Annotated in this window: 40 protein-coding genes (2 of these 40 cut by a window edge); 9 read left to right on the forward strand and 31 right to left on the reverse strand. The window is 41.9% G+C overall.

Annotated features, from left to right (window positions below):
- The 7 genes from FHW89_RS09485 to FHW89_RS09515 form a co-directional block, all read right to left on the reverse strand.
- A protein-coding gene (locus FHW89_RS09485; RefSeq protein WP_172334786.1) for an alpha-L-fucosidase crosses the window boundary here: on the reverse strand, positions 1-1,014 show its 5' portion. Its footprint begins 393 nt before the window's first position; only the first 1,014 of its 1,407 coding nucleotides appear in the window; it begins with the start codon at positions 1,012-1,014; its stop codon lies off the left edge, out of view.
- Positions 1,015-1,031: 17 nt separating this feature from the next.
- Entirely contained in the window at positions 1,032-1,709 is a 678-nt protein-coding gene (locus FHW89_RS09490; RefSeq protein ID WP_172334787.1) for a basic secretory protein-like protein, read from the reverse strand.
- Positions 1,710-1,833: 124 nt separating this feature from the next.
- A complete protein-coding gene (locus FHW89_RS09495; RefSeq protein ID WP_216650522.1) occupies positions 1,834-2,802 on the reverse strand; it encodes a DUF5007 domain-containing protein in 969 nt (322 codons plus the stop codon).
- 23 nt (positions 2,803-2,825) lie between these two features.
- Positions 2,826-3,515 (reverse strand): hypothetical protein, encoded by a 690-nt coding sequence (locus FHW89_RS09500; protein ID WP_172334788.1) that lies wholly within the window; start codon positions 3,513-3,515, stop codon positions 2,826-2,828.
- Between the two features lie 18 nt (positions 3,516-3,533).
- Positions 3,534-5,015, reverse strand: a complete 1,482-nt coding sequence (locus tag FHW89_RS09505; protein ID WP_172334789.1) for a RagB/SusD family nutrient uptake outer membrane protein — start codon at positions 5,013-5,015, stop codon at positions 3,534-3,536.
- 30 nt (positions 5,016-5,045) lie between these two features.
- Complete coding sequence (locus FHW89_RS09510; RefSeq protein ID WP_172334790.1) at positions 5,046-8,300, reverse strand: SusC/RagA family TonB-linked outer membrane protein; 3,255 nt, start codon at positions 8,298-8,300, stop codon at positions 5,046-5,048.
- Between the two features lie 647 nt (positions 8,301-8,947).
- Positions 8,948-9,973, reverse strand: coding sequence for a LacI family DNA-binding transcriptional regulator (locus tag FHW89_RS09515; protein ID WP_172334791.1), 1,026 nt, complete (start codon positions 9,971-9,973; stop codon positions 8,948-8,950).
- Between the two features lie 286 nt (positions 9,974-10,259).
- Between FHW89_RS09515 and FHW89_RS09520 the strand changes: the two genes are divergently transcribed.
- Both FHW89_RS09520 and FHW89_RS09525 read left to right on the forward strand, forming a co-directional pair.
- Complete coding sequence (locus FHW89_RS09520; RefSeq protein ID WP_172334792.1) at positions 10,260-11,597, forward strand: APC family permease; 1,338 nt, start codon at positions 10,260-10,262, stop codon at positions 11,595-11,597.
- A gap of 2 nt (positions 11,598-11,599) precedes the next feature.
- On the forward strand, positions 11,600-12,760 hold the full coding sequence (locus FHW89_RS09525; RefSeq protein WP_172334793.1) for a PLP-dependent aspartate aminotransferase family protein: 1,161 nt from the start codon (positions 11,600-11,602) through the stop codon (positions 12,758-12,760).
- Positions 12,761-12,796: 36 nt separating this feature from the next.
- On the opposite strand, the gene FHW89_RS09530 is transcribed toward FHW89_RS09525, so the two are convergent.
- Together FHW89_RS09530 and FHW89_RS09535 are read right to left on the reverse strand one after the other, a co-directional pair.
- Positions 12,797-13,573, reverse strand: coding sequence for an SDR family oxidoreductase (locus tag FHW89_RS09530; RefSeq protein WP_172334794.1), 777 nt, complete (start codon positions 13,571-13,573; stop codon positions 12,797-12,799).
- A gap of 53 nt (positions 13,574-13,626) precedes the next feature.
- Positions 13,627-13,995: a nuclear transport factor 2 family protein gene (locus FHW89_RS09535; RefSeq protein ID WP_172334795.1), complete on the reverse strand. Its 369-nt coding sequence runs from the start codon at positions 13,993-13,995 to the stop codon at positions 13,627-13,629.
- A gap of 491 nt (positions 13,996-14,486) precedes the next feature.
- Between FHW89_RS09535 and FHW89_RS09540 the strand changes: the two genes are divergently transcribed.
- Positions 14,487-14,810 (forward strand): hypothetical protein, encoded by a 324-nt coding sequence (locus FHW89_RS09540; RefSeq protein WP_172334796.1) that lies wholly within the window; start codon positions 14,487-14,489, stop codon positions 14,808-14,810.
- An 85-nt stretch (positions 14,811-14,895) separates the two neighbouring features.
- On the opposite strand, the gene FHW89_RS09545 is transcribed toward FHW89_RS09540, so the two are convergent.
- Entirely contained in the window at positions 14,896-16,458 is a 1,563-nt protein-coding gene (locus FHW89_RS09545) for a M20/M25/M40 family metallo-hydrolase (protein ID WP_253952203.1), read from the reverse strand.
- Positions 16,459-16,921: 463 nt separating this feature from the next.
- Between FHW89_RS09545 and FHW89_RS09550 the strand changes: the two genes are divergently transcribed.
- Positions 16,922-17,293 (forward strand): RNA-binding protein, encoded by a 372-nt coding sequence (locus FHW89_RS09550; RefSeq protein ID WP_172334797.1) that lies wholly within the window; start codon positions 16,922-16,924, stop codon positions 17,291-17,293.
- A gap of 208 nt (positions 17,294-17,501) precedes the next feature.
- On the opposite strand, the gene FHW89_RS09555 is transcribed toward FHW89_RS09550, so the two are convergent.
- Positions 17,502-20,288, reverse strand: a complete 2,787-nt coding sequence (locus FHW89_RS09555) for a hypothetical protein (RefSeq protein ID WP_172334798.1) — start codon at positions 20,286-20,288, stop codon at positions 17,502-17,504.
- Positions 20,289-20,582: 294 nt separating this feature from the next.
- Positions 20,583-21,923 (reverse strand): sugar porter family MFS transporter, encoded by a 1,341-nt coding sequence (locus tag FHW89_RS09560; RefSeq protein WP_172334799.1) that lies wholly within the window; start codon positions 21,921-21,923, stop codon positions 20,583-20,585.
- Between the two features lie 300 nt (positions 21,924-22,223).
- Here FHW89_RS09560 and FHW89_RS09565 point away from each other — a divergent pair, with 300 nt between their 5' ends.
- The 3 genes from FHW89_RS09565 to FHW89_RS09575 all read left to right on the forward strand — a co-directional run bounded on the left by FHW89_RS09565 (position 22,224) and on the right by FHW89_RS09575 (position 26,471).
- Complete coding sequence (locus FHW89_RS09565; RefSeq protein WP_172334800.1) at positions 22,224-23,774, forward strand: DHA2 family efflux MFS transporter permease subunit; 1,551 nt, start codon at positions 22,224-22,226, stop codon at positions 23,772-23,774.
- A 383-nt stretch (positions 23,775-24,157) separates the two neighbouring features.
- A complete protein-coding gene (locus FHW89_RS09570) occupies positions 24,158-24,964 on the forward strand; it encodes a helix-turn-helix domain-containing protein (protein WP_172334801.1) in 807 nt (268 codons plus the stop codon).
- A gap of 67 nt (positions 24,965-25,031) precedes the next feature.
- Complete coding sequence (locus FHW89_RS09575) at positions 25,032-26,471, forward strand: alpha/beta fold hydrolase (RefSeq protein WP_172334802.1); 1,440 nt, start codon at positions 25,032-25,034, stop codon at positions 26,469-26,471.
- Positions 26,472-26,650: 179 nt separating this feature from the next.
- On the opposite strand, the gene FHW89_RS09580 is transcribed toward FHW89_RS09575, so the two are convergent.
- Complete coding sequence (locus FHW89_RS09580; protein ID WP_172334803.1) at positions 26,651-29,182, reverse strand: phosphocholine-specific phospholipase C; 2,532 nt, start codon at positions 29,180-29,182, stop codon at positions 26,651-26,653.
- Between the two features lie 429 nt (positions 29,183-29,611).
- Between FHW89_RS09580 and FHW89_RS09585 the strand changes: the two genes are divergently transcribed.
- Together FHW89_RS09585 and FHW89_RS09590 are read left to right on the forward strand one after the other, a co-directional pair.
- The gene (locus FHW89_RS09585; RefSeq protein WP_172334804.1) at positions 29,612-32,392 is read left to right on the forward strand and encodes a hypothetical protein; all 2,781 of its coding nucleotides are present in this window, start codon (positions 29,612-29,614) and stop codon (positions 32,390-32,392) included.
- Between the two features lie 47 nt (positions 32,393-32,439).
- Complete coding sequence (locus FHW89_RS09590) at positions 32,440-34,056, forward strand: Na+/H+ antiporter (protein ID WP_172334805.1); 1,617 nt, start codon at positions 32,440-32,442, stop codon at positions 34,054-34,056.
- Between the two features lie 112 nt (positions 34,057-34,168).
- Here FHW89_RS09590 and FHW89_RS09595 read toward each other — a convergent pair whose 3' ends face one another.
- The 18 genes from FHW89_RS09595 to FHW89_RS09680 all read right to left on the reverse strand — a co-directional run.
- Positions 34,169-35,683: a RagB/SusD family nutrient uptake outer membrane protein gene (locus tag FHW89_RS09595; RefSeq protein WP_172334806.1), complete on the reverse strand. Its 1,515-nt coding sequence runs from the start codon at positions 35,681-35,683 to the stop codon at positions 34,169-34,171.
- A gap of 11 nt (positions 35,684-35,694) precedes the next feature.
- Positions 35,695-39,096, reverse strand: coding sequence for a TonB-dependent receptor (locus tag FHW89_RS09600; RefSeq protein ID WP_172334807.1), 3,402 nt, complete (start codon positions 39,094-39,096; stop codon positions 35,695-35,697).
- A 132-nt stretch (positions 39,097-39,228) separates the two neighbouring features.
- Positions 39,229-40,209, reverse strand: coding sequence for a FecR family protein (locus FHW89_RS09605; protein ID WP_172334808.1), 981 nt, complete (start codon positions 40,207-40,209; stop codon positions 39,229-39,231).
- A 231-nt stretch (positions 40,210-40,440) separates the two neighbouring features.
- Positions 40,441-41,046, reverse strand: a complete 606-nt coding sequence (locus FHW89_RS09610; protein WP_172334809.1) for an RNA polymerase sigma factor — start codon at positions 41,044-41,046, stop codon at positions 40,441-40,443.
- Positions 41,047-41,535: 489 nt separating this feature from the next.
- Positions 41,536-42,360, reverse strand: coding sequence for a DUF4249 domain-containing protein (locus tag FHW89_RS09615; RefSeq protein WP_172334810.1), 825 nt, complete (start codon positions 42,358-42,360; stop codon positions 41,536-41,538).
- Between the two features lie 3 nt (positions 42,361-42,363).
- Positions 42,364-45,000, reverse strand: a complete 2,637-nt coding sequence (locus FHW89_RS09620) for a TonB-dependent receptor (RefSeq protein WP_172334811.1) — start codon at positions 44,998-45,000, stop codon at positions 42,364-42,366.
- 231 nt (positions 45,001-45,231) lie between these two features.
- Positions 45,232-46,203 (reverse strand): FecR family protein, encoded by a 972-nt coding sequence (locus tag FHW89_RS09625; protein WP_172334812.1) that lies wholly within the window; start codon positions 46,201-46,203, stop codon positions 45,232-45,234.
- Between the two features lie 76 nt (positions 46,204-46,279).
- Positions 46,280-46,861: an RNA polymerase sigma-70 factor gene (locus FHW89_RS09630; protein WP_172334813.1), complete on the reverse strand. Its 582-nt coding sequence runs from the start codon at positions 46,859-46,861 to the stop codon at positions 46,280-46,282.
- Between the two features lie 162 nt (positions 46,862-47,023).
- A complete protein-coding gene (locus tag FHW89_RS09635) occupies positions 47,024-48,373 on the reverse strand; it encodes a sugar transferase (protein WP_172334814.1) in 1,350 nt (449 codons plus the stop codon).
- A gap of 319 nt (positions 48,374-48,692) precedes the next feature.
- On the reverse strand, positions 48,693-49,805 hold the full coding sequence (locus FHW89_RS09640; protein ID WP_172334815.1) for a glycosyltransferase family 9 protein: 1,113 nt from the start codon (positions 49,803-49,805) through the stop codon (positions 48,693-48,695).
- A 117-nt stretch (positions 49,806-49,922) separates the two neighbouring features.
- Positions 49,923-51,050: a glycosyltransferase gene (locus FHW89_RS09645; RefSeq protein WP_172334816.1), complete on the reverse strand. Its 1,128-nt coding sequence runs from the start codon at positions 51,048-51,050 to the stop codon at positions 49,923-49,925.
- Positions 51,050-52,138: a glycosyltransferase gene (locus FHW89_RS09650; protein ID WP_172334817.1), complete on the reverse strand. Its 1,089-nt coding sequence runs from the start codon at positions 52,136-52,138 to the stop codon at positions 51,050-51,052. Before FHW89_RS09650 ends, FHW89_RS09645 begins: the two co-directional genes overlap by 1 nt.
- Complete coding sequence (locus tag FHW89_RS09655; protein ID WP_172334818.1) at positions 52,101-53,390, reverse strand: O-antigen ligase family protein; 1,290 nt, start codon at positions 53,388-53,390, stop codon at positions 52,101-52,103. Before FHW89_RS09655 ends, FHW89_RS09650 begins: the two co-directional genes overlap by 38 nt.
- A 31-nt stretch (positions 53,391-53,421) precedes the next feature.
- Complete coding sequence (locus tag FHW89_RS09660) at positions 53,422-53,868, reverse strand: DapH/DapD/GlmU-related protein (protein WP_216650523.1); 447 nt, start codon at positions 53,866-53,868, stop codon at positions 53,422-53,424.
- Between the two features lie 201 nt (positions 53,869-54,069).
- On the reverse strand, positions 54,070-54,975 hold the full coding sequence (locus FHW89_RS09665) for a glycosyltransferase family 2 protein (RefSeq protein ID WP_172334820.1): 906 nt from the start codon (positions 54,973-54,975) through the stop codon (positions 54,070-54,072).
- 55 nt (positions 54,976-55,030) lie between these two features.
- Positions 55,031-56,167, reverse strand: a complete 1,137-nt coding sequence (locus FHW89_RS09670) for a glycosyltransferase family 9 protein (protein WP_172334821.1) — start codon at positions 56,165-56,167, stop codon at positions 55,031-55,033.
- 56 nt (positions 56,168-56,223) lie between these two features.
- A complete protein-coding gene (locus FHW89_RS09675; protein WP_172334822.1) occupies positions 56,224-57,579 on the reverse strand; it encodes a lipopolysaccharide biosynthesis protein in 1,356 nt (451 codons plus the stop codon).
- 2 nt (positions 57,580-57,581) lie between these two features.
- Positions 57,582-57,671: the end of a Wzz/FepE/Etk N-terminal domain-containing protein gene (locus FHW89_RS09680; protein ID WP_172334823.1), read on the reverse strand. 990 nt of this gene lie beyond the right edge of the window; 90 of the gene's 1,080 nt are visible here — the last part of the coding sequence; its start codon lies beyond the right edge, outside the window — the gene reads right to left on this strand; it ends in the stop codon at positions 57,582-57,584.

Genomic DNA, 57,671 nt, shown 5'->3' on the forward strand with positions numbered 1-57,671 from the left:
AGCTTCCAGTTTAGGCAGTTTAGCCACAGGGCCTTCGTTCTTCCATATCTCCCCTATTTTTTTGAGAGCTGCAAGAGCATTATCATCAATGAGGCCATCACGGTTAGGTGCTACATTCAGGATAAAATTACAATCCACATTATTAAAAGGAATGATATTATCGTTTACCAATTTAACCGGATCTTTTACTGCATCGGTAGGATCAGATAAGTTCCAGAACCAATGCCTTTGCAGCGGATAGCAGGAAAGCGCAGGCATATTATTGTTCTCTTTTGAAATGTGCTGACCAGCTCCTTGTTCATAAGTTTTAATATCTGTATAGAACATGCCCTCCGCAGGATATTTAGCGCCGTTAAGATCCATCACCAGGCAATTGGGTTGCAATGATTTTACCAAACGGTATATCTCTTCAAAAGGCACATCGTCATAAGATATTCTTGACCATGGCGCGTCCCAACCATCAATAATCAGCGCGCCGATATCACCATACTTAGTCAGCAATTCGGTGATCTGGGCTTTGATCATATCAATATGTTTAGGCGTTATGCCATTGGGTCTTAAGCGATGATGCGTATCCAGAATAGAGTAATATAAAAACACTTTCAGCCCGTTAGCCCTAAAGGCATCCGCGTATTCTTTAACTACGTCCCTTTTGAGCGGACTGTTCATTACGTTATAATCGGTAGTTTTGGTATCCCAGATACAAAAACCACTATGATGCTTGGTAGTAATACAACCATAGCTCATATGGGCGGATTTTGCCGCTTTAGCCCACTGATCGCAATTGAGCTTTGTTGGATTAAAGATAGCGGGTGATGCTTCGGGATCGGCCCAATCCTGATTCAGATAAGTTGGAATATTAAAATGAATAAACATGCCAAAACGCAGGTCAACAAATTCCTGTTGCAATTGCGCCAGCGTTTTTACCGGTTTATTACTTTGCGCATAGGCTGATATACCCAGACTGCACAACAGCCCCAGGCAAATTGCTTTTATACTATTACTTAACTTCATATAATGGTGTGAATTGGTTATGCTTCAATAACCGGATTGGCCGCATAGGCTGTCCAAAGTTCATCTAACGTTTTGCCGGTTTCTTGTTTCCAGCTATCGTTGGTAAAGGTATGGTTGCGTAACTGGGCATCCAAATTTTTTACCAGGCCGGGTTTAATGTTTTTCTCTATCCACACGAGGAAACGGGCAGTAATGCGGTAGCTATTTTCATAGCTTTGGGTTGCTTTAAAAGCAGGCAATGCCCATTTGGCTCCTTCGTTATCTACCCCAAATTTGTAGCGGGCATAATCGGCAATACCTTCTGTCAGCCATCCCGGACCTGTGCTTTGGCCATAATCCTGTACAATATGCATTACCTCATGTGTAACCACATCAATATCATGCGGGTGTTTTGTCATGTATTTTGAACTAAAAACAACACGACCGTCGGCTGTAGCGGCAACACCATTGTAGGCCGTGTCAATAACAAAAGTTACACTTTTTAAGGTTTTTTTATTGTAAGCTTTTGCCAGTTTTGGATAAACGGTATAAAAGGTTTCAACCAATTTATTCTTAAGTTCGGGACTAAAACTGGCATCCTGATTCTCGAAAGTTAACTTATAGCCTTTTTTGTTAAACACTTCGGTTTGTTGTGCATTACTGCTTGCGGCAAAACATAAAGTAAGTAATGCACTTAAAAGAAACACTTTTTTCATTGGATAAATAATTGTTAAATGCGTAGTTAATAATATTTAAAATTTAATTGGGCTGCTCAAAAATGTGCGAGTTTATCATAAAACCCGGCACAAATTAAATTGTATTGTGCCGGGTTTGAGCTATTTAATTGAGGTTCCTGGTAACGTGCTGAAGCTTAACAGTAATCAGGTAAACTCCTTCCTGAAACAACCTGAAAGTAAACCTTGGGTTGGCGCTATAAATTTTGGCAGAAGTTGGTGTAAAACCAGGATCTATCCGCACAAACTGGCTCGGGATACGGTAATAAATGGTAAATCCCTGAGCTGCTCCTTTAACCGGGAATGGCGTAACTTCAAAATTACAGGTTAATGAAGTATCAGAAGCGATCAGCGGATGGAATTTAGCGAACGTTTCAAAGCTGCTCCTGTCTCCGCGTTTGATATACTCCCCGTTTTTAGGGTTAAAAGCTACTCCATTTTCATCAACTATTTTCAAGATGGCCAATGTACCCTTAGTAGATAATTTGGTGATGGTAACTTTGGGTTCACCTATATCACCACTAGTAGTGGTACCATCCTGGAACCAGGCGCCGCCGCCCGCATCAATTTCGGCTACATCGCCCTCAAAAATATTAAGATTGGCAATATTCTTAAAAGTTTTGGTACCGTTCTCGTTAGAGGCGGCTATATCAAACTCATATGCTCCCAACGGTACATTTGCCGTGGTATTATAAAAGGTAAACGCTCCTGTATGTGTATTAAAGTCAAAACTCGGAAGATTTACATTTTTACGGATACTATTGAGCAGGGCAACCGTTGTATCTACATCCGGATCAAACTCTGAAGTATACACATACCTATCGCGGTTTTTATATAGCGAATCGGCGTGTTTATGAGTAAGCGCATCCCTGATATCCAATAGCCGATAAGTTACAGGAGCACTTGAGCCATCATTATCAACCGCTATACTTTGAACTATGATACCACGCTGCACCTGGATAGGATTATCGCGATACCTGATCTGGCTACTTAAAAAACCATGCGGGGCCTTAACACAACCTATAACTCCGGCTGCCATTAAAATAACAAGAAGTATTTTATAGTGTTTTTTCATTTTCTTGGCTATCTAAAAATTTATCAATTGTTAACATTGTTGAAATACGTGAACGTATGATTGTTGCTCAACACATGTAACACACCTGTTGTAGTTAATATACCCGTTGTTTGACAAAGGGTAGAAAGCAGCTGTCTTGGATCAACCTGTTGTACACCATTTATGTCAACAGGTACCGGCCCTCCGGGTGTCAGGGGCACCACTTTAGTAAAGTATATGTACTGCGGATTGGTGGTGAAAATACTGTTGGTATAATCCGTTGTCGACCTAAGCTGAATCAACCGGTATTCTCCATCCAGAGTCTGAGGATATATGCCTTTCTGTGATAAATTATCCCTGGTAATCTTATCCTTAAACATATAGGCTCTTAAAGAGTCTTTGAGTGAGGCAAAATTTAGCGAATCAAACGTAAAAACCAGGTTTTCATCGTTTTTCTGCGTGCGCAGTTGCTCTCTTTTTGCTAATACGAAGTTGGTTATTGAATAATTAGTCACCGCAAAAAAAGTTCCTGCACTATTCACCTCGTCTTTCATATTCATTTTATTGATCATCATCACCAAAGTATCAAACGCATGGTTGGTTTTCAGATAATCATAAGTGGTCATATTTACCTGGGCCTTAAACAAATCGCCCCCAATGGTATAATCCTTTTTACAGGAAAAAAACACAACCGCTACTAATAGGATGGGTATAAATATTTTTAATGTTTTCATGTTTGTGCTATTTAACGGTTAAAGTTTTCCTTGCCAGTAAGGTGTTTGTTTCAAAACAAAATCATCTTTAAACATAGAAGGATCTATAGGCCACAGATACCCTCCCTGGTTCACCCTCGTATCATTAATATGTGAATAGTCGGAAATGAAGCTGCTTGTTGGGTTACCGATTTGTTTGGTACGAACCAGGTCATAAAAAGATTGACCTTCATAAAAGAGTTCACGCAAACGCTCTTCCAATATAGTCCTGGCAAGAGCATTACCTGCCCCTGTGTAACTGGCTATTCCTGCCCTACTGCGTATAGTGTTTAAAAGCACTAATGCTTCACCATCGCGTCCTAATTGATTTAATGCTTCGGCTCTTAAAAGCATAATATCGGCCAGGCGGAAAATGATAATGTTATTAGATAAACGAGGGTCGTTTTTTGCCGATCCATCGGCATAAGTAATATTCGAATACTTTATTGTTTGTCCGCTGGTGGATTGCGCCTGGAAGAAGTATTTCTTATACCTCAGATCTGTAGTATCTTTAAATAAGGTATTCACATATAAAGTACTTACCGGCCATTCGAGGTTTGATTTTTGTGCAACAAAGGGAAAAGCGATGGTTGGGGCATATCCATAATAATTAAGTGCTACACCTTCACTTTGCTGATAATTGATATTGATTTCAAAAATCCCCTCTACTGATTTACCAATAAATATTTTGCTGAATTGCGAAGTATCAGTAACCAACTGATATTGCCCGTTATTAATTACCTGGGCAGTGGCCTGTTCGCATCCGGCATAGTCATGTGTCCAGGCTTTTATATGAGCTTCCAATGCAAAAGCCGAACCTTTATTAGCTCTCACGGCACGCTGGCTTTCATCGGCATAACCAAAGGCCAGGTTACTTTCGGCAATCTTTAAATCAGCGAGGCATTGTTTAAGTACATCGGCAGCAGGTGTGCGGGGAATGTTTACAGCCTGACTAACATCCAGATCGGGTTGTGTTTTTAAAGGCACATCGCCCCAAACCCTGGTCATATAAAAGTAGGTGAATGCCCGCAGGTAATAAGCCTCGCCAATGATCTGATTCTTATCATCATGATTACTGAACTTTTCTATCGGGATAGCAGGTACTTTGTTAATGATGAGGTTTATTTGTTGTAAAAGCTGGTAGTAGTTTAACCAGTTCCAGATACCTGGCCCAACATTTAACCCGGTAAATTCACCATTGGAGATATTGTAATTAGCATCATCCAGTCCTGAGTTAATGCTAAATTCGCTTGTAGTGGCGTCACCAAATACATGGAATGAATAATTATTGAGCATTACCGAACGCAACAGGGAATATGCTCCCGCGATAGCGGTATTGGCATCTGTTCCATTAGTAAAATAAGCATTGGTAAAAGTGGAGTTATGCGGCTGCAAATCAAGTATTTTTTTGCAGGAACTCACACTAATAAGCCCGGTTATCATTAATAATCCGGCTGTGTATCTTATTATATTTTTTTTCATTTCTTTTCGTTTTTATTTACCCGTTAAACATTAAAAGCTTACATCAACACCCAGGGTATATTTTTTGGGGATAGGATAACCACTGCCATTGTAAATACCAAAGGCATCAACTTCTTCAGCATCAGGCACATTTGATTTCTGGAAAATATGCAGGTTATCAACCATGCCATATACCCTTAGGCGGCTCAGGTGCAGGTTTTTTAAAACTGCCGGGTTGAACGTATATGATAAAGAAACCGTTTTTACACGCAGATAGCTTCCATTCTCGACCCAGGCCGAGCTAACAGCAGCATATTTATACCGAGTTCCGCTTACCGAGCTCAATGACGGATATTTAGCATTATCTCCGGGGTTTTGCCAGTAATTAATTCCACTTAAATCAGGAAAAGCGTTATTAGTAATATCATGGTATGGATCTGAATTACCATCATCTGTTGGTACCAGGTGCGATAACTTACCAACCAGGTAATCGTTATAAATATCGCGCCCCAGCGTAAAGGTGCAGAACACCGAAACGCTCCAGTTTTTGTAACTAAAAATATTATTAAAGCCACCGGTAAATTTAGGATTCGGGTTTCCGGCAGGCACATAATCTGTTTGGTCAAGCACACCATCGCCGTTTGAATCCTTCCATATCGGGTCGCCACCCTTGAATGGGTAACCGTAAAAGTTTAAAACCCCACCCGTTACCGGGTTTACAGGCACATCTTTATCAGTTTTATAAACACCTGTTTGCTGAAACAGGTTAAATTCATTGATAGGCTGTCCCTGCCTCAAAACAAACTTATCTAAATAAATATCGCGCCCGCCGTTTGGCAACGAGGTAATTTCATTTTGGTTATAGGCAATGTTAAAATCGGTTTCCCACTGAAAAGCACTTTTGGGATTAAAATAATGTGCAATAAAGGATGCTTCCAAACCACGGTTTTGTGTACCAATAGAGTTGGTTACAATAGTGGTATAGCCGGTGGTTACCGGCAAGTTTAAACTAAAAATACCCTGACTGGTGTTTTTAACATAGGCGTCGGCAACAAAATTAAAGCGGCCATCCAAAAAGGTAAGATCGACCCCAATATTGGCTTGCTTTGAATGTTCCCAGGTTAAATTTTTATTGCTCAAGCCTCCATTAAAATTGGGTGCTATAGCGGCAATACCATTATAAGTATTGGAAAGGTTTTGACCGGTTTGTGGACTGCTGCTACCTGTAAAACTACCTGCCCCTATGGTATAAGTATTGAATGACAGGTAATTGTCTCCGCTATCTGGCTGACGGCCGGCAATACCATAACTTGCGCGTAGCTTAAATAGAGTAAGCCAGTTTTTAGTACTTTTCATGAAGGGTTCATCACTAATGATCCAGCCTGCGGATACAGAAGGGAAGTAACCAACCCGTTTCCCTGGGCCAAACTTTGATGATGCATCGGCATTAAAAACCGCTGATAACAGGTAGCGTCCTTTAAAGTCGTAATTAAACCTTAAGAAACCGGTTTGAATACCACTCTCAATCAAATCAGAATAAGCATTCGAATTGCTTTTATTTAATACTTTAACAACGGATATCTGATCATTCGGGATCCCATCTGCTTCGGCATCAGTTGCCCTGTAAGTATGGTATTCGGTATTTTGCCCTAATAGCACATTGATATGGTGTATCTTGTTTAATGTGGTGCTAAACTGAATATTATTACTCATGAGGTAGTTGGCCGAGTTATCAACAAAGCTTGATGCATAACCTAAACCGCTTTGCCTTACCACTCCTGGCGTATAAGCATCTCTCCTGCTGCCTGCACTTTCGTACGAAATAACCGTATTAAATAGCCAATGATCATTGATGCGCCAGTCAATAGTAGGACTAATGGTAATGCTATTGTTGGTATTGGCATCTGTTGATACATTTGAGCTGCCGTAAAGGAAATCTTTATTAGCCTGCCCCAGATATAAGTTTGATGGAGGTAGCGGACTATTAGCATAATACCCCCCGGTAAATGGGTTTACATTACCGCTTAAGTCACTGAGCGAGGTAGGACGATCAACACGGTAAAAACGGATCTGCGTACTGATCTTTAACTTGGGCGATACGTTAATGCCAACCGTACTATTAAGTGCATAACGTTGTAAGCCTGTTTTTTTGATAATTCCATCCTCATTATAATAATTTAAGCCGTAGCGATAAGTTATCATGTCATTACCGCCGCTTATGGATAACTCATAGTTATCTACCTTTCCTGTTTGATAAATACCGCTCCGGTAATCGTTGGCATTATTAAACGCAGGATTTAAGGTATCAGTTAATATTTGCGGAATGTTTTTAAGATTAGCATAATTACCATAATGATTAATTAAGGCTAATTTAGCCCTGGTTTCTTCGGCCCCCACAAGTACCTTATCCAGTTTTGGTTGATCTGTAATACCATGATAGGTAGAGAAATTTATCCTGGTTTTGCCAGCAGTACCCTTTTTGGTGGTAATGATGATAACCCCATTAGCTCCCCTTGAACCATAAATAGCTGCAGCAGAGGCATCTTTTAATATATCAATGTTATCAATATCATTAATCGGAATGCCCGCAAGTACATCTGTACCAGTACCTGTACCGTAATTAATTGCTGCGATATCCTCTGTGCTTTGTGGTACACCATCAATCACATATAATGGCCCTGAAATAGCCCTGGCTAAACTTGCTTTACCAGATGCAGACCCTGTATTGTTATCAATACTACGACTAACTGAGGTGTTACCCCTGAGTACCACATTACTCCTTACACCAGGCTCGCCCGAAAAATTCTGAACATTCAAACCGGCAACCCGGCCTTGCAACAAAGCATCAAAAGTTGGCGTAGGAATATCGGCGATAGTTTTAGGATCAACTGAAGTAATTGCGGCACTTACGCTCCTGCGCGAAACCTGCTGATAACCGATAACCACCACATCTTTAAGTACCTTTTGATCGGTCTTTAGAACCACTATTAAATTTGTATTAGATTCGGTTATCTTAATGGTTTGCGCCTCATAACCTAACATTCTTACTGTGATTGATTTACCAGCTTCTATCTTTAAGGTAAATCTTCCCGATGTATTGGCCGATACACCAGAAGCTGAACCTGTTAAAACAATAGATGCACCGGGCAGTGGGCCACTGGCGTCTTTAACTAAACCAGCTACGGTAACCTGGTTACCGGGGTTTTTAGCGTCTTGGGCATGCAATACAGGCATTCCCAACACCAACAGGATTGGAATGATGCACGTATAGTAAAGGAATTTTTTTTTGTAGAAAAAATTGATCATAATTTTTAATTAAATGAACAGTTAATGATTGTTTTGACCATAGAGATGCCATGGCAAATACGTAATAAGGAATTCTGGCAGCGGGTTGCTACCTGCTTTTAAATGCTAAGTCTTTGTTTCTTCATGCAGTTGAATTAAGTTAAACAATAAGTTAATAAAAGTGATAAAACGTTTTATCAAAAATGACATAACAAGCCCTACCCGGTAGTATACCACCAATTTAAAATACGCTCGTTGGCTTAATTAAGCTTTAAAGCAATAAAACGTTTACCAAAAAATAAACCTGTAAGCTGTTTCCCAATTTATATACGCACAACAGCCTAATAAAACAAACAGTGTTTTTCGTCTCAACAAAAAACCTTAGAAAGGCATTGATAAAACGTTTTATCAATACGAAAATGTTTTACTTTGATAGATAGAATAATCAAATATAAGATAGTAAAATGTTTTACCAAATTTATATCACATTTTTTATCAAAAAACTTTATTTATTTCAATAAATTCATCAATAATGCCATAAAAAATAAAAAATGGCAATAATAAAAACAAACCTTTAGCTTTTTGACTGCCATTAGCCACAAAAAATTTGAATATTCTTAAAACAGAAAGGGTTTATAAGTGTAAAAATCTTACTTTTTCACTAAATTTTATTTTTTTGTTACGGTCGACCCACGTTCAATGAGTTTAGATGGTATCTGATATTTAATTTTTGACACGTCTCCCTTTTCCCCTCCCATTTGTGCCAATAAAAGGTCAATAGCCGACTTTGCTATCTCATAAGTGGGCTGTTGTATAGTTGTGATCCCGGGCGGGTACAAACTAAATATTTCATTATCATCAAAACTGATCATGGCCAGGTCATGCGGAATATTTAGCTCAAGTTGCTTGATACTTTCTAATCCCATTGTACCTAAATAGTTTGTTGTAAAAAAAACAGCATCCATCTGTTTCTGTTGTTGTATAAAAGCCTTTACGGAGTTTATAGCTTTATCCTTATCGGTATCAAAAGGCAATTTAAATACTAGTTTTTTATCCTCTTTTATATTATTGGCTTTTAAGGCATCTTTATATCCGCGTGTGCGATCCTGTAATTGGATCAGGTCAAGATCAGCTGTTATTAAGCCAATTTTTTTATATCCGGCTTTTAATAGATGATCAACCGCATTAAAAGCGCTACCATGATTATCAACCAGCACATGGGGGATATCCAAGTCCGGAAAATAGCCATCTATTAATACTACAGGCTTTTCATTCGCTATCAAATTTTGTATATCCTTTTCCAGTCCCTTCATGGGGGTCACGATATAACCATCTACTAATTGCTGCGAAAGCATTCTGATCACATCCTTTCCCTTCTGGATGTTATTATTAGTACTACAGTAAATAATCCTGTATCCTTCCTTTTCGGCTTCTTCTTCTATTACTTTGGCCATTGCTCCAAAAAAAGGACCTCCAATGGTTTCAACTACGAGGCCGATTACTTTTGAAACACCGGTACGAAGGCCTACTGCCATCCGGTTGGGTTCATATCCATTTTTGGCTGCTACGTCTAATATTTTTTTAGTTATCTCTTTACTAATACGCCCTTTGCCATTTAAAACAAATGACACAGTTGTAATGGAGGTATTGGTAAGTTTTGCGATATCCTTTATGGATATTTTTTTATTTATCATTATACGTGGATCTCTCGTGATTTTTAGGTTTATCGTATTATCAGCAACAAATTAAGCAAATACCAGATTTATCAAAAATAAAAATTTATAACAATGCTGGCACACTTATTATTTTATTGTACCGGGCTCCGCAGCATTACCTTAAACGTTGTTTTTCTATAAATAATATACCGCTTATTGGGTGAAGCCCTTTTTTAGTAATGTGGGCATAATTAATAAATATGCTTAAATTAACCTTCTGAATAAAAACCCTCTTTAATACTAAACATTGGTATATAAAAACGTTATGAGCATTACGCCCAAACTTACCCGTTTTGATCTTTCTATGATCGTTATCAGCCTGGTGATAGGCATGGGTATTTTTGCAACACCTGGCGAAGTAGCCATCAGTTCAAGTAACCCTTACCTGTATTTTGGCGCCTGGTTTTTTGGGGGTGCCGTTAGTTTATGCGGGGCCCTTACGTTTGCCGAAATAGGTGCACGCTACCCTACTACCGGTGGATTTTACAAGGTTTTTTCCTATTGTTTTCACCCGGCATTTGCTTTTATGATCAACTGGATACTGGTGATCAGTAATGCTGCTTCTGTAGCTGCAGTAGCTCTTATTGGCGCTGAGTATATAAACCCTGTAATTATGCCCAAAAGCCTGCAAAATGATTTGGGTATCAAGATCATGACCATCACATCGGTACTCATTCTATATATCATTAATTTCCTGGGAATTAAAATGAGTGCCAGGACGCAAAATGTGCTTACAATATTTAAAATAAGCATGATCCTGATTCTTTGTACCGCGGTATTTAAAAGTCACATAGCCCCAGGAGCTTATAGGGTTATTGTACCACCCGATGATAATAATTATAATTTGAGTGCGTTCGGGATAAGCCTGGTTGCCGTATTCTTCACTTATGGTGGCTATCAACAAACTATTAACTTTGGAGGAGATATCATTAATGCCAAGCGTAACATCCCTAAAGCCATTTTCACTGGGATGATAACCGTTATATTTCTATATCTGCTAATCAACTTTGCTTATTATTCGGTCCTGGGCATAAAAGGTTTGCAGCATAAAACCGCGTTGGCCGCTACCCTTGCGGGCGCTATTTTTGGTTCGGTTGGCTATAAAATCATTTCATTGCTGATGTTTGTTTCGGTGCTTGCTTTCATTAACGTTAATATCATGGCCAATCCGCGGGTTTATTATGCCATGGCCGAAGATGGAATTTTACCCCATCGTTTCAAGCGCGTTAACCAGCAAACACAAGTACAAGAATTTGGCCTGAGCTTTTTTGTAGTGGCGGTCCTCCTTATACTATTTTTTATAAGTTCATTTCAAAAGATACTCAGTTACGTGATGTTTTTTGATACCATCGGACTTTCCACAGCGGCAGTTACTATTTTTATTTTAAGAAAAAAAACCAAGCATCTTGACAGAACAGGTATTTATACCATAAAATGGTATCCTGTAATCCCTATTATTTTTATAGTTGCTTATTGGTTTGTTACCGTAAGTATCTTTATTGAAAACCCCATGGCTGCGTTTATATGCCTTTGTGCGTTTGTTACCGGTCTTATTATATATTTTATTACTAAAAACAGGCAGAACACCATTATAATACCTTAACTATGGAGCTTTCATTTATATTAAATGAATTGGGGGAAGAAAGAGAAAATTACTTCAACGCGGTTTCGCCACCCATCATACAATCAAGTAATTTCACCTTTAATACGGTTACGGCGTTGAGACAGGCTATGGCCGATGAATTTGATACCAATTTGTATTCAAGGGGGCAAAATCCAACATTGAGTATATTGCGAAAAAAGCTGGCCGCCCTTGATGGCGCGGATGATGCTTTGATATTTAGCAGTGGTATTGGAGCCATAAGTGTTCCGCTACTTGCGTTGTTAAAATCCGGTGATCATATTGTGGCTGTCGAAAGCCCCTACAGCTGGACAATAAAGCTATTCAAAGAGCTTTTACCTAAATTTGGCATAAACACCACTTTTATTGATGGTACTGTTTATGAAAATTTTGAAACAGCTGTTACTCCTCAAACACGATTGATCTTTTTAGAAAGCCCTAACACTTTTAGTTACGAATTACAGGACATCAAAAAGGTCGCGGCATTTGCCAGGTTGCGGGGTATTATATCCATGATCGATAACAGTTACTGCAGCCCCATATACCAGCAACCCATCAATATGGGTATCGATCTGGTGGCTCAATCGGCCACCAAATACATCGGAGGGCATTCAGATGTTGTAGCAGGCGTATTAACTGGGAGTAAGGAGTTGATCAGACATATATTTGACCATGAATTCATGAACTTGGGTCCTGCTATTTCGCCTCACTCTGCATGGTTATTGTTAAGAGGACTAAGAACCCTGCCCCTACGTTTACAACGTAGCTTTGAAAGTACAGGAATTATTACGCAATGGTTACAAAACCAGGAACACATACAACAGGTGATATGGCCTTTCAGTGCAGGATTTAAACAAACACAACTGGCGCACGAACAAATGCAGGGTTGCGGCGGGTTATTTAGTTTTAGTTTAAAAAATTCTTCATTTAAAAAAATAGAAGCGTTTTGCAATAACCTGCAGCATATATTGCTGGCTGTTTCCTGGGGCGGGCACGAAAGTTTGATATTGCCATCAATAGCATCTATTTCAGAGCAGGAATATGAGGCAACTGATGAGCGCCTTCAACTGATCAGGATGTATGTAGGTTTAGAAGATACTGAGTATCTTATTCAAGATCTTAAGCAGGCATTAGCTAAAATTTGATTTTGTTAAACAATCAGTAATTTACCCTAAATCATATCAGCTTGCCAGATCATGTCTTAAAAAAGCTTCCCATGTTACCCGTCCATAACTATTAGTTGGCCAAATATTATTCTCAGACCGGTACCTGTCATATTCTTCACTTTGGAACGGCCGTACTTTTAGTTCATCCTTGCGCCTAAGTACATGGAGATATGTTTTTGCCATTTCTTCAAATTTAAGCAGTTCGGGTCCTCCTACTCCACGAACCAGGCCTACAGGTTCCCGCTGAGCTACGTCGATTAGCAATGTCGCAGCTTCTTTTACTTCTATTGATTGAAAATGCATGCCATCAGGTATAGCCAGCGTTCCATTTTCCTTATCCAATGTTTTTAAAATAGAGAGTACATAATTATGGAACTGAGTAGTGCGTAAAACTGAGAATGGGATCCCGCTGGCCGCTATCATTTGCTCTACCCTTATTTTGGTTTGATAATAAGAGTAATTACTTTTATCAACATTAATGATAGAAATGTAAACAAAATGCAGGGTTTTATCGCGGTCTATCACATTCAATAAATTTTGCGTTCCCTTGATATCCACACTTTGCGTGTCCTTAGGGTTACTCGCACAATGAATAATAATATCGGCATCCTGCGTGGCTTCTTCCAAACCCCTGTTTGAGGCCAGATCGCCTTTTATCAGCAGTACGCCTGCCGGGACAACGGCGTTCTTCTTTGAGCTTAATACACTAACTCTATAATTAATAGATAGCAACTGATCTACAACTTCTCTTCCCAGCAGGCCGGTACCCCCTGTCACTAATACATTCTTCATCTGTTAAGCTTTTGTAATAAATAATTAATAAGGTATAGGTTTGATGAATTATTTTAGTTTTTATTTGATTGCTCCAAAACAGGTCGGGGATCAAATATTACCCTGAACGAGTTTATTTTGCCATCATTAACCTGGTACCACCCGCAACTGAATATGGTGATATGTCCCATATCAATATCATAAAACAAACAAACATCATCTCCTTCGGCAATGGTTTTTTTCAGATCATACTTAAACTTCATTTTCTGCATGTCGTTCATATATGCATCTGCCCCATCCCGCGTACCTAATACACCTTTAAAGGTCATATCTGTTGCTAAATATTTGCGGGCAGCAGCAAAGTCTTCTTTATTCATCGCCTCTATAAAAGCCATTACTACTTCCCTGGCATTTTTGGTTGATTTTGCTGTATCACTTTCCATATTATTATTCAGATCAATCGTTATTATATAATAATAAATAAAACAACCTTAATGTTTTCATAAATAACAAAAAGCCACAGGGTTTATGGAACGCAGTAAATAAGGAGTAATAAACGTTTTCGCCTTATAACCTTGTTAGTTTAATGTAGACATGGTTTCTACAAGGTTTTCGCAAAAAATATATGCCTATTCTGATTCTTTTTATCTTTTAATTAACTGCATTTGTATTTCTGAAGGCTGAACTCATTATCAAACTTAGATTATCCTTTTTTTAAACCTTATATGAAATTTAAACTATTATTAATTGTGGTTGTGGCCTATTGCTACAATTGCCCGCTTATGCTAAAACCTTGTTTTTAACCAGCCGGTCGGGGCTATATTCTGTTAATTTACAGTAGCGAGAAAAATTTCAGTGATCATTGTCCAGTTTTCGTTTGCTCGTTCGTATCTATAGTAACAAACAGGAAAAACGAATTTTAAAGCATACCACCATGATCATTGTAAAAGTTAACTATACCGTAAAACAGGAATTTGCTGCACAGAACCAGGAAAACATCCAATTATTTTTAAAGGATCTTCAGCAAATGAACCATCCCGATTTCAGATACAATGTTTACCAGGGACCGGATGGAAAAACATTCACCCACTTATCGCATTTCAAAACCGAGGCGATACAGCAAATAGTTTTGAATGTACCCTCATTTAAGTATTTCCAGCAGCAACGGGACAATAGTGGTCTGGAAGCACAGCCCCAACTAGAAGTGATGGACCTGATAGGCTCATCTGCCTGCATTTTCGATTGGCCGGTTTTTTAAATAAGAGTTGTTTACTATAAAAAAGCCCCATTGCCATAATGATGGCGACGGGGCTTTTAAATTTTGGCGAATATTTCTTTCAGGCTTACTTATCCAATCCACCCCTTCGGGTAGCTTTAACCTGCACGGGCCATTTAATGCCTTCCGTTTTTGTATTGGTGGTTTTAGCCGGATCTTCGCTGGCCATATAGGCCAAAATAGCGGCCAGTATGGCGTTATTCTTCAGATCGTCGAAAACTACCTTATCATACGTATCGCGGTTAGTATGCCAGGTATAAGAACCGTACGACCAGTTTAGCGAGCTCAACGAAAAACCAGGGGCGCCAACGGCTACAAACGAAGCAAAATCAGAGCCACCACCGCCAGGCTGACCCGGGAAGTTGGTTTTGATGCGGTTTTTGATAGTATCGGGTACGGCCTCCAGCCAACGGGTTAAATAATCCTTAGCCTCCACAAAACCCTGTCCCGATAAGTTTACAACCCTTCCGGTGCCATTGTCCTGGTTAAACAGGGCTTGCAGGTTCTGTACAATTTCGGGGTGATCCTCCACAAAAGCGCGCGAGCCGTTCAGGCCCTCTTCTTCGCTGCCCCAATGGCCAACTAATATGGTACGTTTCGGGTGAGGGTAATATTTTTTCAGCAAGCGCATAGCCTCCATCATGGTCAGCGTTCCGGTGCCATTATCTGTAGCGCCGGTGCCACCATCCCAGGAATCAAAGTGGGCAGATAACATCACATATTCGTTAGGTTTTTCGCTGCCTTTTATTTCGGCAATGGTGTTAAAGGTAGGTACTACACCCAGTTCTTTCGACTCAGTATGCATGCTGATCACCGGCTTGCCACCCGATTCACTCAGCCTGTATAACATACCATAATCTTCCAGGGCGATATCAACCGTAGGGACTATTTTGGTATAAGCGCCAAATATTTTATCCACTCCAAAACCAGCCGACCAGTTATTGGTCAATATGCCAGCAGCACCGGCTTTTTCAAGCGCTACAGGTAGTGTGCGGGTGGTATAGCCCGTTTTGCTGATGCGTTTACGCCAGGCATCAGTAGCGGCTGTGCGTTCGGCTTTCATCTTATCAAATGATTCTTTAAGGGCAAATTCCTGCCAGTTATAGTCGGGCCGGCCGGTTGGCTGGCACATGGATATCATTACAAATTTGCCTTTTACGTTGGGCAGCCATTGCGCAAAAGCTACAGAATCTGCCAGATCCGGAAGGATGATTACCTCGGCACTTACCGTCTTTTTCCCCATACCCGGGCTCCAGGCAAGTTGGGTGCCTTCCAATGATTTTACACGTGGCGATATCATGTCAATGTGCGAGATACCCCGCTCCCATCCACGCCATTCGCCCCATTTTTCGTTATGGGCATCTATATTCCAGGTTTTATATTTGGCTACCGCCCAGTCATTAGCCTGTTTCATTTGGGGTGTGCCCACCAAACGGGGACCGATGCCGTCAAAAAGTTCATGGGCCAGTTTTTCGAGCTGCGAGTTATTGGTTTCTTCCTGCATAATGCCGTCGATGACCGCTTTGCTGGATTGTGCCTGGCTTATACCGCTGCAAAGCAGGGCACTTACCATTAACGGAATGGCTTTACGCCAACAATTAGTGAGTAGATTAAGATCAGTTGTTTTCATGAACCTAATTTATAAAAATTGAACGGCCCTTTATAATTTTGTTCTGTAAAAGTGGGTTTACATGGTTTACACTTTTTAGGGTTGACATAAACTTAACTAATTGACAATAAGTTAGTTATAATATTTTTCCTCCAAAAAGTGTAAACCCACTTTTTATCAAGTTTAGGCCTCTTAAATTCCCTCCCGAGGGAGGGATGTGATGGGATAGTACAGTAGCAGGGAGGGATTGATTCGTGATGCAAGCAGCATAAAACCCCTCCCTACCCCTCCCGAGGGAGGGAATCGCACACTCCCATGCTTTAAATCCTCTCAGGGGTCTGTAACATGGTTTTCCATTCCCGAATTCACATTTACTTATTATTTTTTAAGCATAATTTAACTTCTGAGCAAACAATTTTTAGCAAATCATACTTTTTAGTCCGGATAAACTATATTTGTTAATTCCAAATCATCAAAATTTACCATGAAATTATTTGTTGGCGGCTTTCCTCTTGATATTGCAGAAATTGAATTAGTTAAAATATTCAATTCCTACGGCACTGTTAATACTATCAAGATTGTACGGGATAAAAAGACCCGTAAATGCAAAGGATACGCTTTCCTGGAAATGACCGACCAGGCCGGGGCCGACCGTGCCATTGAAGGACTTGACGGCACCCCCATGGGCGACCGTATACTCAGTGTAAAACAAGCTGCTGATAAACCTGCCGCCAAACCACCAATGCAGCAACGCAGCTTTCGCCCGCAACATAGCAATTATATCAAAACAGACCGGAGCAGTAGTACCGGGAGCTCTGCCGGTGGCACTACGGTAAAAAAACGCCCGAGAATATAGGGTGATTACCCATTAATAAAGAATATGCTGCAAGGGGGTTGTCACTCTGAGCTCCGTTAAAAGAGCCAGGGCCTTGTGCGATTCCTTGCCTCGGGAGGGGGTTTCATCGCTTGATAATTCTGCCGCTTGTATAAACCCCTCCTGCCATTACCCCTGCCCTACGCGCCGCTCTCGTGGGGAGGGAACTGAAAAAGATTTCCCCAGACCTTTACCGCTTTACTTTCTCCACCGTTCCAAAACGTTCCATCACTTTATTAATGGTGACGCTGTCGCGCAATACGCTCAAGCGCATCCGGGTCATGGCATAATCTGATATTTGCCAGCCGAGTGGTAATACAGGCCATATATGGGTATTAGGTACCCTTTCGGCAGTGGGGCGGAACAGGAAAAAGCCATAATGCTTTATCCTCGACATGGAATAATTCCAGTCTTCAGATTTTTTCATATAGCCCACACGGCTATTCAAAATACCTACAGGTGGCGCCAATGGCTCAAATAAGTTGCCTGGTTTGCCTGCATCTTCTGTTTGCTGTACAGAGTTGGGCAGCGACAGGAATTGCGGCTGGATATGGCTAAATACAGTGTCTTCTTTGATCAGTTTAGTCCGCACCCGTTCAAAAACCGTTAACACGCCCAGTGAGGTTTCCGCGCCCGAATTATCCCAGGTACCTCCATCGGTAAAATGATGTTTGCCATTGAGTTTAGCCGTAGGGCTTACATAAGGGAACCGGGCGCTCAAAAAAGCGGCTGTGCTGAGGCGCAGATCTCCGGGGTCTTCAATTTCCTGCTCCAGGAATATGGTGGAAGGAAAATCAAGGCTATCCAGCAATACCGGGGCCGATATACCTTTTTTACCGCTATCCACATCAAATGTATTGGCAAACAGTAAGGGTACTTCATAATTGCCGCCTTTCCACATCCTCCCTAAAGTAACCTTCATATCCAGATAACGTGCATGGGTATGCCGCTCCCAGTCCTCCTCCATCAGTCTTGCCCTATCGGCCCAGGGGGCTATTCCTAATGATGATGCCAGCATATCCCTCCCCAATAAGGCAACTATATTGGAGGTGAGATAATCATTCCGATAGATGGCCAGCGAGTTAACCGGGTAAAAAACAGTATCCTTTACCGGATTTTGCCGGTGCTGATACCTCGCATTGCTCAATAATGATAAACCTATAGTGCCTCCGGATGCTCCGGAATAGGAAAAAACATAATGCTGAAAATCACGTGTATTTGCCCCGTCAGGATAGCGGTTTTTTAGCAGGCTATCCAGCGTACCCACAACCATTGTTGTCCAAACGGTGGCACGTAGCCCCCCGCCATAAGCATTTACAAAAAACACAGGATAAGGTTTATCGGGGTTTCTGGCCACAAAATCTTTAATTTCCTGTTTACGGCTTTTGAGCCAATTTTCGGTATAGCGGTCTAAAGAATCCAATGATTTGTGATAACCTTCCTCCTTCTGAACAAAAGCTTCATGATAGGTGGTTATAGTACTGATCGACCTGTATAGTGTAAACATCAGCAAAAAAGTGATCAAACTAAAGCCTGTCTTTTTTCCAGCGAACAATAAAAAGGAAAAGAACAACAGGTAGCCCGCGGCCGCGCACAATACAATAGGCATGGTATAATAACGGTTGCCACTGGTTAGTTCATTTAAAAATGGCGGAAAGTTACACAGGACAAAAAACAGCAAAGCTATCACACCGCAAAAGCTTATCCACGGTGCAGCATGCCATTTCCGAATGCCAGGGGTACCCGTACGCAAGGCAGTAGTGATCACAAACATGGCCGATAGAAAGAACAAATCGAGCGACAGATATGCCAGGAAATGCGGTTCGCGGTTGCGCTTTCCATCAATACTGCCCCAAATGATCATGGGTAATATCAAGGCAGCCATACTCACCCAAAAACGCCACACAACTACGTTGCCCTGTGATTTAAACAGCTTATCTATCCATTTATACCTCAATACGATCTTATAAAAAATGAGCGATGCCAGCAGCAGAATCAGCGGAGGCACATCTTTCAACAGGTAATCGATCTGATAGGCGTTCATGGTTTGCAGGATACCGGTAGCAGGTATCAGGAAAGCGGCAGCACCGAACAACCGGGCAGTTTCTACCTTAAGAGATGGTCTGGAACCCGCGGGCAAACGGCTGGTGTCAAAATCAACAGGCCCTATAAAAAACCGTTTATAGCTTATTTTGATGGCGTTATCAATAACCTTAGGTAAATGCCAGCACATCAGCGCCAGCAAAGTTATGGCCAGCAGAAAATAAAAACTGGCCCAGCGCGAGGTATTAATCGAGAGCAACATATCCTGGATCTGTGCGCTGATAAAAAGCCCCAGAAAAAAAACCAGCAGCGTGATCAGTACGATACGGAAACGCCAGGAATAGGTGAGCAGGCGCCCTATCCAGGCGGTTGTATAATCCAACCAAAACCGGGGTTTACCCAGCTTAAAGCCTTCGTAAAGTAATTTGCACGCTATAAAAATCAGCAGCAGGTATTTGATACATGCCGGTAAACCAATAAGTAAAGCATCGGGTAAAGGCAGCTTCAGTTTAAAATGCTGCAAAGCCCGGTTGGTCATGATGTTCTCAAACACATCCAGCAGCGCTGCCAGGAGCACTATTGAACTTAATGTGATCACACTATGCTGCGATATCACCCGGCGGCGGCGGTTAGCCTTTTGGCTTCCTATCCGGAAGATGAGAATGAGCAGGATACCTACATAAATCCCGATGAAAGTATAATCGGCATTGTTCCGGAAAACCGCGGTTTCGATACCCGTGACGGTTTCGGGATAAGTGGTTTCGCGGGTATAGATCTGGTTTTTCTTAAACCCGGCCTGCCATTCTTTTAGGATAGAATCCCTGCGGGCATTGCTGGTATTGATTTCCCAGTTGATGATACCCGATGGCGTGTACTTGGTTACAATGAGGTAATTATCCTTTAGCGTCATACTGCCGACAACTAATAAGGCCATCAGCAATAATGAAAAAATGGACGAAAAATGACGGTTGACCCAATTCTGTAAACGCCGGAACATATCAATGTGAATAACCTAAAGTTACGGAAAAAAGTATGATCGATGGGTTATTTGGGTGTATTTTAAATTGTTGTATGGTATCGACTCACCCCGTTTTTTCCCCATGCGTCATTGCGAGGAGGAACGACGTGGCAATCCCCGGTATACGGAACGTCTCTGTAAGTCGGGGATTGCTACGCTCGCAATGACGCGTGGAGGAAAAGCAGGGGCAAGGCTTTTATCCCACAAGCCTTAAACCTTAGCATACAACTCCTCTATCCTCTCCAACGGAACACCTTTGGTTTCGAACACATAGCGGCTCACAAACAATACCATGCTGATATTGATGATGCCATAAACCCCAAAGGTATACACTGGCCCCAGCTGCGCAAGCATCACCGGGAAGGTAAGCGAAACGATGGAATTGGCCACCCAGTTACCAAACACCGCAATAGATGTTGCCGTACCACGAACCCGGTTGGGGAATATCTCGGCCACGTACACCCACAGCACTACGCCCCAGGTACAGGCAAAACCGCCTATGTAAACAAATATGGTTAGCAGTACAAAGTAGTTATGCAGCATGTCGAAATGAAACAGCGCAGCCAGCACAAACATGCAAAGCCCCATGATCACCGAGCCGACGAGCAACAGCTTTTTACGCCCAAGCCTGTCAATCAGCGGGAAAGCCAGGATGGTAAATATCAGATTAACCACACCGGTTAACATGGTTTGGAATAATACGCTACCGCCTACATGTACTTTTTCAAATATAAGAGGTGCATAGTAAAATACGATATTGATACCTGTAAGCTGGGCTATGGAGGCAAATACAAGGCCGATGATCACCACTTTTCGGAAACGCGGGGTAAATACTTCTTTCAGGGCCGAAGTATCTTCCGTTGCTATATCCTTACTAACCAGCTCAACCTGCTCCACGCTTTCGGTTTTGGAATAGATATGATCAAACACGCGCTGAGCGTCTTTTATTTTGTTTTTGGCGATGAGCCAGCGCGGACTTTCGGGTACCAGCAGCAGCAGGATAAAGAAAATAACCGAAGGCACCACCGCCGCGGCCAGCATATAGCGCCAGATATTTCCATCATTTAAAAAACCGAAAGGCGCTTTAGCTATCACATAATTGGAGATGAACGACAGCAAAATACCCGTTACAATGGCAAGTTGCTGCAGCATACCCAACCTGCCCCTAAATTTTGGCGGCGCCACTTCTGATATATAAATAGGCGCCAGGGTTGATGCCATACCGATGGCTACCCCGCCTATAAAGCGGTACACCACCAATTGCACATAACTACCCGCGATGCCACTCCCCAAAGCAGCGATGATGTATAATATAGAGGTTACGATCATCAATTTCTTTCGTCCGAACTGATCTGCCAGGCTACCGGCAAACAGGGCTCCAGGGATACAGCCTATGGATGCAGCCGCTACTACCAAACCAACTTCTGCGTCGCTGAGCGAAAAAACGGGTTTGAGATATTGCAACGAGCCCGCTATTACGGCGGTATCAAAGCCAAATAATAGTCCGCCCAGGGCAGCCACAATAGAAATTAAAATGGTATAACTTTTCATAAAGCAGAGTGGTTAACGGTAAAGCCCCAAGCCGGGGTAATTGGTTTATAAACTCGATTTAGCAGTGCTAAAATCGACGCTTTACAAATATATAATTCCCCTGCACATTTAGGCCGTTCATTTTTAGCCATCTGCTTTTTGTCAGCAAATTGTTATTTAAATGGTTGAAGCGCATTCAAAATATACCGATTGGTATATATTTGCATCATGAAAAAAATCTGGTCATATTTTCAATCTATCCATATAACTGATCACTAAAAAAATTTATCCAAAAATATACCGATTGGTATAATATATATTATGAACGCCATCAAACGACAAATCCTCCTCATCACGGTAATAGCCGCCGCTATTATGGAACTGATTGACACCTCCATTGTGAACGTAGCGCTCAACTACATGAGCGGTAACCTGGGCGCCACACTCGAAGATATTTCCTGGGTGATCACCTCCTACGCCATCGCCAACGTGATCATTATCCCCATGACCAGCTTTTTGGTGAACAACCTTGGCCGCCGCAATTATTACATCGGCTCCATTATTCTGTTTACCTTTTGCTCATTTATGTGCGGTAACGCCACTAATATATGGGAGCTGGTGAGCTTCCGGTTTTTGCAGGGTTTGGGAGGCGGCGCGCTGCTTTCCGTTTCGGCAACGGTGGTTTATGAGCTTTTCCCAAAGGAGAAACAAGCCACCGCGAGCGCCTTGTTTGGTATTGGTGTGTTCATCGGGCCAACTATTGGGCCAACATTGGGTGGTTATATCACCGAAAATTTCTCCTGGCCATGGATCTTTTATATCAACATTCCCATTGGCATAGCTGCCGCGATCTCCTGCTACTTCTTGCTGCACGAGCCCGCTATCAGGCAAAAGATCAAACATATCGACTGGACAGGTATCATCCTGCTCATCGTAGGCATTGGCTCCTTACAGGTGGTGCTGGAGCGCGGTGAAACCGACGATTGGTTTTCTGCCGGGTATATCGTTTTTTTAACTGTGGTGGCCAGCCTGGCGCTTACCACCTTTATTATCTGGGAGTTGTATACCGAAAATCCTGTGGTGAACCTGCGTATCCTCCGGTTCAGATCGTTAAGTATTGCGGCTGTGCTTACTTTTATCACGGGTATGGGTATGTATACTTCCATTTATTTGACCCCTGTGGTAGCACAGCGCCTGCTTAATTTTACCCCTACCCAATCCGGACTTTTACTTTTACCCGGCTCCATCGTGGCGGTATTGGCTTTGGTAGTCACCGGTAAGCTTTTGCAAAAGGGCGTTTCGGCGGCGCTGATTGTGTTTTTTGGTTTTATGTGTTTTATATATTTCAACTGGTCGATGTCGAGGATCAACCTGGAAACACCGGCCATCGATATTACGCTAAACCTCATTTTCAGGGCGATAGGCATGGCCTTGTTAACCGTCCCTTTGGGTACTCTGGCCGTATCATCATTGGAACTCAAGGATATGCCCCAGGGAACCGCTTTTAATAATATGATGCGGCAACTGGGTGGCTCGTTTGGTATTTCCATCATTAATACCTATGTAGCCCGGCGCATAGCCTCGCACCGCATGGACCTGATCACCCACATTACACCCGATAATCCCGCGTTTATTAACCGGATAAATGGTTATGCCGCGTCTTTCATACAAAAAGGCTTCGGTTTACTGGATGCTAAACAGAAGGCTATGCTGTTGGTTGAGAAAGTGGTGGTTCAGCAATCGTCCTTTTCCAGCTACCTGGATGGTTTTTTCCTGATCGGTTTGTTTTTTGCCATTGTACTGCCGCTATTGCTTTTTGTGGCTAAACGCGATAAGAAGAAACCGCTGGTTATCCCCTCATCAGATCATTAACATTTGGGGTTGAAAAGACTTTTTAAACCATGGATTTTAACATTTTCTTGATCAAAAACGGGCAAAAAACATTCAGAAACGAGCCCAAAAACATTGATGATATCGCTTTTAACAAATTTCGATATGGTTTTGAACCGTTTTAAAAACTTTAAAAAGTATTAATTTATTGGCTATCAAATAATCAATAAAATTCAGCCATGCCGAACTTGTTTCGGCACCCCACAAACCAAGTGTGTGACATGAAGCTGAATCTGTCCTGTGGGATCCTGAAACAAGTTCATGATGACTTAATGTGTTATCCAATCCAGCCATACCATTATCCTCCATTTTTAAATTTTGCTGGAATAGGTTATTTTTACGGATATCGTTAATCTGAATAAGGCATGGTTGAGATATTCCAGGATATCCGTAAAATATATATGTTCAGCAGGCCTTGCGAAGAACTGCTTCCGCATATTGAATTTTACTCCCAATCGGTTTTAGATCATTCCGCCCAGGATATAAAACATGAATTTTCTACCGTAAAAATGTTCCCCAGCTGGACGCCTACCTTTTATATTAACCTGGGCAGTCCGTATTATATCGATCTAAAAAATACCCGTCACTATGTAAAAGGAGACGAGGACATTTTAATATTGCGCAATGAGGATGTAACCCGGCACAAACTCCCCGCCGATAATATATTTACAGTCAAATTTAATCCCGGTGGCCTGGAGGCCATTCTGGGCTTAAACCAGGTTTGGGTTATGGACAAGATCATTCCCCTCCACCAGGTTTTGCCCTGGCAGTTGCTCCAAAAAATAAAACAACCCATTAGTTTTGAAGAAAGGGTACAAATTGTTCAATCTTACCTCTTAGCGGCGTACCATCAATTAAATAACCAGGATCATTATGTAAAAATGGTTAATGATAGTATTGGCGAATATCGGGCCGCGGGTATGCAATTAAATACATCTCAGGTTGCCGAAAAATTGTTTATTACCTCCAAAACCATCAACCGTTATTTCAACAGGGTAATTGGTATCTCTCCTAAAAATTACTTTTCTATTCTGCGGGGCAGAATTGCGTTAACATCCTTTATGAAGGATAAAGAAAACTTTATCCCGATGGATTATGGTTATTATGATCTGAGCCATTTTCATAAGGACATCGTTAACTTTACCGGCCAAAGGCTCACAAAGCATCTGTGATAATTTGTCCGTTTTTTACTTTCGGCGGGTAATATCATTCCTTTTATTTGTATGCTAAACAGCACTCATGAAAAAATTATTTGTTGCCTTGCTTTTTGCCACGTGTCTTTGCCAGAACCTCTACAGCCAAAAGTACAAACCTGTTATTGAGCCTTTTCCCGGAATGGTTAAAGCAGACTCCCGCTTAATTTTAAAAACAGGCTACCTGGTTGTACCCGAAAACAGAAATAAACCGACTGGACGAAAGGTAAAGGTCCCGTTTTTATTTGTACGCCGACCGGATCAGGATGCGCGTAAAAACATCACACTTTACACAACCGGCGGACCAGGTTACAGCACAACAGCAAATATTGACAGTATCAGCTATAATTCCGGCTGGCTAGCCTATGGCGGCTTTATCGCTTTTGATCAACGAGGCACCAAACGTGCAAAACCCTGCCTGGATTGCATGGAGGTAGCATCGGCCATTAAACGTAGTTACCGGGAAGGGAAAAACAGGGATAGTTTAGTATTAGCAGCAGTTAAGCAATGCCGGACCAACTTTGTACAGCAAGGTATCGACCTATCGGCGTACAATACTATCGAAAGCGCCGAAGATATCAATGATTTAAGATTAGCGTTAAATATCGATTCGCTTAACCTGGTGGGAATATCTTATAGCGGAGGTTTGATGCTTACCGTGGCCCGGAACCATCCCGAAGGTGTTCGTACCCTGATTTTAAATTCACCGCTTCCAGGTTATGTAAACTTTGAAGAACACGCTTTATTCAATATCAACGAGGCGCTGGAGCAGGTATTCCGCAATTGTGAAGCGGACTCTGCTGATACAAAATATAAAAATTTAAGGTCAGATTTTCATCAGTATTTCGCCTCCATCACCGGCAAAAAATTTACCCTTGCCTACCAGGAAAAAGATAGCAGTAAAAGTATTCGTATAAGCTACACCAAAAATGAATTGCTCGACGCGGTAATAAACCGGATGAATTCCAGTCAGGTTAATACCGTACCGGGTGTAATGATCGACCTGATAGCAGGTCGCCGCGATAAATATGTGCGGGAAGTGCTGGATGGCTATTTTGCAGGCGACACCCATATTTCCCTGGGTATGCGGTATTCTGTTTATTGCTCGGAGCAGATAGACTATGCCGACCCACTGTTAGGAAAACAACAGGACCAGGTACTGCCATGGTTAGCCGGGTATCCTTTTAACAATGTAAACCATGCCATATGCAGTTGCTGGCAGGTAAAGCCCGAACCAGCAATTGCCAAACAGCCTGTTTATTCCAGCGTTCCGGCATTGATCTCGGCCGGCGACATTGACCCCGATTGCAGACCGTTTTATAACCGGTTAATTAAACGATCTATGCCTAATAGCCAACTGCTTATTATACACAATAAGGGGCATGCCCCGGGTTTTTCTGTTGATGGAACGGATTACGTAAATCTTTTTTTGGCTAATCCCTACAAGCCACTCGCATCCCAATCTAAAAATTTGATTGTGGAGTGATGGGGTGTTAATAAAATCATGTCATTGCGAGGTGGTACGACGAAGCAATCTCGTAGCTATTCTCGTTGGTGAGCATAAACGCGAGGAGATTATTAATACTATTGATTGTTTTTTAAAGGTATTAATGAGCTCCCTCCGGTCGGTTGTCCACGCTGCAATGACATATCAAGAATATCGCCTTACACCTCCCTTCCCATTACTGGGTCGGTTTTGGTGGCGGTGCCGGTTTCGACGCGACCGGCAAAGCGTTGTTCAAAGTTGTTATCGCCGCTGAGCTTTACGCTGAAATCGTACCAGTTGTAGTTTTTAGCCAGGTTTAGCACTACATCAACCTTGCTGTTGGCCGGGATGGTTTTGGTGATATCGGCGGCTTTGTAGCCATGGTCATGAATGGTAACGGTATGCGCTTGAGCATCATTGTTAACCAGACTCAGCAAAACGTTGCCGGTTAGCTTTGATGGATTGATCTTGTTTTTTTCATAAACACAGGTAACTTCCAGACCTGCGTTTTCCTGGGTACCTATAAATTCCCTGAAGAAACCATTTGGACCATTCACCCGAAGGTGATACCTGCCGTTCTCAAAGGCCGCTAAAGGCCAGTTGTAGTTCAGCTGATCGCCTGCTTTAACCGCGAAACTCCAGTTACGGGAGATCTCGTTTTTGCTCAGCTCGTCATTGTATTTAACCGGTACAGATACGGTGAAAGGCGAGCCTGCCGCGTTTTTGCCAAACACTTCGTTACCGGCTTTAAACTGGATCTCAAAGTTTTTTCTATCAGCTCTTAAACCGCCGTGGGTATATAATTCATAAGGCAGGGCGCAGGATGTTCTGATTCCTTTTTCCTGCAGGGTGATCAGGGATGGCTGCGCGCTGATCTTCATTATTTCATCGGCCGACAGCTTTTTAAACGCTATTGGTTGCTCTTTGAACCTGGCGTTATAAATGGTTTCTACATTTTTATTGCGATCAAGGAATGGAATTTCGCCCAGTTGATTGCCGTTGTAGGGAACAAAGGCCGATGTCAGGTCGCCACAAATGGTACGGCGCCATTCGCTGATATTGCCCAGCCTGATATCCTTTTTGTATTTTTTGTTGACGAATGTTTCCAGGAACTGCAGCGTAGAGGTATGATCAAACACTTCCGAACACACCTGCCCGCCCCTGCTCCACGGCGAAGCGATCATCATCGGCACACGGAAACCCAAGCCAATAGCGCCTTCACGGGCCTGGTTTTTAGGGATACCCTGTTTCAGTTCATTTTCCAGGCGCACGTGTTCTATCTCGGTTTCGATACCGGCCGAACATTTACCCGTGCCCGGGATCTTGGCATCGGGGATAGAGAACGGAGGAACGTGGTCAAAGTAGCCGTCATTCTCATCATAAGTAACAATAAATATGGTTTTTTTCCACACTTCAGGATTCTTGGTCAGGATATCCAATACTTCAGATACATACCAGGCGCCATACCAGGGGGCAGTTGGGTGATCGGAGAAATTCTCCGGACCAGCCAGCCATGACACGGTTGGCAGTTTACCGGTGTTCACATCCTTACGGAACTGGTGCAGCAGATCGCCCTTGGGCACGGTAACCTTGCGCTCCTTGCCATTATCCTGGTAAGTAAGCTCGGCAATACTCCTGAAATCCGGGTCGCCGGAGTTGATCACAAAGGCGCTACGGTAAAGGGCTTTTTCTTTATCGCTTAGTTTATTGTAGCTATCCTGGTTCCAGCGGGCCAGATCGCGCTGGGCATTATCCAGTACCTCTTGTTTTTTGCGGATACTTTCGCGCGCTTTGATGGCCGCCTGTTCATCGGCAGGTGTTGCTTCCTGCAACTTATTGATCTGATCAGGCAGATCCTGTACCAGCTTTTGCAAACTTTTGATATTCCGTTCAGAAAACTTAACGTTGTAGGCTTTAAAAAACTCCAGCAGGTTACAGCCAAAGTTAGCCAGCCAGGCACGTTCCTCTCGTTCAAAACCTCCGCCACAGCTCAGATCGTTCTGATAAAATTTCCAGGGGATATTGTTTTGCTGTAACAGCTCGGGGAAAGTTTCCCAGGGCATATCGCCATAGCTATAATCAGTATTACGGATATTGGCTTTCGGGATGCCATCTTTTTCGTGAGTGATCTTACCCGTCCAGAAGAAAGAGCGGTTGGGCGTGGTGCTGGTCATGGCCGAGCAAAAATTCTGGTCGCACACGGTAAAAGCATCGGCCATGCCGTAGTTAAAAGGCAGGTCCTCCCGGGTATAATAGCCCAGGGTAAGCGGCATATCGGCGTAGTTCCTATTGCCCGATTTTTTGGCGGTGAGCCATTGATCGTACTTACCCAGGTTATTGGCATCAACCTGGCTGGCGCGTGAGTGCGGTAATGAACCCATCCAGGTGATCTTGGTATCTTTTATATCCAAACGGAAAGGACTATAAGTATTGCCCACGGCATCGGTTTGCAGCCAAACGGGTTTCTGATCGGGCAGGCGGATGGCGCGCGGATCGTTAAAACCACGTACACCCTGAAGCGTACCAAAACAATGATCGAACGAGCGGTTTTCCTGCATCAGTATTACAATGTGCTCGGCATCCAAAAATGTACTGCCCGGTTCCGGGTTAATGGCCAGCGCCCTTTGTATGGCGGGTGGCATCACACTCATTATTGCTGCACTGCCTGATAATAAAGCTGCTTTTTTTAGAAAATCTCTACGTGAATCCATGGGTTGATATGTTGTTTTATTAGTTGTAGAAGGGTTAGCGTGTTGACTCACCCCGACATCGCTGCGCTTGTCAGCCCTCTCTCCGCTTCGCGCATAGAGGGGAATTTTATTTCTTTTTTGTCATCCTGAGGAACGAACGATCTATTCTACAATTGAAAAGTTCAACAATAGATGCTTCGCTGCGTTCAGCATGACAAACTTTTTTTATTCTCCAGCGAAGCGCAGACCGGGTGAGTCTATTATGCGCAATGCCCCTTAAGCAAAGCCCCCAAATATCTTCTCAGATATTTAAATTTAGGTTAATTAGGAGTTAACTCTATGCATCTAACGTATAATAGTTGTTACAAATACACGTATCATTTTGAGCCGGTTATACTTTCTTTTCAAAAAATACAGATATTGTATTCATTTCCAAGACCTATCCATCGTATGAACCTTTTGAAGCGGCTTTGCCTCCTGGCTTTATTTTTATTGTATACTACGTTTGCGTTTTGCCAGTCGAAACCCAGCCTTGATTCGCTGATCAGCTCGGCTCAGAACTTCCGGAAACAATGGCCCATCGAGAAAGTATATTTACGGCTCGATAAACCCGCTTATACCCAGGGCGACACCATCTGGTTTAAAGCCTACCTTTTTGATGCCGACTATTTTAAACCGTCGCACCGCAGCGGCTTGCTTTATGTGGAGCTTGATGATGATAACCGCCCGGTAAAACGAATGATGATCCCGGTGATATCGGGCTTAAGCTGGGGCAACATCACGCTCGACGACAGGGACATTCCACCCGGCGCTTATACCCTTCGGGCCTACACCAGCTGGATGCTCAACTTTGGCGAAGACTATGTTTTTAAAAAAGACATCTTTGTTTCGCCGCTCGACGGGCTGCCTCGTGTGGTTAAAACCGCTTTCAGGGAAACCGCTACCGATGGCAAAAGCAATATAGATGCCCGGCTGCAATTGCTTAATATAAGCGGCGAACCGCAGCGCTTAAAGGATATGCAGCTGCAGGTAATGGATGGCAAAAGATCATTACTCAGAAACAAATCGGCCACGGATGTGGAGGGCAAGATCAACCTGAATTTTTCCCTTTCGGCAGAACGTGCACGCAGTAAAAACCTGCTTATACAGGCCCGTGAAGTGGTTGACGGCGATACTACCGCCGCCCTCATGATTCCGGTCGGCCTCAACAAACCCGAAAATACCGATCTGCAACTGATGCCAGAAGGCGGCACACTTACGGCAGGTATAGTAAACCGTGTTGGCTTTAAGGCTATTGCCGATGATGGCAAGAGCGTAAATGTATCGGGCAAAATCATAAACGACAAGCAGCAAACGGTAGCCGCTTTCAAAGCCTTGCATGGGGGCATGGGTGCGTTTGAGTTTACACCCCAGGCGGGCGAAACTTACGCGGCAGCCATGGATCTGCCAAACGGTGTATCCAAAAACTATCCTTTGCCCGCAGTGCAGTCGGCAGGTACTAATCTGCGGATTGATCAACTGGGGCCCGACTCTTTACAGGTAAGAATAGCCGTTAGGGATGATGCATCCATGGGCTACTCTCTTATAGGCGAATCAAGAGGGGTGATCTGTTATGCCGCCCACGTGCCGCCGGGCAGCATCACGGTTAATAAACATATAGCTACCGACAGATTCCCTACCGGTATTGCCCGCTTTACCCTACTTAACCTGGCTGGCGAACCACGGAACGAACGTATGGTGTATATCGATCATCAGGATGCGCTCAGGATCGATGCTGCTACCGATAGGCCGGTTTTCGCGCCGCATGATAGCGTGGCCCTGCACATCAACGTAACCGATAAAACAGGGAAACCGGTAAGAGGGAGCTTTTCTGTAGCGGTAACCGACGATAGCCAGGTACAAACTGATAGCATCGGGAGCAACATTATTAACAACATGCTGTTCACCGCCGACTTGAAAGGTAACGTTGAAAAGCCAGGCTATTATTTTACCGGTAACAGTGCAGAAAAGGTGGCCGCGTTGGATAACCTGCTGCTTACCCAGGGCTGGGTGGGTTATAACTGGAAACAGCTTTCGGCTCCAAAAACCGCCCCGCGCTTTGCCGCCGAACCTCAGTTTACCATACAAGGCAGGGTGAGCAATATATTTAACAAACCAGTCGAAAAATCGGGCGTTACCCTGTTCTCCAAAAAGCCGGTGATCATTACCGATACGGTGACGGATAAGAACGGTCGCTTTGTGTTTGACAACATTACGCCTATAGATACCGCTGTATTTTTGATACAGGCCCGCAACAAACGCGGCAGGAGCTTTAATGTGGGCGTTGATGTAGATGAGTTTAAACCACCTGTATTTGCCCCTGCAGAGCGCGTTACGCCCTGGTATGTAAACAGCGATACCCTGCTGCTGCAAAAGATTAACAAGCAGATAGCCACCAGGCAGGAAGCCGAAAAGCTGTACGGTCATGTTTTAAAAACTGTTCATATTAAAGATAAAAGGATCATAACCGGCTCCAAAAACCTCAACGGAGCCGGGGAGGCCGACCAAATACTGGACGAAGCGGATATGGACAAAGCCGGTAAACAAACACTGGCCGATCTGCTCGAAAAACGAATCAAGGGTTACCACTTTACAGGGATGTGGTCGCCATCACCATTTGGCCGCCCCATATTTACTTATTATATGGTCAAGGATAAAAAGATCCGCTTTATATTTGACGGGATGGATGTGGAATGGTTTTACAATGGATCGGCAAAAGGGCCCGAGGGTCAGGAGCGCTTCCAGTTCCTGAGAACCTACCTGGATTATTATGCCGCCGAAGATATTAAAGGCATCGAGGTAATGTACAGCGCCAAATATGGCGGTGCATATTCCAGCAAGCTATTACCCCCGCTTGATTATGGCACCCAGATAGTTTATGTAGAAATAACCACCCACTCGGGCGCCGGGCCTTTCATGAAAAAAACACCGGGCATGTATATTTATAAACCACTGCCATTTACACTGCCCAAACAGTTTTACCGGCCCAGGTATACTGTTAAAAACACATCACCCCAGCCCGATCTGCGGTCGACCATTCACTGGCAGCCCAGTGTTGTTACGGATACAGCCGGGAAGGCCATGGTTTCTTTTTATAACGCGAACAAGGCCGCAATGTACCATATCATCATAGAAGGTACCGACATGAACGGGCAGTTGGGTTATATGAGCAAACAGATACAGGTACACTAATTCATCTTTAAGATATTATTGTATTTTAGTAATTCATCCAAACTTACATGCACCATCTTATTATTCAATATACCTGTTTGCTGGCTATTATCATCGCTATAGTGATGCTGGCCCAAAAAATCAAGATAGCTTATCCCATATTACTGGTAATAGCCGGGCTGGGCCTGGGCTTTGTACCTGGGTTGAGGGGTATTGAGATAGAACCTGATATGATATTTGTGATCTTTTTGCCTCCGCTGTTATATGAAGCCGCCTGGAGCACTTCCTGGAAGGATTTCTGGAAATGGCGACGGGTGATCAGCAGTTTCGCTTTCATCATCGTTATTTTGACCGCGGGTGTGGTGGCTTTGGTATCCAGCAATGTGATCCCCGGTTTTACGCTGGCCGCGGGCTTTTTGCTTGGGGGTATCGTATCCCCTCCCGATGCCGTATCGGCCACTACTATCCTCAAGAATGTAAAAGTACCTAAACGACTGGTTACCATACTGGAAGGCGAAAGCCTCATGAACGACGCAGCCAGTTTGGTGATCTTTAGGTTCGCGGCGGCGGCTATTGTTACCGGCACGTTTGCTTTTGGGCAAGCTTCACTGAGTTTTGTACTAGTTATTGTGATGGGTGTATTGATAGGCCTGGCTATAGCGCTGGTATTTTATGCCATTCACCGCTGGATGCCTACCACTACCAATATCGATATCATTCTCACCTTTATTACTCCTTATGCCATATATATGGCGGCCGAGGCTTTTAACTTCTCGGGCGTGCTGGCAGTGGTTAGCGGGGGGCTGTTCCTTTCCATCAGGCGCGACAACTTTTTGACCCATCGCAGTCGGCTGCAGGGTATCAATGTTTGGGAGGCCGTAGCCTTTGTGCTGAATGGTTTTGTATTTATACTCATCGGTTTGGAATTTCCGGTGGTGATCAAAGACCTGGGACCAAACGGACTTGGACCGGCTATCCGTTACAGCGCCATTATTTCGGGGGTTTTGATCGTTACCCGTTTGGCCAGCACCTTTGGCGCAGGTGTATTTACGGTATTTATCAGCAGGTACATTACCACTGCCGATAACCGCCCGGGCTGGAAAGGCCCTTTACTATTGGGCTGGGCGGGTATGCGGGGTGTGGTATCGCTGGCGGCGGCATTGAGTATCCCGGTAGCGCTTCATTCGGGTGCACCTTTTCCCAACCGGAGCCTTATTTTATTTATTACATTCTCCGTTATTTTGGTTACCCTGATACTACAGGGGCTCACCCTACCCCTGCTGATTAAATGGGTAGATATGCCCGATCCTGATTACACCGTTTCTTTTGAACAGCAAAGGCAACTGGTACGGAAAAAACTTTCGATGGTGACATTGGACCTGCTCCAAAACAAATACGCCAAACATCTGAAAGAAAACGACATGGTGAAGGCTATCAAGATAAAAATTGATGCTGACATGGAACTGCTGGCCGACTGGGACAAGGCCGATGGCAAGGGTCGTGCAGAGGAATTTTACCGCGACTATATTATGATACTGGAAGATATGATGCATGAGCAACGCAGCCTGCTCAAAACATTGAACAAAAAGGAAAACATCAACGACGATATCATCAAACAGCAACTGGCCCTGCTCGATCTGGAACAGGAAAAACTGCGGCAGCATTTTTCTTTTGAGGAGGAGTAGACTCACCCCGGCATCGCCTCGCAATGACGCGTTGGAGAAAAGAGCTTATCAAACCAAAATGGCCCGCCGGATATCCGGCGGGCCATTTTGGTTTGATATATACTGATTTTAATTACCAGCCAGCGTTTTGTTTGATAACACCGTTGCTACGGTCGATTTCTTTTTGGGGTACTGCCCAAACACCGTTTACAACCGGGTTAAAGTTACGCGCAGGCCATATTACGGAGCCATTGTAACCATGCAGCGGTTTGGCATAAGTTGCGGCGGCATCGCCCCAGCGTACCAGGTCGCGGTGACGGTCGGCCCATTCACCAGCCAGTTCGCAGCGGCGCTGGTTTTTCAGATCGGCCATGGTAGCACCCTGAATAGCTTTCAGGCCCGCACGCTGACGGATCATGTTAATCTCCGCATCGGCATTTTTACCCTGCATTAGCTCTGCTTCGGCTTTGATCAGGATAACCTCGGCATAGCGCATCAGCGGTACATTCAGGTTAGTTGTTGGGTGGTCACCATTAGGACTTATAGATGTACCTACCGGGTTGGCATAAGAAAATGGCTCCATATATTTATTGAACTGATAACCGGAAAGACTATTTACCGAAGCATAAGTTTTTGGAGCACCAAAATACTGAAATACGTCACCCGGTTTCAGGATAGTGGCTTCGCGACGTTTATCACCGGCTTCAAAGGCATCATACAGCTCTTTGGTTGGCTGATAATAGCCCCAGCCGTTAAACAGTCCCCAACCTTTGTTTTCCAACATTACGCCTGGCAGGATACTACCCCAGCCGGAAGAACCCTTTGCGGTGCTCACCGCCGACCAAATATATTCTGAGCTGAAGTTATTAGCCGCTTTAAATACATCGGCAAAGTTAGGCAACAAAGCCCGTTTACCCTGGTTGATCACTGAGTCGGCATATTTTTGGGCATTGGCATAATCCTTTTTGTACAGGTACATTTTGGCCAGATAACCCCATGCAGCCACCTTATGCGGCCTGCCCTGATCGGCCGGGCTCAGCTGATCAAAATAAGGCAGCAGGTTGGCCGCTTTTTTTAACTCACCTTCGATGTAGGTATAGTTTTCGCCAACGTTGGCCGCTCTTGGCGTAGGATTTGGATCGTTGTTGTTGGCACGGGTAATGATAGGCAGCCCGGCGCGGTCATCACCATAATTATAAGCCATTTGAAAATACATCAAACCGCTTAAAAAATAGGCTTCGCCCAGGTAACGGTTTTTTAAAGAGGCATCCATGCTGATGGCAGGCACCTTGTTGATCACATCGTTGGCCCGCCTGATCACCGAGTAACGCATATCCCATTGGTCAACCGTATAACCGCCGGAGTAATAAGTTGGACTAAAATTTTTGATGGCATCGGCATTGGTATTGATACGGCCTGTCACCATATCATCACTCGCATTGATGAACCACATGTAGCCACGCCCGTAAAACTCTTCACCGTCAAAAGGTTCATACATGGCGTTTACGCCCAGCAAAGCATCGTTGGCTGTTTGCCAGAAGTTATTTTCAGACACCGCGCCTTGTGGCTTGATATCCAGATTTTTGGAGCAGGCACCCAATAGCATGCTTGCCGATATTGCTAATATAATATTGCTGATCTTTTTCATGATTGCTTTACTTACAGATTTAAATTGATACCGAAAATAAATGAGCGAGACTGCGGATAACGACCTACGTCGATGCCATAGTTATCAAAGCCAACCTCCGGATCAAAACCTTTGTATTTGGTAATGGTGAACAGGTTGTTTGATGTGGCATATACACGCAGGCTGCCGATACCGGCACGAGTCAACAACGCAGGTGAAAAGGTATAACCAAGGGTTACGTTCTTAAAGCGCAGATATGAACCGTTCTCGATATAAAAATCGGAGTTGGTACCAAAGTTACCGTTGTTATCGCTGGCTGTTACACGCGGAATGGTGGTATTTGTATGTTGTGGAGTCCAGGCGTTCAGTACATCTTTCAGCAGGTTGTAGTTTTGGCCCAAACCACCGGCATTTAAGCTGGTATATTTTAAAGCATTATACAATTTATTGCCCTGTACGCCCTGTAAAAAGATATTCAGATCGAAACCTTTGTAGCTGGCGTTCAGGCTCAAACCATAGGTAAATTTAGGATAGGCGCTGCCCAGGAACTGACGGTCGCTATCATTAATTTTACCATCACCATTGGCATCCACAAAACGGATATCACCCGGTTTGGCATTAGGTTGGATAGGCCGCCCGTTCGGACCTTTGTAAGCATCCACCTCTGCCTGGCTCTGGAACAAACCATTGGTTTTGATAGCGTAGTATGAATACAACGGCTGACCAACCTGTACCCAGGCAGGTGCCAGCAAACCGCGTACGCTTGGGCTTACCCCCGGGATGGTTGTATTACCATTAGGTAAGGAGAGTAATTTATTGGTAAGTGTGCTCACATTGGCATTTACACCATAATGGAATGCCTTTTTAGGATCGCTGTTATAACCCAGGCTAATTTCAATACCATTATCGCGTGCCTCGCCGCCATTAACCCATACACTGCCCAAACCTATACCGGCAGGGATGTTCATCAGCATGTCTTCGGTTTTTTTAACAAAATAGTCGGCAGTTAAGGTGATGCGTTCGTTCAGGAAACCCAAATCCAAACCAATATCAGTTTGTTTTGAACGGGCCCAGGTCAGGTTCGGGTTGGCGCGGTCATAGCTGTAATAACCGTTTAATTGCGCAGGATCTGAACCCAGGTAAATATTACCCACACTCAGGTTAGGGCTTACCGCTGTAGTACTTACCGATGATAAGTTACCCAATATGCCATAGCTGCCCCTGATTTTTAAATTACTTAACCAGTTTAATGACTGCATAAAATTTTCACGGCTTACAACCCATCCGGCAGATACCGAACCAAAATTCTGGAACCTGTTTTTGGGAGCCACCAGTGATGTACCGTCCCTACGACCGGTAAATGATAACAGGTATTTGCCATCGTAATCATAATTAACACGGGCAAGGTAGGAGATCAAAGCTTCGTCAGATTTATAATCGCCTGGCTTTGGAACCGGGGTACCTGTACCGTTTATAAAATAACGGAACAAAGGATCTTCATTGCTAAAGCCCGAAAGGGAAGCCGAAAGCCCCATGCTGCTGTTTTTCTGATAAGTATAACCGGCCACTACATCCAGGTTGTTTTTACCCAATGATTTCTTGTAGTTTAAAGTTTGCTCGGTCAGGAAACGAGAATCCTGTGATGATGACTCGTTCAGCGTATTGGTTAAGCTGGGTTTACCAACCTCGGGCACTATCGGTGTAAAGCCTTTGAAATAATAGAAGTTTTTGGTAATGGAATAATTCGATCTGAATTTCAATCCTTTGACGATGTTTGCCTCAAAATAAGGGTTAGCAATAATGGTATTTACCGGGTTGCTGGTATCAATACGCTCCAGGTTGGCAACCGGGTTAACCACATCGCCGTATGAGCCTGCATAGTCAATAGGCAAACCTGAGTAAGCGCCCGATGGTGTACGCACTGTAATGCTTGGCGGATAAAATATAGCCGCCTGGATAGCGCCGGTATAACCGCTGAAAGTGTTGGTACCCCTACCGTTTGAATAGGTATAAGATAAATTTTCGCCAACTTTTAACCAGTTATTTAACTGATGGGTGGAGTTGATACGGTAAGCATAACGTTCAGAATAAGTATTCAATAATATACCAGTCCCTCTGCGGTAATTAAAGCTCATGAAATAGTCTGATTTTTCGTTACCACCGTTCAGGCTTACGTTATAATCCTGGGTGTGCCCTGTTCTGAAGACCTCATCAACCCAGTTGGTACGGGTTATTTGTCCGTCGGGATATTTGGTAGCATCAAAAGCCGGCAGGCGTGGCTTGCCAGCATTATCTGCGGCCGTGTTATATACATCGGCATATTCTTTTGCATCCAGCGCTTCCAGTTTTCTCCAGGCATTAGCAAAACCTTGCTTGGCATCAAACGAGATAGTCATTTTACCTTTTGTGCCTTTTTTGGTAGTGATGAGGATAACACCGCCAGAAGCACGGGCACCATAAATAGCTGCCGATGCATCCTTCAAAACCGAAATCGCTTCTACATCGTTGGGGTTAATAGCCGGGGTGCCGGGATAAAAAACCGATCCGTCGATAACATATAAAGGCTGCTCACCGTTGATACCACCCAAACCACGGATGTTTACCATAGGCGCATTGGTAGGATCGCCGCCATTGTTATTAACTACTACACCTGCTGCTTTGCCTTGTAAAGCTTCCTGCAGGTTGTTGAATGAGCGTGATGATACTTTATCCAAACCAACGGTTGATACCGCGCCAGATAATGTTGAACGGGTTTGTGTACCATAGCCTATAACTACCACTTCTTTTAATGATTGGCTGTTAGCTTTTAGCACCACATTAATATTTTGTTGCCCTTTTACTGCTACCTCCTGGCTGTCATAACCAATGTATTTAAAAACCAGTATCGAAGTTTCATCGGTACTCAGGGAGTACTTGCCTTCGGTATCGGTCATGGTGCCGGTGCTTGATCCTTTTACGGCAACGCTTACACCGATCAGGGTTTCACCGCTTTCGTCGGTTACTTTTCCCGTAACGGTGATGGCCTTTACTACCAGCTCTTTTTCTTTGGCTTTTACTACCGGTTGTTGTTTTTCAACCTGTAATAATATATGTTCTTCATCAACCTGCCTGATGTTGCCTTTGTAGCCTTTGATCAACTCTTTCAACACATCGATCAGCAGTTCGTTATTGGCCGATATGGAAATTTCTTTGTCGGCATCAAAACTGGTGGAGTTGTAACCAATTTTAAAAGAGGTTTTTTGTTCAATTATTTTGAAAACGCTTTTAATGCTTAAATTTTTGGCGGTAAGACTGATACGCACGGTGTTCATGGTTTGTGCCGCCGCCGAAAAAGAAGGCGTTGAGCATGCGCCGATGATAACCAGAACAATGCAGTAGGTTGCCAGCCATTTGAGGTGATTTTTTAATGATAATATGTGTAATAGATTTCTCATTTTTATAATGTTATTTTATGTGATAAAAAGAATCGTTAAAAATGACATGGTCTGCTGCTACAGCAGCCATATAGCAGGCAGGTGTTCGCGCATCTGCCTGTTTTTGTTTTTTTGGGGGAACGGTTACATAGTTTATCGGCAATTTTTTGATTGAATAAAAATTTTATGGTTGGTGTACTGATAGGTAATTCCTGTAAGCTGACTTAATACCGGCAGCACTTTGTTTAAAGGCTGGCTGTTAAAGCCGATAGTGTATTTGCAATTGCGACCTGGCTTGTCCTGCAACTGCACATCTACATTATACATTCGGGATAGTGTTGAGGCTATCTCGGGGATGGTAGCTTCGTCAAAATAAAGCTGACCGTTTTGCCAGGCGCTCAGTTTGTCGGCATCGGTGGTTTTAATATAATGGCCGTGTGCTTTAAGGTTGTAAACCAGCATTAAGTTTCGGGTAAGCACTTTACCCATGGTTACCACCTTGCCGGCAGTCTTCTTCTCGCCAACGCTTACCATACCGCTTACTACGGCTATTTTATATTCGCTTTCGTTAGTATAGGCATGCACGTTAAACTGGGTTCCCAATACCTGGGTTTGTATGTTGCCGGTTGCTACGATGAAAGGTTTGGCAGCATCGTGCTTTACATGAAAAAAGCCTTCGCCGCTGAGTTTTACTATTCTCTTCTTTTCGCCAAAATCGGCGCTGAGGGTTAAAACGGATGATGAGTTCAAGGTTACTACCGTACTATCTGGCAGGATCAGTACTTTGCGTTCACCGCGAGCGGTAGAGTATTGCTGCAAAACCTGCGGGGAGGGTTGCTTTAATTGGGAGTACAGCAAAAAGCCGCCGGGTACCAATAATAACAGCGCCGCTACTTTAAGATATTGGAGTATATAAATTTTCCGGTCCGCCGATCGCGACGGTATGCCTTTGAGCACCCGTTTCCGGATACGGTTTAAAATACGTTCTTCGGCGGATGAGGTAATGCCGTTTAGTGCCGGGTTATTTAATTTTTCGAGCCAGGCCTCTACCCGGGCCTTTTCATCGGGTGTACATTCGTCCTTTTGGTACTTTTGTAATAATGCTTTGATCTCTGCAGATTCTTTTGTGTTCATCTGCCCATATAATCGGCACTTACCGAAAATAGTACCGTTAAACAATCATCAAATATTTATTAACTAAATGTTACCTGAATTTTAGACTATGAGATTTTGGGACTGTGGGATTGAGGGATTTTGAGACTATAAGACTTGGGGATTATGGGACTTTCTTTGTTCACTTCTCCAAAAAACTAGCTCCTTGTTCCCCCAATCTCATAGTCCAAAAATCCTATAATCCAAAATAGATCACTTAAGATGAAGCATGATCTTCAGCACAATTAAAAACAATGGAAAACTTTCCATCCGTTTTAAGCGCAGTTGCAGGCGCTTCAGGGCTATGGTGAGATTATTTTTCACCGTTTGCTCAGACAAGGCCAGCCTGCCTGCAATTTCCTTAACTGGCAATTGCTCTACCCGGCTTAGTTTAAACACATCGCGGATGTTGACCGGCATTTTATCAACTTCGGAACTTAGCCAGTCTTCCAGTTCGGCTTCAATAACTTCATTTTCTGGCGATGGGGATACCAAGTGCTCATAATCAGGCAGCAGCGTTTCAAAATGAGCTACCTTTTTATTACCGGCCAGGTAAAAATCAATGGTTTTATTTTTGGCGGCTTTAAATAAATAAGGTGAAAGTGTATCATCAATCGCCACGGCGTAGCGATTATGCCAAAGCGAAATAAAGATATCCTGTACGGCTTCTTCTGAAGTTTCGAGCGAGTTGGTTTTGGAGAGGATATATCGAAAAAGGGCTTTATCGTAGCGTTGCATCAGCGTGAGCAAGGCCTGTTCATCATCGTCCTGAAGCCGGGCCAGTAAATCAGTATCCGAAATAAACCTGCCACGCATCATGCCGCAAACTTATATCAGCACCTTTAACTCAATGTTAGCTCAGCATAAAATATCACGGTTTTTCGACTCACCCCGACATCGCTACGCTTGTCACCCCTCCCTCCGCTTCGCGCATAGAGGGGAATACTACATTACATTCTCCACGCGCAACCGGAGGAAGCTCATTAATACCTATAAAAACAATTATAAATATTAATAATCTCTACGCTATACAGAGCCACTCTGTTTAGGAATTAAAAACGAGCACAAGTAGATAAGGGATTTTGCCAACCCCAGCGGGGTTGAAGCTTTGTAGAAAAATTTCGATTCCAAAACCAGTGCCGTAGATACTGTACTCAGGTTGCATACCTACGGCATGCTTAGTCTTCTTTTTTATTTACTACAAAGCTTTTACTCCTGCGGAGCATTTTCTTAACCTAATTATATTCGTGGACAAGGGAACAAACAAAAAAGCCCCTTCAATTGAAGGGGCTTTTTTGTTTGTTAATTTTAATTGGCCGGTACCGTTATAGTTTTACGCGTTATAGGATAGGCGCTGAAATAGCCCAGCACTCCACCTGTAATATTACTGGTGGGGTTAGAGGGCGCAGCATTGTTATCATTACCTGTAGAGCCCGAGTTGAGGCTAAAAAGGTATTTGTAAACCGCGGCGTCGATACATTCCATCTCTACCATGAGTGTTTTACCTGTCCTGATCTCACGCGCGGGATCGTCATTATCATTATTAAAATTAAGGCGGCTGTTTACCGTTTGGCCATTGGTAAACTCATCTTCATCTATAAATAAGCTTTTTTCTTTTCTGCCGTCAATATATTCAATAAAGCGGTAATAGTTTTGCACATTGGCTGGGTCCTGGTACTTCACCACAGCTATCCGTAGTTTGGTTTTGTCTTTATTGGTAGACAACTCATCATCAACCACATAAATACTATCCAGCTTTACAATCTGGGGCATGGTACTGGTTGATGTATAGGTTTTATCGTTCAGCTTAACAGTTAAATGATAGGTATGCCCAGGTATACCAACAAGGGTAGCATTCTGGTAAACACCGGTAGCCGTAGGATCAAAATTATAAATTGTGCCATCGGCTTCAACTGTTACCTGCGCCCCGCTGATACCTTCAAAGGAGCTGTCGTCGGTAAATTTTTTAGACAAGCTTATAGATACTTTGGCACCGCCGGCTTCATTACTCACCGTACCTTCTATCACCGTTTGGGGGGCGCTGTTATTAAGCTTCAGGTCGATAACCTTTTCACAGGAGCTCAGCAGCCCCAGCAGGATCATCAATATGGCCGAAAAACGTATGGTATGCATGTGTTAAAATTTAAAGTTATAAGTAATAGAAGGTACGTAGGTAAATAAAGTGGTACGTACAGCCTCTGTTTTATTAGGGTCTGTTTTATTATCTCTGAAAAATATACGGTAAGCGTTGCGGTTACCATAAGCGTTATACAAGCTAAAGTTAAGCTCCGAGCTGTATTTTTTGGTTTTCTTAAGCTGCTTGGTAGCGCCAAGGTCGAGCCGGTGGTAGGCAGGCAACCTTGAGGCATTACGATTGGTATAGTAGTAATAGGTTGCCCCGTCTATCTGGTATTTGCCGCTTGGGTAGGTAACCGCATCGCCGGTATAGAAAACAAAATTGGCCGATAGCGTCCATTTGTCGTTCAGCTTGTAAATACCTACCACGGCCAGGTCATGGGTACGGTCCTGGCGGGCGTTGTACCATTGATTGTTATTGATACCATCTATCAGCCGTTCTGATTTGGAAAGGGTATAACTTACCCAACCGGTTAAACGACCCGTCTTTTTCCGCAGCAAAAACTCCGCGCCGTAGGTACGCCCCTTGCCATACAGCAACTGCGTTTCAATGGGCTGGTTGGTAAAGATGTTGGCATCGTTACGATAATCCAGCTGGTTTTGCAGCTTTTTATAGTAGGTTTCAAACGTGAACTCATATTTATGTTCGGCCAGATCACGATAATATCCTACAGAAAACTGATCGGCCAGTTCGGGTTTGATCAAATTGGTACTGGCTACCCATTTATCGGTTGGCGAGCCCGGGGTAGAGTTGCTGATGAGGTGAAGGTTTTGCGCGTTACGGGCATAAGAAGCCTTAACCGAGCTGATATCATTCAACTGGAAAGCGGCTGCCGCACGGGGCTCCAGGTTTACGTAAGTTTTAACTATCTGGCCAGAGTTGTAGTGCGTTGAATTGGTTATTGCCCCATCGGCATTTACATCATAATAAGTACCCGGACCTATAATAGAAAAAGCCGAAAGCCGCGTGCCATAAGTTAAACTAAAGCGATCTGTAACTTTCCAGGTATCACTTACATAGGCGGCATTATCCCAGGCATACCGGGTTTCGAGCGTTTGTGATATGATGCCCGAGTTGCCACTGGCTGATATTTCGCCAGGTTTAATGGTATGATAAACGCTGTTGACACCAAAACTTAAGGAATGATCCGAACCCACATCATATTGCATATCCTCCTTAAAATTCCAATCCTTGATGCGGGAAGTGATCTTATAGGTGTTTACATCCTGCTTTACTTTAATCTCATAATCGTAATTACTGTAGATAAAAGAGGTATTGGAGAAAAAACGGTTGTTAAAAATGTGGTTCCAGCGCAGGGTGGCCGTGGTATTACCCCAGTTGATGCCGTTCACATTATTAGCAGTAAGCACATCCTTCCCCAGGTATCCGGAGATATAAACCCGGTCTTTATCGCCTAAAACCAGGTTGGCTTTAGCGTTGATATCATAAAAATAAAGCTGGCTATTTTTAACCACCGTATCTTTTGAAAACTTCAAAAAAGCATCGGCATAAGTACGCCGGGCCGATATCAGAAAGGATGATTTACCCTTCTGAATAGGACCTTCTACATTTAAACGTGCCGCTATCACACCCACACCGCCGCTTACGCCAAACTTTTGGTTGTTACCATCGTTCATCTTCACATCAATTACCGATGATAACCTGCCGCCGTATTGTGCAGGCATGTCGCCTTTATAAATGCTTACATTTTTTATAGCGTCAGAGTTAAAGGTAGAGAAGAAACCCAAAAGGTGATATGCATTGTATACAGTAGCTTCGTCAAGCATCAGCAGGTTCTGATCGGTAGCACCGCCACGTACATAAAATCCACCACTGCCCTCCCCCGCCGATTTAATACCAGGGAACAGCTGTATGGTTTTCATCACATCGTGCTCGCCCAATAATACGGGGACATCATTTATTTCCTTAATGTTTAGCTTCTCGACACCCATTTGCGGACTTTTCAAATCGCGTGCACCTTTTTGAGTAGCGGTGATGGTTACCGTTTGCAGCTCCTGGGCGTTATCCTCCATAGTGATGTTAAGCCTTTGATCGTGTGTTAGCGAAACTGGCACAACCAGGGTTTTCTGCCCAATGGCGCTCACAAGCAACTGGTGGTCACCGGCCTGCAGTGTGATCGAATAAAAGCCATAGCCATTGGTCGAAGTTCCTTGCGCGCCATCTACCAGCCGTATACTGGCTCCTATTATCGTTTCCCCAGACTGTTTTGATGTAATTGTTCCGCTGATGGTGAACTTTCCTGCTGCTGCCGGTTTTGCCGCCGGTTCGGCGTCGGGCTTTTTTAGCTTCGTCGCGTCATAGCGGATCAGTATATCCTGATCCAGTTGAGAATAATTATAAGGATAATTGGCCAGAGCCACTTCAAGTACCTGTTTAAGGCTTTGCGCCTTTGCATTGATGGTTAATTTGATGTTGCTGGCGGCAACGGCTTCGTTATAAGTAAAGCGTACGCCGGTGGCCGCGGTTATTTTATCGAGGGCTTGTTTTAATGGTACATTATTTAATTTGATGGTGATTGTTTTATCAAGCGGCGATTGGGCAAAAACCCGCAGGCTGCTAAACGTAAGGATCAGGGTTATACAAAAAAAAATACTTAAAAGTTGGTATAGTTTCATTAAAGGATAAATCAGGTTAGGGAACCTTAGAGGTCCGTTTTTTTTCATAACTTTAAGAGGTTTAAAATAATCAGCCATTCGTTTCGAAGGCAATGACTGATCAGGATTTTAAATAACAAGCCCGGTTCTGTTTCCCTGAGCCGGGCTTTTTTTTCATAGGTGTGTAGGGGCAATTTTAAGACGTCATGGTTGCAGGTTTGTTAAATGATAGGGGTAAATAAATCATATTTGTTAGGGCTGAAGCTGGTAAGCTCCATTTTGTTTTTCCCAGCGTAATTCCATAACCGTGCTCAACTTATCAAGCGTGCGGTTAATGGGATCGGTAGTTTGCAAGCGACCGTAAAAAGCTTTTGATGTTAAACCGGGAGCCAGGTTGATGCTAATACCATATTGAGTTTCGAGATCATGAATAACTTCGGCGAGGGATGCACCGTTAAAATCAAAGATCCCTTTGCGCCTGTCCAAAAATCTGGCCGCGTTCGGGTAGTTCTCCTTTACCAGGCTTGCCGTTGCTTTTTGATATACCATCCTTTGGTTGGCGGTTAACATGGTTGCGGCAGCGCTTGTATTTGTTGATACCCCCACCTTGCCGTTAACCAGTGTTACATCAATAGATTTAGCATGATCATACGCCTGGATATCAAAACTGGTGCCTAATACTACCGTTTTTATAACACCCGATTGGATAACAAAGGGATGATCGGTATCATGTTTAACTTCAAAATAAGCTTCGCCTTTAATACTCACATTACGCAATTTACCCCTAAACTTTTCGGGATAATTAAATGTAGTTGCCGGGCTAAGCCAAATACGGGTACCATCGGGCAGTTGTATTTGCTTGTACTCTCCCGGATTGGTGGTCAATTGCAGCTGTTTTACCGGATCAACCAGGTTGAGTATGGGTGTTCTGTAAAGCGCCGCGGTGCCTATAACAAAAACAACGGCTGCCGCGGCTGCCAAATTCCGCCATAGCTTATATATTTTTACTTTAGGTGCAAGCTGTTCATCTATACTGGTGTTAATACAGTTTAATATATTTGATCTGATCTGTTCAGTTGATGTATACCGACTATCTGAAAGCAATAGTTCTTCATCGTTAAAATCGGCATACCATTGCTCAAACCTCAACTTTTCGTCGGGGCTGAGTGTGCCTGTCAGCCATTTATGGGCCAGCTCTTCAGGGTTAAAGCTATTACTATCCATGGTTTACTTGGTATGTTTATACATATAGTCAGCCATAGCGCGTTTTACCCTTAGTGGTAAATGAAAAAAAGATGAATTATTTTTCGAGCAGGTAAAGCAGCAGCGGAATGGTGATATTTAATGTTTGCCTAAGCGTGTTTAATGCCTTGGTCATGTGCGCCTCTACCGTTTTTTCGGCGATGTTAAGTTCGGCGGCAATTTCGGCGTTTGTTTTATTTTGCTCACGGCTCAGCAAAAAAACTATCCGGCACTTTTCGGGCAAACGGCTAATGGTTTGTTCCAACTGTGTACGGAGTTCTTTTTCGGCCAGCCAGTTATTCGTACTATCCAGCTCACGCGGCGCATGAGTGGCCAGATGATCCACATGTTGCTTTTTAAGAAACTGCTTATCCAGGTGATTAATGATGCGGTACTTAACAGCAACCGATAAATAGGTATTCAGGCTATGAGAAAGTTCAATAGTTGCACGCCGCTGCCAAAGGCTTAAAAAAATTTCCTGTACTACTTCTTCGGCCTCATGTTCGTCATTTAACCGGTGCATAGCTACAATGAACAGTTTGTCCCAATAGCGGTTATACAATTCGGTAAAGGCCAACCGGTCATCCTTGCGGATCAATTCCAATAACTGGCGATCTGTTGCTGGTTGGTGGCGCTCCATATATAAACTATGACGATCAATTGCCGTATTCGTTACACAGCAATTATGCAAGTTTACAAGAAATCATCTAATTATACCAGATATGAGCGGTACCCTGTTAAGTATTTCGATATTTTCCTTAAAATAATAAGCAATACAACAAGTGCGGATTAATCATCCTGGTTATTTTCCTTTTAACTGTACCATTACCCTGATGGTTTTTAAGATTATCCCCATATCACTGTTGAAGTTGATATTGTTGAGATAGATAAGGTCATAACGGATGCGGCTGTGCATTTGATCCAGATTTTCGGCATAGCCATAAGATACCTGTCCTATGGAGGTAAGACCGGGTTTAATACGTAACAGCTTTTTATAGCTTGGCGATTTTTCAATAAGCTGTTCAATAAAATGCTGTCTTTCTGGCCTCGGCCCTACTACAGACATTTCACCTTTCAGTACGTTCCAAAATTGAGGTAACTCATCCAGCCTTGATTTTCGTAATAATCTTCCCCATGCAGTAATGCGTGGATCCCATTCGCTTGATAACTGCGGGCCGGCCTTTTCGGCATTTACATACATGCTCCTGAACTTGTATATGGTAAATGGCTTATGATTTCGGCCAATCCGTTCTTGTTTATAAAAGGCAGGACCTTTTGATGTTAGTTTAGTAATTAACATCAATAAAAGAAATATCGGAAACCCAACTATCATCACACTTACCGAAAACAGGATATCAAAGCTTCGCTTAAAGAATATTACTTTAAAGCTCAACTCAGAACCGGCAGACAGCTGGATAACCGGAAGATTTTCATAATTAACTATGCTGGCATAATTATTATTCAGGATCAGGTCTGATACCAGTTTTATTTTAACTGAGTTCTGTTCGCCAAAATCAACCAGCTTTTGCAGTAGTAGTGGGTGCAGGTATTTATAGCACACAAATATCTCGTCAGGACTCTTATTGATCAGTTTTTCCATCAAAACCTGTTCAGGAAAATCCTTTATCATCTCTTCCGAAATAAAATCGGTAAAGTAATAACCGTACTCCGGGTGTTTGGAGAACGACCTGATGAGGCGGTTTGCAATATCTTCATCTCCTATAACCAGCACGTGCCTTCTGTTATAACCCTTTTTGCGGATATAATCCAGGATAAAAAATATAACCGAACGCTGTATAATGATAAAAAAGAAGAACAGCGTATAGGTAAAGAACATCTCCCAGCGACTTACCTCATACAGTTTGAAGAAATAAATAACACTAAGAACAATCAGCAGATGATAAAGCAAGGACGATAAAAACCGGTTGAGGTTATCCTTTAGTACCAGCGGCCTGGAAATAATATAATTTTTGGTAATGGTTGAAACAGATACCCAAACCAGGTTAACAAGTAGTGTAAAATTTACGGATTCTATCTGTGACGAGTAGTATGTAAACACCAGTGTATGAGCACACTGTAACGCAATATTTAATACTATTAAATCACTTATAAAAGTAACAGGGGCGAGAAATTTAGAGTATCGTATTGCCATAGGTAAAGTTTTGCAAATATAGGACTTTATATGTTATATTATTTACATAATTACATAACGATAAAGTTTGCCTTTTAATACCATTACGATAATAAATTAAAGAACGCTACAGGGCGGAATATTTTTTTTACACTGTACTTAAAGCGTAAAAAAGCCTTTAATTATCATGTATATAGCTATTACAGGACAATAACTTTCATACAGATCAAACAAAAACCTCATAATACACTTTTTTATTTATAATTAAATAATAATTTATTAATATAGACAGATCTTCAAGATGACTACTAATTACTCCAATTCTATCAAGCCCCCCAAATTAGATAAATGATATTTGCTCTATTGCTTTATAAACTTTATCTACAGAGATGTTTTCCATGCAGTTTTCTTTTGCTCTGCTATACTCATAACCATAGTTTAAATACCCAAAGTGTCCTTCATCGGGCACTACCGAAATAGTATTATCATCGTAAGGACCCCAACGTAGCACATTGGTAGGCCCATGAAGGCATACCTGTTTCTTACTTAGTGCTGCTGCCATATGCGCAATGCCTGTGTTAACCGAAACCACCAGCTCACTTTTAACAATTAGGTGCGCTAACTCTTGTAAATTAACCCCGCCACTAAGATTTATAATTTTGTTGTTACTATTTGCTGATTCTAATAACTGAATTATCCTGTCTGATTTTTCTTTGTCGGCAGGGCTTCCCGTTATAACGATGTGATCAAACTTGTCATATATCTTTTCAATTAATTTTACCCAATTGCTATCAGGCCACTCCTTCATATAACTTTTAAACCCACCCGGCCATGGATGGATGATGCAATACTTTTTCAATCCCTTAACCAATGTATCTGATTTTTCTGTTGATATTACATTGATTTGGGGAGCGTGGTTGATGCCCTTATATACATCACTCACCAAACTTCTGAAATTTTCTATCTCATGCGTTTGAGATGAATGGATAATGGCTTTATCATAAACGTAATGCCGATACTGCTTATCTGATTGAAAACCATATTTGTATTTGGCCTTAACAAATTTTGCATAGATAGAATTGAGCCTTGGCCAGGGACCAAAATCAAATAGCAAATCAAATCCGCCTTCTTCGCGTATCATCTTTACAGTGGCTAGCCCATTGGTTACCGGTAATTTTATCACCTTATTTAAGCCCGGTATCAGCTTCACCAACTGATAATTTGTTGACCCTGTAAAAGCAATGATTTCGGCATCGGCGTAATCCGATCTGAGATCCTGGATAACAGCAGACATTAACACATTATCCCCAATTGAACCTATATTAAGTACAGCGATCCTACCTATTTTGACTGGTACACTTTTGTTTTTCTTTCTTAATATCCCCAAGGTTAAAACAATTGGGATACCCAAAAATCTGTCCAACTTATGAAACAGTCCGTTACCTTTTTCCATCTGTATGTATAAATCTCCTATGTACGCAATGCAATCAACCGTTTTAATAATAACCTATAATATAACAGGTTAAGAAACACCCTTGTCTCCTATTTGTATTTAGAGTGGCCCGAAAATTCAATTCACGATATTCCCTTGTATCTCATCAAAAATTTTTGTTAAATGTGACATGAAAATTTCAGGATCATAATTCTTTTCATAAAATCTGGTTTGAGAAGCAACAACGTTGTGCCTAAAATCCTCATTTGTGGTAATTTCTTTTATATAACCGTTATACTGTTGATAGTTATTAAAATCACATACTATTGATCCTGAATCATTTGCCAGTAACACAAACTCTTTGATATCAGATAACATTACCGGGCATTTAAAATGGAACGGAATGGAAACCAACGCGGTTTGCGTGGTAGATATGTATGGTAATACACAGATCAGCGCATTTTCAAACAGATATTTAAGTTCTGCATCGTCAATATGCCTGTTTATTATCATTACCCGTTGGCTATCAGGTACCTGAAACCATATATTACCGGCGCCGGCTATTAGCAAAGTGGCATCCACAGCTGATTTTAAGTGACATTCAATCAACCGTTCTAAACCCTTGTACTTATCCAGCCTTCCGAAAAACAAGATATATTTACCCGTTTTAATTTCGGCTGGCTTCAAGTTGCCATTAGCAATATGAGTATTTACTAATGTTGGCATACTTGTATAAAATGAGGGCTTGCTGTATTTGTTTTTTAGCTCCAAAAACTGAGCGTAGGAGTTTGTGATCCTGTAATCAGCTTTTTCGCGCAAATAAGCGGCCCGTGTGCTTTCGGTGCGTTCCAGCCACCTGTCTTTCATACTAACTATACTTTTTTCGTGCGGAATCAGGTCATGCACAGTATACATTATTTTAGATTGCCGAGCCATAGCGTCAATATTTTTAAAGAACAAGCCCTCAAATAGTATATATATTAAAGACGCGTTGAACTCCTTTGCTTTTCTTAAAACATACCTGTCAAAAAAAACGGGAAACACCTTTGATAATATATTCAGGAGACTATTTTTTATGATTACATAATCAATGTTAAGCCCTTCCAGTTCTTTTAACTCCGGATAATTCTCCAAATCGTTTCTTAAAACCAACGTAACATAAACCTGTTGATTTTCGGGCAGATGTTTCCTGATATTGTTTAATATAGTAAATGAGTAGTGCCTCATAGCAACTTCATACCAGGCACAAACTATATATATATTCATTAAACCAGCTCTTTATATATTTTCACAACCCCGGAAGCCATATTGTTAACGGAGTAATTTTTTTCAAAGTAATCTTTAATAACAGTTTCATTAAAGCTGGGATTTTCAAGCATCTGCTTTATTTTTTCAACCGCGCTACTTATGTCGCCCAGTTCATACAAATCTCCGGTGTCGCGATTAATCAAATCCTTGTTACCGGTAACATTGGTTGCTAAAATAGGCATTCCGGCGGCCATAGCTTCCAGCAGCGCCAACGGTAGCCCCTCCCATCTTGATGTAGTAAGGTACATATCACTTATTGATAAGTAAGCATCTATATTGTGCTGTACACCCAGCATGTTTATATTATCAATACCCTGTTGAGCAGCTTTTTCTTTAAGCGGTAAATAATCTTCTCCATCACCTAACCATAAGAAATTATATTCGGGGAGCGAGGCTGCAATATCAAAAGTTTCCTGCATATTTTTTTGATAATCAAACCTTGAAAACGTAAGGATAATTTTCCTTTCGGGCTGCTTAAACAAACTGTTCCTGAGGGCAGCCAGGTCTTCATTAGCAGGTGGATAAAAAGTAGGCACCCCATTTGGAATAATAGAAAACTTATTGCGCAGAAATAGCTTGCTTTGTTTTGCTTTTTCTCTTTCCGATTCTGAAACGTATATAATGTGATTAAATAATCCGCATGTAAGGTATTCGTAAGTTTGGTAAAGCATCATTGCCAATCTGGAATATTCATCAACGTGTATGCCATTGGGAGTATATATTAGTTTCAGGCTGGGCTTCAGGATCTTTAGTAATTTGCCATAAACAGATGCACCCTTGCCATGGCTATGTACAAGATGTATGTCATTTTTTTTTACATATTTCAATAACGAAAACAGCGCTTTTAAGGTGAGCTTACGATGAGGAATAGTGGTCATTTTTTCGTCTCCGAGTAAACCTTTATAGCTGTCAAAAAAGGGCTTATCTTCCGGGCATCCTGCAAAGCACTCCACTTGATTATGTATGGCTTTCAATAAATGCTGTACGTGCTTTGGCCCGCCCCCCATGTCAGCCCTGGCTGTTAACTGTATTACTTTTATCTTCATTATTATTTACTATTAATAATCCATAAACTACGCACAGATGCGCATACAACAAATCAGAGAACATAGAAACCCCGCTAACACAATTTGTTATAATTACCCCAATAAAGAAGTATTTGATTAACTTATATGGACTGTTTTTATTTATCTTAAATGCGGCTGCGGCTATTAAACTCAATAAGCAAATAGTTGCTATGATACCGCCGTATGCCTGGCAGTAAATTACCGCGCTTTCCGGAACGTTAACAATATCGGCATGGCTATAAGGACTTATATGATTATAAAAGTTGACAGGTGAAAAACCTAAACCGAAGAGTACATATTGAACATTGTGCGACAGGAAATTGAAATACGCTGCCCAGGTATTGATACGAAGACTGATATTGCTTTCGGATCCGTTATTTGAAAAGGAATCAATAGTGTAGGAAATCTTTTGTACAGCAGGCAGGTCAGATCCAAATATAACGATGCCGGTAATGATTATCGCAAAAACAATTAAGATCCAACCTCTTTTAAGAATTGATTTTTTAGACCGAAGAAAAGATAAGGTGTAAACCACCACCAGGATCAAAATAGCTTCCCGGCTAACGGTAATAACAATATTGATAAAAAACAAAGCCCCAACTATATAAAGGTGCTTACGTTTAATAACACCGCTTTGCTTTAATGATATAGCTAAAGTAAAAATTAACACACAATAAGAACCCCATATTCCGTGTGCGAGACCATTTAACTGAACAAGCTTTAATGAAAATATATCTATTCCCCTGTTAGACATTCCGCTGCTGAGTGTTTCTGCATCAGAAAATATGGTATTAGCCACAGAAAAATTCATCATGTACATCAGAATATTTATAAGCAACGCCACGCATCCAAAAAGCACTAAATTTTTTAATACTTTTTGAGTATTCCTGATCTTTGATGCCCAATAAATGATAGGGATATAAATTATTTCCTTAACGCTTCTTAAAATAGCTCCAAAATCAACAACCGATGCTTGTGATATTATGGAAAAAAGCACCATGCACAGAAATATACCCAACAAAAGCCGTTGTTCTGAGTAAAGTATAAATTGCTTAAAACCAAAAACCAGCCCTACAAACATAAACAGCTCTGGCAGAAAGATATTAACACCCTCAGTAATAACCAGCTTAGGAATAAATGCCGACAGGATTACACTATAAACTATAATGTTTTGCCAGTCGGTTTTTCGTACCGGTTTTTCTTCTGATAAGTATGATGTTGTAGTTGTCAATTAGGTATCAATATATAAAGGCATTCTAATGTTAAATATATAGGTATGGCGTAAAATCAATGGTGTATTTGAGTGCCGACCTTCTTGTGCCAATAACCTTTGCTGGCACACCGCCTGCAATACTCATAGCGGGCACATCTTTGGTTACAACTGCCCCACTGGCAATTACACAACCCTTACCAAGGGTAACCCCTGGCAAAATCATTGCCCGCGATGCAATCCAAACATAATCTTCAATAATTACATCGCCCTGCCTGGTTGCATGATAATCATCGTGTGGGTCGTGCTCCAAAGTATATATCCAGGTGCCTCTTGCTATATCTACGTTATCTTTAATGATGATTTTGCCTTTTCTGCCGTCAAGTAAACATTCCGGGTTAATAAAGCAGTTATCGCCTATAGTTATATTGTTTTTAGGGTCCTCCAGATTCAATATTTTGACATTGCAGCTCACAAAAGATCCCTTTCCTATTTTCATGTATAACCGCATGAAAAACATCCTGATAAAATTGATAGGTATCTTGCAAAAAAATGCGTTGAACAAATAAAGTGATATATAATTAAAGGCTTTTTTCATTTATAGGTTTGTTACTCCATGATCGTTTTGGGATGACTGTATAAAATTTTATTGTTTAGAGTAAGCTAAAAAACGTTTATCAATCCAATTAGCTACTGATATTTAACTGCTCGCGGCTTTCTTTGATGTTAATATTGAAAAAAATGATTTTACCCCAAGCAAAAAATACTTAGCTCCAAATCTAAGCCAACTAATTATATTATTTGAATGTGTCCTGTTAAAATCAAATGTTTGCTTCAGGTTGGCATTTGAACGGTTAGAAAATAATATGGCTTTAAAATCCTTAAATGATCGTACCTTATTTATCCCTGTTGTTTCAAAGTCATTATAAATTTTCAAAGAAGGTACCGCAAAAGCTTTATATCCCGCCTTTTTAGCTCTTAAAAAAAAGTCGATATCGCCATAATACTGGGGAAATCTTTTTTCGTCAAAATACATGATATGGGTAACAATGTGAGCAGGTATTAAAGTTCCCATACCACCAGACCAATCAATCTGGAGTATGTCATTGTAGATATCCTCCTTGTTAAACCCAATCAAAAGTTGCTTTCCTGTTTTTTCATAAAAATAACAACCAAAGTTAAATAATAAGCCCTCGTTATGTTGCCATAAAATTTTTGAAACAAAAATAGAATCGGAATCATATGCGTTGCTTAACATCAGCTTTTCCAATTCATAAAAATAATCTACAGAACATAGGGTATCATCATTCCATAATAAAATATGATCGCTTTTTAATACATCAATAGCATAATGGGCCCCCATGTTCATGGATCCCGTCCACCAAAGATTACCGTTACCTTTTAACAGATCAATATCCGGGTAATGCTCTTCTATCCATTGCGCAGTTCCATCAGTTGAATTATCATCAATTATAATGATCTTAAAAATATTAGTTCCGGTACCGTTTTCAGCATAATATTGCAATGCCTTATTGATGGCATCCACTCCCCTTATAGTAACTTCCAGTCTGTTAAAAACCGGTATTAAAATGGATATATTATTCATGCCGTTAGTTGATGTGTGGGTTACTCTCTGTTGTAAATACGAGTTTATACAGAAATTAAATCATGTACTCTTTTTCTAATAAAGAGATATTTTCAAATACTTTATTAATGTCAATCGCATCCAGACAGGGATAAGGATCAGTTGCGTTAAATTTGTAAATACACTGCCAATTACAATTAAAACAGGGCATCAGTTCATAACATAGTTTAACTTTTTTACTATTTCCATAACTAACAAATCGCTCAAAATGTCCTCCCCCGGCTAAACATATAGTAGCCTTATTTAATGCCATACTTAGATGATACGGCCCGCTATCATTACAAATAACACCTAAGCTTTTATTAATTATATAAGGCATTTCACCGAGTGCTGTTTTTCCGGATAGATCGGTGATTTTGTTTAGATGTCCGTGGGGTAAAGAATTGATAATTTCCCCAACAATCAATGAATCCTTCGGCGACCCGATAAAACAAACGTTATAACCTTTATCAATTAAAAAATCCACTATTTTAGCATAAGAAGATAATCTCAATTGCCTGTTTACCGATCCGGCTCCAGGGGCTACAATAAGATATGGACCCTCTATCTTTGAGTCATATCTATCAGCATCTAATTCAAGAGAAGGACCTTCTATGTGAGATTTAACCCCGGTTATAAACTCTGTAAGTGCCTTGTTAAAGCCAAATTCACTTTTAATATCAGAAGGCATTATAAACAGCTTATTGTAAATCAGATTAAAAATCGGTTTCTTCCAAAAACTCATTCTTAATGTATCGCCGTCTATGGTCACTTTTTCATCTGCGGCGGTAAGCCAGGTAATGATTTCCGTTTCGGGTGTACGCGAATAATGAAAATTAATAACTGCGCGATACTTACATACAGCAGCCTGTTTTAAGATATCTATCTTGTTTTTTAAAAAAGGCTGCAGATCAAATGAAATAACGTTGTCTATAACATCACCATCTAATTCCAATGCTAATTCTTTCAAAGCTTTATCACATATCACGGTGATTTTGCATTGTTTATATTTCTCGCTATAGGCTATTTCCCTCAAAAAATTTCTAAAAATGATATAATCACCAATGGCATCCATTTTTAGAATAAGAAGTCTATCAGACACCTTTTCCGGACTAAAAAGATGCCTGATCTTAGTTTTAACAACATATACCAGAAAAATAAATTGCTTTAACATCTCTTACAAATCTAACAGATCAAATATTTAATAAAATCCCTGATAACCTGTGCCAGCTATTTGTTCCAAATACCAGTTGCACTATTATTTATAATCCTGTAACATTGAATTGGGGACCATACCGAACTCACCAGCAGGCAAAGTATATTTGCTATTACAATTGACGACACCCCCAGTTGTGTGTATTTCACCAAAACATAGCATAAGGGTATATTAATAGTCCCTACAAATATCGAACTATATAATTGTAACCTGATTTTACCTACCCCGTTAATAAAGTAGGCAAAAACATTATTCCAGTTAGATACCATCGCATACACACCAAGAGAAATTGAAAGCGATAATGGTATAGCTATTTTACTACCAACCCATATCCTGTAAACTGTTCCGGCGGCAACAATTAAAAGTATTACACCCAAAACCTGAATTACCCATATCTTCAACAATTTTTTAAAAGCTTTATTTATCCAATCAAGATCCTTTACCGTGTAAGCATGGGTAAATGCCGACCAATACGGCATCATGATTATTAAAAATGCAATGGTAGGAATGGTAAAATATTTATATGCTACATTGAAAGAGGTAACATATTCGGGTGAATAGAATTGAGTTATAAGTATGTTATCTGTAGAAAAGATAATGATGCCTACAAATTGGATACAAAAAAACTGGATACCCACATTAAACAATGTTTTAATATAGCTTTTCCTGAAAAATTTAAATGACGGTTTTAGAAAACTATATTTCGACTTTGAATAAATGATATAGTTAAAAAAGATCAATACAATTACCGGAGCTAAGGCTACGGTAATACTAAACAAAGCAAAAGATGGCTTTGCGGTTTTTGAAAGTAAAAAAATGCAGGTAAGGGTTGATAAGCTTATTGAAAAATCAAGAAGGGTTCTTAAATAAGTTTTTTGCATAGCAATAGCCACCGTTCCGCCCAGATCTAAAACAAGCCTTATGCAAAAAGAAAGAACGATAAGGTAAGTAGTGAGCAGCAGTGTTTTGGAATTGATATTCGTTTTTAATATGCTATTCCAATCCAAAAACACATTGCACAATGCAAAAACTATAAAAAGACCAAGCATCACCGTACCAAAAAGCACATAAGTGGTGCTTACATATTCGCGTGCTAAAGTATTATTGCCCTGTGCTACAGCTTCGGTTAATTTGTTTCGAAGACCATTACCTAAGCCTACGTCCATATAGGATAGCCATCCGGTTATTGATGTGAGGGTAAGCCATACCCCATATTCAGTTTTATCAATATACAACAGGGCTATGGGCACCAAAAGAAAACTGCAAAATAACCCTGCTCCTTTAAAAACTACATTTAAGGTTGTATTTATCTGTATAGCTCTCGATCGTTCATCCTTATTAAGAATCAAAGTTTTAATTTTCTCTATCATCTTTAACTATCCTTACCCCCCAATTCCCTAAAACTTCTGGCTAATAACAACCAAAAAATACAAACAAATGCAAAAAGTAGCCCTCCCAGTAA

The sequence above is a fragment of the Mucilaginibacter sp. SG564 genome (assembly GCF_013149275.1).
Taxonomy (GTDB): Bacteria; Bacteroidota; Bacteroidia; order Sphingobacteriales; family Sphingobacteriaceae; genus Mucilaginibacter.

Excerpts from the sequence above, each read along its gene's own strand:
- FHW89_RS09490 (WP_172334787.1), bottom strand. The coding sequence starts at position 1,709 with ATGAAAAAAGTGTTTCTTTTAAGTGCATTACTTACTTTATGTTTTGCC.
- FHW89_RS09495 (WP_216650522.1), bottom strand. The coding sequence starts at position 2,802 with ATGAAAAAACACTATAAAATACTTCTTGTTATTTTAATGGCAGCCGGA.
- FHW89_RS09500 (WP_172334788.1), bottom strand. The coding sequence starts at position 3,515 with ATGAAAACATTAAAAATATTTATACCCATCCTATTAGTAGCGGTTGTG.
- FHW89_RS09505 (WP_172334789.1), bottom strand. The coding sequence starts at position 5,015 with ATGAAAAAAAATATAATAAGATACACAGCCGGATTATTAATGATAACC.
- FHW89_RS09510 (WP_172334790.1), bottom strand. The coding sequence starts at position 8,300 with ATGATCAATTTTTTCTACAAAAAAAAATTCCTTTACTATACGTGCATC.
- FHW89_RS09515 (WP_172334791.1), bottom strand. The coding sequence starts at position 9,973 with ATGATAAATAAAAAAATATCCATAAAGGATATCGCAAAACTTACCAAT.
- FHW89_RS09520 (WP_172334792.1), top strand. The coding sequence starts at position 10,260 with ATGAGCATTACGCCCAAACTTACCCGTTTTGATCTTTCTATGATCGTT.
- FHW89_RS09525 (WP_172334793.1), top strand. The coding sequence starts at position 11,600 with ATGGAGCTTTCATTTATATTAAATGAATTGGGGGAAGAAAGAGAAAAT.
- FHW89_RS09530 (WP_172334794.1), bottom strand. The coding sequence starts at position 13,573 with ATGAAGAATGTATTAGTGACAGGGGGTACCGGCCTGCTGGGAAGAGAA.
- FHW89_RS09535 (WP_172334795.1), bottom strand. The coding sequence starts at position 13,995 with ATGGAAAGTGATACAGCAAAATCAACCAAAAATGCCAGGGAAGTAGTA.
- FHW89_RS09540 (WP_172334796.1), top strand. The coding sequence starts at position 14,487 with ATGATCATTGTAAAAGTTAACTATACCGTAAAACAGGAATTTGCTGCA.
- FHW89_RS09545 (WP_253952203.1), bottom strand. The coding sequence starts at position 16,458 with ATGAAAACAACTGATCTTAATCTACTCACTAATTGTTGGCGTAAAGCC.
- FHW89_RS09550 (WP_172334797.1), top strand. The coding sequence starts at position 16,922 with ATGAAATTATTTGTTGGCGGCTTTCCTCTTGATATTGCAGAAATTGAA.
- FHW89_RS09555 (WP_172334798.1), bottom strand. The coding sequence starts at position 20,288 with ATGGCCTTATTAGTTGTCGGCAGTATGACGCTAAAGGATAATTACCTC.
- FHW89_RS09560 (WP_172334799.1), bottom strand. The coding sequence starts at position 21,923 with ATGAAAAGTTATACCATTTTAATTTCTATTGTGGCTGCCCTGGGCGGA.
- FHW89_RS09565 (WP_172334800.1), top strand. The coding sequence starts at position 22,224 with ATGAACGCCATCAAACGACAAATCCTCCTCATCACGGTAATAGCCGCC.
- FHW89_RS09570 (WP_172334801.1), top strand. The coding sequence starts at position 24,158 with ATGGTTGAGATATTCCAGGATATCCGTAAAATATATATGTTCAGCAGG.
- FHW89_RS09575 (WP_172334802.1), top strand. The coding sequence starts at position 25,032 with ATGAAAAAATTATTTGTTGCCTTGCTTTTTGCCACGTGTCTTTGCCAG.
- FHW89_RS09580 (WP_172334803.1), bottom strand. The coding sequence starts at position 29,182 with ATGGATTCACGTAGAGATTTTCTAAAAAAAGCAGCTTTATTATCAGGC.
- FHW89_RS09585 (WP_172334804.1), top strand. The coding sequence starts at position 29,612 with ATGAACCTTTTGAAGCGGCTTTGCCTCCTGGCTTTATTTTTATTGTAT.
- FHW89_RS09590 (WP_172334805.1), top strand. The coding sequence starts at position 32,440 with ATGCACCATCTTATTATTCAATATACCTGTTTGCTGGCTATTATCATC.
- FHW89_RS09595 (WP_172334806.1), bottom strand. The coding sequence starts at position 35,683 with ATGAAAAAGATCAGCAATATTATATTAGCAATATCGGCAAGCATGCTA.
- FHW89_RS09600 (WP_172334807.1), bottom strand. The coding sequence starts at position 39,096 with ATGAGAAATCTATTACACATATTATCATTAAAAAATCACCTCAAATGG.
- FHW89_RS09605 (WP_172334808.1), bottom strand. The coding sequence starts at position 40,209 with ATGAACACAAAAGAATCTGCAGAGATCAAAGCATTATTACAAAAGTAC.
- FHW89_RS09610 (WP_172334809.1), bottom strand. The coding sequence starts at position 41,046 with ATGATGCGTGGCAGGTTTATTTCGGATACTGATTTACTGGCCCGGCTT.
- FHW89_RS09615 (WP_172334810.1), bottom strand. The coding sequence starts at position 42,360 with ATGCATACCATACGTTTTTCGGCCATATTGATGATCCTGCTGGGGCTG.
- FHW89_RS09620 (WP_172334811.1), bottom strand. The coding sequence starts at position 45,000 with ATGAAACTATACCAACTTTTAAGTATTTTTTTTTGTATAACCCTGATC.
- FHW89_RS09625 (WP_172334812.1), bottom strand. The coding sequence starts at position 46,203 with ATGGATAGTAATAGCTTTAACCCTGAAGAGCTGGCCCATAAATGGCTG.
- FHW89_RS09630 (WP_172334813.1), bottom strand. The coding sequence starts at position 46,861 with ATGGAGCGCCACCAACCAGCAACAGATCGCCAGTTATTGGAATTGATC.
- FHW89_RS09635 (WP_172334814.1), bottom strand. The coding sequence starts at position 48,373 with ATGGCAATACGATACTCTAAATTTCTCGCCCCTGTTACTTTTATAAGT.
- FHW89_RS09640 (WP_172334815.1), bottom strand. The coding sequence starts at position 49,805 with ATGGAAAAAGGTAACGGACTGTTTCATAAGTTGGACAGATTTTTGGGT.
- FHW89_RS09645 (WP_172334816.1), bottom strand. The coding sequence starts at position 51,050 with ATGAATATATATATAGTTTGTGCCTGGTATGAAGTTGCTATGAGGCAC.
- FHW89_RS09650 (WP_172334817.1), bottom strand. The coding sequence starts at position 52,138 with ATGAAGATAAAAGTAATACAGTTAACAGCCAGGGCTGACATGGGGGGC.
- FHW89_RS09660 (WP_216650523.1), bottom strand. The coding sequence starts at position 53,868 with ATGAAAATAGGAAAGGGATCTTTTGTGAGCTGCAATGTCAAAATATTG.
- FHW89_RS09665 (WP_172334820.1), bottom strand. The coding sequence starts at position 54,975 with ATGAATAATATATCCATTTTAATACCGGTTTTTAACAGACTGGAAGTT.
- FHW89_RS09670 (WP_172334821.1), bottom strand. The coding sequence starts at position 56,167 with ATGTTAAAGCAATTTATTTTTCTGGTATATGTTGTTAAAACTAAGATC.
- FHW89_RS09675 (WP_172334822.1), bottom strand. The coding sequence starts at position 57,579 with ATGATAGAGAAAATTAAAACTTTGATTCTTAATAAGGATGAACGATCG.